A 56,970-nucleotide genomic window follows, 5' to 3' on the forward strand; every position below is an offset into this window, starting at 1 on the left:
CGCGAACTACGACGCGCTCGCCGCCGCCACCCGCGCCCTCGCCGGCGCCCGGGCCGAACTCAAGCCGCTGTACGACGAGTACGCCGCCAAGCTGAAGCAGAAGCAGGCGTACGAGGAGATCCTCGCCGACCCGAAGGCGGTGGCCGGCAGCCGCCTGCCGAGCACGCCCCCGGTGACGGACGCCGACCTGGAGCGGTTGAACGGGCGGGCGCGCGGGTTGATGGCCGGGCTGAGCGGAGAACTCCAACAAGCCCAAGTAATGCTCCGCCAACCACCACCGAAGCCAGTGCCGAGGATCGACGAGGCTGTTCAAAAGCCAGGCGTTGACAACCTCCCACCGCTGATTCCGCCGATCGTTCCTATTCCGATGGTGTCTGACAATCGCACGTCGAGGCCCCGGCCAAGCGCGGCGCCAACCTCAGCATCGGTGTCCCCAGGACCTGGAGTCGGGCCGATCCTGGGCGGAGCAGGCACGGGCCTGGCTGCACCAGCACCAGCGAGCAACGTTCCCAACGCGCAATTCCCGACGCAGCCAGGCATTGGCACAACTGGACCATCGTCTGCGATACCTGGCGTGCCGCGACCACTTCCTACTCCAGAGGCCCTTACCGGTGAGGCGGCCCGAAACAGGCCCGGCCTCGGCAAGCCCAGTTCTCCTGTATCGCCCCCTCGCTCGACGCCATATGGCGGCCTTATAGGCAACAGTCCTCAGGTGGGCTCGGGCCAGCCAAACGGCGGAAACCTGCCTCGTCGAGCTAATCCGCTAGGGGGTGTAATAGGCGGCGGGGCGGGCACAGCCCCAACGGGTGCTGCGGGTTCACGACCGGGCAGCGGCCGGCACACGCAACATAGCAACTTTGGGGGAATCCATCCTCTTGGCGGCGGTCCCGCCCCTAGCGGCACCGCATCGTTCGGACCAGCAAGTCGACCGAACACCAAGCCCCGCACTTGGGATCCGCACGACCCTTGGAGGATCGACGACGGGGTGGACCCGGTTGTCCGAGCCCCAGAGGAAAATGGGCCGATTGACCCAGGGCCAGCGATCGGGTTTGACAAGTAAGCATGAATCGGCAGAGCCTGCGTCTCGCAGCAATCACCCTCACCGCAACGATCCTTTTCCCAGCAAACCTGTCCAGAGCAGACTCTAGTCGAGATGCCCAGTGGCACAGGAAATACCTCCGGATCGAATCAGCACATGAGATAGCGCAAGGAAACGGCGTGACCGTTGCCGTGCCGGATAGTGGTGTAGATCCTCATCCCGATCTACGAAACAACCTGATGCCTGGGGTTGACATCATCCCTGGTGGAGACGGCGATGGCCGACGGGATCAGGACGGGCACGGGACAGGAATGGCAGGCTTAATTGCCGCTCACGGCCGTGGAGGCCACGAGGGAGTACAAGGCATCGCACCCCAAGCCAAGATTCTCCCGATTTATGTATCGCCGGCCCATCAGGACGGTGACCCAGAGGCGCTAGCCAAGGGCGTCGACTATGCAGTGGCTCGTCATGTTGAAGTGATTAGTATATCTGCTACTGGTGGCGCCGACGCACGACTCCAACGAGCAGTAAGAGCAGCAATCAGCGCAAACATCGTTGTTGTGGCCGGAGCAGGAAATACAAGCAACTCATCGCTCGTCGGATACCCCGCGAGCGAGCCGGATGTGATAGCAGTTGGAGGCATCGACAGGAACGGAAATCATGCTGCGATCTCTGTAACCGGGCCGCAGATCGACGTGGTAGCTCCAGCGGTCGACGTTTACAGCACGAGCATCAACGGTGGTTATCGGGTGGGCACAGGCACCTCTGATGCCACTGCCATCGTTGCGGGTGCGGCTGCTCTGATCCGTTCCAAGTACCCCGACCTCCCCGCCGAGGAGGTCGCCCACCGCCTCACTGCGACCGCGATCGACAAGGGCCCGCCGGGCCGCGACGACGAGTACGGCTACGGCGTCATCGACCTGGTCGCCGCGCTCACGGCGGACGTTCCTCCGCTGGGCTTCGAGTCGTCGGCCGTGACTCCGCCGGCATCCGGGAAGGCCCTGCCCGAGGACGGTGACGCCGGCGACGATGGCGCGGCGGTACGCGGACTGGCGACATTGGGGGTGCTGGTCGCGGCCGGTGGTGGTTATCTCGTGTGGCGGCGGCGTCGTCGTGCCGATGATCCTCCGCCGCGGATCAGCCGGTAGCGTCAAAGCGTGTCGACTTCCCTGCCGCTGCGCCTCGTGCTCGCCTCGCAGAGTCCCGCCCGCCGCAAGCTGCTCCACGCCGCCGGGATTGAACCCGACGTGCTGGTGAGCGGGGTCGACGAGTCGCAGGTGGTCAGCGACCGGGCCGAGGATCTGTGCCTGGAGCTGGCCCGATTGAAGGCGCAGGCGGTGCTGGGTCGGCTGCGCCCGTCACCGGACGAGCGGACGTTGGTGCTCGGCTGTGACTCGGTGCTGGCGTTCGACGGGGAGATTCTCGGCAAGCCGGCCGACGCGGCGGAAGCCACCCGGCGATGGCAGCAGATGCGCGGCCGCAGCGGGGTGCTGCACACCGGGCACTGCCTGATCGACGTGGTGCACGAGGCGCGGGCGGAGGCGGTCGCCTCCACGAGGGTGCACTTCGCGGACATCAGCGACGAGGAGATCGCCGCGTACGTGGCGACCGGCGAGCCGCTGGCGGTCGCGGGGGCGTTCACCATCGACGGGCTGGGCGGGCCGTTCCTGACCGGCATCGAGGGCGACCCCGGTACGGTGGTCGGCCTCTCCCTCCCGCTGCTGCGCACCCTGCTGGCCGAGCTGGGCCTCAACGTCACCGACCTGTGGACGAAGGTCGCGCCGGGGGGCCAGGAGATCGAGCATCTCGGCTAGGTTCCGGTCATGACCACAAAGCCGCTGCCGCTGACCCCGGAACTGCACGCCTACCTCGTGGCCCACGGTTCGGCCCCGGACGAGATCGTGCGTGACCTGGCCGAGGAGACCCAGGCCGCCCTGCCCGCTCAGGCCACCATGCAGGTCGCGCCGGAGCAGGCCGCATTCCTGACCTTCCTGACCCGGCTGCTCGGGGTGCGGCAGGCGGTGGAGGTGGGCACCTTCACCGGGCTCTCGTCGCTGGCGATCGCCCGGGGGCTCGCCGAGGGCGGCCGGCTGACCTGCTTCGACATCTCTGAGGAGTACACCGGCGTGGCCCGGCGCTACTGGGCCCGGGCCGGGGTGCAGGACCGGATCGAGCTGCGCATCGGTCCCGCCGCGGAGACGCTGCGCGAGTTGCCGCGCGAGCGCTACCTGGACTTCGCGTTCATCGACGCGGACAAGGTGGGCTACCCGATCTACTGGGACGAGTTGGTGCCGCGGATGCGGCCGGGCGCGGTCATCGCGGTGGACAACACGCTGCGCGCGGGCCGGGTGCTGGCGCCGCAGAACGCCGACGACCGGGCCATCGCCGCGTTCAACGACGAGATCCTCGCCGACGTCCGCGTCGACGTGGTGATGCTCCCCATCGCCGACGGAGTGACCCTCGCCCGCGTGCACTGAACCCGACCGGGAGCGGCGCGCCGCCGACGGGAGCGGCGCCGCCGGCGGTGAGGCCGCTACCCGCTGGCGACGGGATGCGGCAATCCGGGGCATCGCGCGGGCGGGAAGCCACGCCTGGCCGCAAGCCGGGACATCACAAGCTCCAGGGCCCCAGTTCCAGTCAGGTCTTCTTGTCCTGGGTGAGGCGGGGCACCGGCCTTACGCAGTGCGGATGGCCGGTGCCCCGCCCCTGGTGAGAGGCAGCCCTTGTGCGGCTAGCGGACGCTGCGGGCGAACTGGCGGGCGGCCCAGACCACCCCGGCGACGGCGAGCACCGCGACGATGCCGAGGCCCTGCCAGACCTTGTCGTTGCCCAGGTCACCGGCGAACAGCGCCCGGGTGCCGTCGACCGCCCAGGCGAACGGGTTCCAGGTGGCGATGCCCTGGAGCCAGCCGGGCGCGTACATGAGGGGCAGCAGGATGCCGGAGAGCAACAGCACCGGCTGGGCCACGGTGTTCATCAGCGGGGCGAGCGCGTCCTCGCTCTTGACCTTGAGCGCGACGCCGTAGGAGACGGCCGAGGTCATCAGCGCGATGAGGGCGAGCATCAGGTACGCGAGCAGCACGTAGCCGAGGCTGACGCGCAGGTCGAACAGGAGCGCCAGCAGGGTGATGATGACCGCCTGGACGATCAGCGAGACCACGTCGCGCAGGGAACGGCCGAGCAGCAGGGCGAGCCGGCTGACCGGGGTGACCCGGGACCGCTCGATCACGCCGGCGCGCAGTTCGGCGATCAGGCCGAAGCCCTGGAACAGGCCGCCGAAGATGGCCAGCAGCACCAGCAGGCCGGGCACGAAGACCTTGTACGCGGCGGCCTGGCTGGGCGCGTTCAGCGCCGGCTTGAGCAGCGGGGCGAAGAGCAGCAGGTACATCACCGGCTGGAAGACGCCGACGAAGACCCAGACGGGGTTGCGCAGCAGCAGCAGGATCTGGCGCTGGAAGATGAGCCAGGTGTCGCGGGCGAGTTTCATGAGTGCTCCCGTTGGTCAGGACTCGCGCAGCGAGCGGCCGGTCTTGGTGAGGAAGACGTCGTCGAGGCTGGGGCGGTGCAGCTCGACGGAGCGCAGGTCCAGCCCGGCGCCGTCGAGGCGGCGCAGCACCTGCGGGATGGCGGTGGCGCCCTCGTCGACGTAGAGGCGCAGGCCGCCCTCGTCGACGGTCTCCAGCTTGCTGACGTACGCCTCGGTGTCGAGCAGTTCGGCGGCGCGGGGGGTGCTGGCGGCGTCGAGCCCGACGAGCACCACCTCGCCGGAGATCTCGCGCTTCAGCTCGGCTGGGGTGCCCTCCGCGACCACCTCGCCGTGATCCATGATCGCGATCCGGTCGCAGAGCGCGTCCGCCTCGTCGAGGTAGTGCGTGGTGATGAAGACGGTCATCCCCTCGGTGCGCAGCCGGCGGGTCTCGTCCCACATGTGCGCGCGGCTCTGCGGGTCGAGGCCGGTGGTCGGCTCGTCCAGGAAGACGATCTTCGGCTCGTGGATGATGCCGAGGGCGATCTCCACCCGCCGGCGCTGGCCGCCGGAGTAGGTCTTGCACTTGCGGTCGGCGTACTCGCTGAGCTGGAAGGCGTCCAGGGCGCGGGTGGCGCGGCGGTGCGCCTCGGCCTTGCCGATGCCGTAGAGCCGGGCGTGCAGCACCAGCTCCTCCCGGGCGGTGGACTCGTCCCAGGTGCTGCCGCCCTGGGCCACGTAGCCGATCCGGCGGCGCACCTCGGCCGGGTCCTTGCGCAGGTCGGCACCGGCGATGGTGGCCTCCCCGCCGTCCGGCTCGATGAGGGTGGCGAGCATCCGCAGGGTGGTGGTCTTGCCGGCGCCGTTGGGGCCGAGGAAGCCGAAGATCTCGCCCTCGGCGACCTCCAGGTTGACCCCCCGGACCGCGTCCACGGTCTTCGTCTCGCGACCCGCCCGGGAGCGGAACGACTTCCGCAGTCCCCTGGTCTCGATCATCTCTGCTCCTGGTCCTCCGGGCCGGACGGGCCCGGCCGCTGGTCGTCCGCCAGGAGGACACACCACTCCCCGGCGGTTCCCGGTGACACTAACGCGATATAACTTTTTTAGTCAACGTTGATTATTCCGGCTGGTCCGCGCCGCCCGTCCGGCCGGACCATCCCTCTGCCTGGCCCATTCCAGCGGGCAGGTACGACACTCCGGACTCGATCCGCTCGGCGATCCGCTCGCACCAGGCCATGTCCGCCTCGGCCCGGGCCAGCCAGAGCTCGAACATCCACCCGACGTGCACCGGTTTGCGGTTGCGCACCCAGTCCGAGTCCAACGAGGCGCGCATCGACTCGATACCGGCCCGGATCAGGTTGGCCCGGTTGCGCAGCGCCGCCGCCGCCTCGTCGCGCGGCATCGCGGGCAGGAACGAGAAGGCCGCCACGAACGGGTCCGCCGGCTCGTTCAACTGCCACCACTGGGCCCGCAGCAGGGTCTCGAACTCCTCGTCACCCTTGGGCGTCACCTCGTACGTGGTGCGGGCGGGGCGGGCGCCCACCTGCTCGACCGAGACCGTGCGGAGCAGCCCCTCGTCGGTGAGCTTGCGCAGCGCGTGATAGATCGATCCCGGCTGCACGTTGGCCCACTTGTCCGCGCTCCAGCTCAGCAGCTCACGGCGTACGTCGTAGCCGTGCACCGGCTGCATCCACCGGACCAGACCCAGAATCATCATTCGCGTTGCCGACACCCGACAAGCGTAATAAACAAATTTGACTAGGCCGTGGCGTGACAGTGCCGCATCCCACACTGAGCGACCGTTAGGGCTTCAAGAGGGGCCGATACACTCCCGGCTATCGACCTCCGGGGAGGAGCCACCAAGGTGCGCAAGGTACTCATCGCCAACCGCGGCGAGATCGCCGTCCGCGTCATCCGCGCCTGTCGCGACGCCGGGCTGCAGAGCGTCGCGGTGTACGCGGACTCCGACCGGGACGCGCTGCACGCCACCCTGGCGGACGAGGCGTACGCCCTGGGCGGCGACACCGCGGCCGACAGCTACCTGCGGATCGACAAGCTGATCGAGGTCGCCGGCAAGGCCGGCGCCGACGCCGTGCACCCCGGCTACGGGTTCCTCTCCGAGAACGCCGACTTCGCCCAGGCCGTCATCGACGCCGGGTTGACCTGGATCGGCCCGACCCCGCAGGCGATCCGCGACCTCGGCGACAAGGTGACCGCCCGGCACATCGCCCAGCGCGCCGGCGCGCCCCTGGTCCCCGGCACCCCGGACCCGGTCGGCAACGCCGACGAGGTGATGGCCTTCGCGGTCGACCACGGCCTGCCGGTCGCCATCAAGGCGGCCTTCGGCGGCGGCGGGCGCGGCCTCAAGGTGGCCCGCACCATGGAGGAGATCCCGCACCTGTTCGAGTCGGCCACCCGCGAGGCGGTCGCCGCGTTCGGCCGGGGCGAGTGCTTCGTCGAGCGCTACCTGGACCAGCCCCGCCACGTGGAGGCGCAGGTCCTCGCCGACCAGCACGGCAACGTGATCGTCGTCGGCACCCGGGACTGCTCGCTGCAGCGCCGGCACCAGAAGCTGGTCGAGGAGGCCCCGGCGCCGTTCCTCACCGAGGCCCAGCGCCGGCAGATCCACGACAGCGCCAAGGCGATCTGCCGGGAGGCCGGCTACCACGGCGCCGGCACGGTCGAATACCTGGTCGGCGCCGACGGCACCATCTCGTTCCTCGAGGTCAACACCCGGCTCCAGGTCGAGCACCCGGTCACCGAGGAGACCGCCGGCATCGACCTGGTGCGCGAGCAGTTCCGGATCGCCGACGGCGAGAAGCTGCGCTTCACCGAGGACCCCACCCCGCGCGGGCACGCCATCGAGTTCCGGATCAACGGCGAGGACCCGGGCCGCAACTTCCTGCCCGCGCCCGGCAGCATCACGGCGCTGCGGCTGCCCAGCGGTCCGGGTGTCCGGGTGGACACCGGCGTCTCCGCCGGGGACGTGGTCGGCGGCAACTTCGACTCGCTGCTGGCCAAGGTGATCATCATCGGCGAGACCCGGACCGAGGCCCTGGAGCGGGCCCGCCGGGCGCTGGACGAGATGGTCGTCGAGGGCATGGCCACGGCGCTGCCGTTCCACCGCCTGGTGGTCCGGGACGAGGCGTTCACCGCGGAGCCGTTCCGGGTGCACACCCGCTGGATCGAGACCGAGTTCGACAACACCGTGCCGGCCTTCACCGCCCCCGCCGGCGCCGTCGAGGGCCCGGCCGAGCGGGAGACCGTCGTGGTCGAGGTCGGCGGCAAGCGGCTGGAGGTGGTCCTCCCCGCCGGCCTCGGCGCGGGTACGACCACCGCCGCGCCCGCCGCGAAGAAGCCGGGCCGCCGGGGCGGGGGCGCCAAGGCCGGCGCCGCGGTCAGCGGGGACGCGCTCACCTCCCCCATGCAGGGCACCATCGTCAAGATCGCCGTGGCGGACGGGGACACCGTCGCCGAGGGTGACCTGGTCGTCGTGCTGGAGGCGATGAAGATGGAGCAGCCGCTGCACGCGCACAAGGCGGGCACGGTCAGCGGCCTCTCCGCCGAGGTCGGTGCCGTGATCACCGCCGGCGCACCCATCTGCACCATCGCCTGACCTCCTGCCCCACGACCGGCCCGGGCGGGCCGGTTGCCGGGCGGCGAGGGTGGTTTGGGCCACCAGCGGGGGCGGGAGCGGGCACCAGCAGGAATGATGGCCGGGTGCGGTTCCTTCACGGCGCGGTCCCCGCGCACGACCTGACCTACAACGACGTCTTCATGGCGCCCAACCGCTCCGAGGTGGGCTCCCGGCTCGACGTCGACCTGGCCACGGCCGACGGCACCGGCACCACGATCCCGCTGGTGGTGGCGAACATGACCGCGGTGGCCGGGCGGCGGATGGCCGAGACGGTGGCCCGGCGCGGCGCCATCGCGGTGATCCCCCAGGACATCCCGATCGAGGTGGTGGCCAACGTCGTCGCCTGGGTGAAGCAGCGCCACCTGGTGCACGACACGGCGATCACCCTCGGCCCCACGGACACCGTCGGCGACGCGATCCACCTGCTGCCGAAGCGCTCGCACGGTGCGGTGATCGTGGTGGACGCCGAGCGCCGGCCGGTCGGTGTGGTCACCGAGGCGGACACCGTGGGCGTGGACCGCTTCGCCCAGCTCCGGCACGTCATGTCGACCGAGCTGCACACCGTGCCGGCGGACGCGGACCCGCGTACCGGCTTCGACCGGCTCTCCGCGGGCCGCCGCCGGCTCGCCCCGGTGGTGGACGGGCAGGGGCGACTGGTCGGCGTGCTGACCCGGCAGGGCGCGCTGCGCGCCACGCTCTACACGCCGGCGGTGGACGACCGGGGGCGGCTGCGGATCGCCGCGGCGGTGGGCATCAACGGCGACGTGACCGGCAAGGCCGCCGCCCTGCTGGAGGCCGGGGTGGACACCCTGGTGGTGGACACCGCCCACGGCCACCAGGAGCGGATGATCTCCGCGCTGCGGGCGGTCCGCAAGCTCGACCCGGCGGTCCCGGTGGCGGCCGGCAACGTGGTCACCGCCGACGGCGTACGTGACCTGGTGGCGGCGGGCGCCGACATCATCAAGGTCGGGGTCGGGCCGGGCGCGATGTGCACCACCCGGATGATGACCGGCGTGGGACGGCCCCAGTTCTCCGCCGTTCTCGACTGCGCCGCGGCGGCGCGCGCGCTCGGCCGGCACGTCTGGGCCGACGGCGGCGTACGGCATCCCCGGGACGTGGCGCTGGCGCTCGCCGCGGGCGCCTCGAACGTGATGATCGGCTCCTGGTTCGCGGGCACCTACGAGTCCCCCGGCGACCTGTACACCGACGCGGACGGCCGGCGCTACAAGGAGAGCTTCGGCATGGCGTCGGCCCGCGCGGTCAGCGCCCGCACGGCCGAGGACAGCGCGTTCGACCGGGCCCGGAAGGCGATCTTCGAGGAGGGCATCTCCACGGCGCGGATGTACCTCGACCCGTCCCGTCCGGGCGTGGAGGACCTGATCGACGAGATCATCTCCGGGGTGCGCAGCGCGTTCACCTACGCCGGTGCGCGCAGCCTGGAGGAGTTCCACGAGCGCGCCCTGGTCGGCGTGCAGAGCGCCGCCGGCTACACCGAGGGGATGCCGCTGCCGACGAGCTGGTGACGCCTGGGCCCGGCTCAGGCGAAGAGCCGCCCGATCACGGTCCGGGCGGCGGCCTCCGGGTCGTCGCCGATCCGGGGCGGCAGCGCGCCGGCGAGCCAGAGGGTGGCGAAGCCGTGCACGATCGACCAGGCGGCCAGCGCGTCCGCGTCCCGCTGCCCTCCGGTGTGCCGGGTCACCCCGCCGCGCAGCAGTTCGCCGGTACGGGCGCGGGCGGCCACCAGTTCGGGGTCGTCGGCCCGGTACAGCTCGGGCCGGAACATGACGTCGAAGTGCGCCCGGTGCCGTACGGCGAACCCGACGTAGGCCACGCCGGTGTCGAGCAGGTCCCCGTCGGCGGCGCGGAGCGCGTCGGCCAGCAGGTCGAAGCCCTGTGCGGCGAGCGCGGTGAGCAGGCCGGCCTTGTCACCGAAGTGGTGCGCGGGCGCGGCGTGCGACACGCCGGCCCGGCGGGCCAGGTCCCGCAGGCTCAGCGCGGCCGGCCCGGACTCGGCGATCGCCGCCGCGGCGGTGGTCAGCAGGACCCGGCGTAGATCGCCGTGGTGATACGAGGCCATGCTCCAGCCTAACTTGTCATTGACAAGATGGTGTCGTGGGCGGCAATCTTGTCGTTGACAAGATCGGCCCGTCGAAGGGACACGTCGTGGCACCCCTCATCGCACTTCTCACCGGCACCGCACTGGCCCGGGTCGCCGGCCTGCTCGGCGTGGACGCGCTGGACGGGTGGCACCCCGCCCTGCGGGTCGGGCTGGCGCTGATGTTCCTGTTGACCGGCGTGGCGCACTTCGCGTCCCGCCGGGCCGACCTGATCGCCATGGTCCCGCCCGCACTGCCCCGGCCCGACCTGCTGGTCACGCTCACCGGCGTGCTGGAGCTGGGCGGCGCGCTCGCCCTGCTGCCACCGGCCACCGCGCGCTGGGCGGCGGCCGGGCTGGCGCTGCTGATGCTGGCCATGTTCCCGGCGAACGTGTCGGCCGCCCGCCGCCGGCTCACCCTCGCCGGCCGGCCGGTGACCCCGCTGGGCGCGCGCACCGCGCTCCAGATCGTCTTCGTGGCCGCCGCGGTGGCGGTCGCCGTGGGCGACGCATGACCCGGGCGGCCGGGGTCACACCCGGGCGGGTTCCGTCCCCGCCGCCGATGCGTCCCCGGCCTCCTCGGCGCGTACCCTCGGCAGCCGCAGGCAGGCCATGAGACCGACCAGCAGGAACCCGGCCGCCGCGAAGGCGGCGTAGCGGGTGGCGTCGGAGAAGGCCTGCTTCGCGTCCTCGGCGATCGGCGCGGTACGCGGGTCCGCCGCCAGCCCGTTGATCGCCGCGCCGGCGCTCTCCTTGACCGCGCTCACCACCTGGTCCCGCTGCGCGGGGCTGAGGTCCGGACGGTCGGCCAGGCGGTCGCCCAACAACCCGCCGAGACCGGCGAAGAGCACGGTGCCGAGCACCGCGATGCCGAGCGCCGAGCCGACCTGCCGGGCGGTGCTCTGCAACCCCGACCCCTGGCCGCTGCGCCGGACCGGCACCTCGGACAGGGACACGCCGGTGAGCTGCGCGGTGGCCAGGCCGACGCCGGCGCCGTAGACGAAGAGGAACGCCAGCGGCGCCCACCAGCGGGTGTCCGGGGCGACCACGAACCCCAGCCCGGCGACGCCGACCAGTTCGGCGGCGACGCCGAGCTGGACCGCCCGGGGCGCGCCCCAGCGCCGGGCCAACGGGGTGACCATGCCGCTGGCCAGGAAGCTGCCGAGGGCGAGCGGCAACAGCGCCAGGCCGGTCCGGAAGGCGCTGTAGCCGAGCACGTTCTGGAACCACAGCGGCAACGCGAAGAGCAGGCCGAACTCGCCCAGGCTCACGATCGCGGCGGCCAGGATGCCGTTGCGGAACGAGCGGATGCCGAACAGCGACAGGTCGAGCAGCGCGGGGCGGCCGGCCCGGTTGCGGCGTACCTGGTGGGCCAGGAAGACCCCGAGCGCGACGAGCCCCACCAGCGCGGCCACCGGCACCGGCGAGATGCCGGCGGTCCAGTCCAGCCCGAACAGGTGGAACGGCCGCTCCCGCTCCCACCAGCCGTAGGTGCGGCCCTCGATCAGCGCGAAGACCACGCCGGTCATGCCGATGACGGAGAGCAGCGCGCCGATCAGGTCCAGGCCACGCTCGGCGCGCTCGTCGCGGGATTCGGCGACCAGCACCAGCGTCGCCACGATCACGGCCAGGCTGACCGGGACGTTGATGCCGAACGCCCAGCGCCAGGAGTACGTGGTGGTGAGCCAGCCGCCGAGCAGCGGTCCGAGCGCGGCCGCACCACCGATCGTGGAACCCCAGACGGCGAAGGCGATGCCCTTCTCCCGGCCGGTGAAGTTGGCGTTGAGCAGGGAGAGCGAGGTGGGCAGCATCATCGCGCCGCCGATGCCCTGGAGCACCCGGGAGGCGATCAGCGTCTCGCCGGAGCCGGCGAGCGCCGCGAGCACGCTGGCCACCACGAACACGGTGACCCCGACGAGGAACATCCGCCGCCGCCCAGACCGGTCCGCGAATCGGCCGGCGACCAGCAGCAACGCGGCGAAGACCAGGGTGTACGCCTCCTGCACCCACTGCGCGTCGGTGGAGGTGATGTCGAGGTCCCGGATGATCTGCGGCACCGCGACGTTCACGATGGTGGCGTCCACGATGATCATCGCTACGCCGAGGCTGATGGCCAGCAGCCCGAACCAGCGTCCGCGCCCGTTGCCGCGCATGGCTCCCCCTCTTGTTAGCTAGATTTTCTAGCTACCCGAGATGCTAGCTTTATCCCGTGGAAGGGCTGCCGTCAACCGGAGGGGCCGCGCGGGCCGCGCCGCCGAGCAGCGAGGCCGCCCGGGCGCTCCGCGAGATGCTGCGGATCGCCGGGGACACCCGGGCCGCGCTGGCCCGCCGACTGGGCATCGGCGCCACCGACGCGGCCGCCATCGACCACCTGGTCTCCAGCCCCGAGCCGCTGGGCCCGGTCGAGTTGGGCAACCGGCTCGGCATCCGGTCCGCCTCGGCCACCGCCCTGGTCGACCGGCTGGTGCAGGCGGGGCACGTCGCCCGGACCCCGCACCCGCACGACCGCCGGCGGCTCAGCCTCCAGGTGACCGAGGGCGCGGTCGGCGAGGTGCTGGAGGCGCTGCGGCCCATGCTGGTCGGCGTCGATCGGGCGGTTGCCCGGCTCACCCCCGAGCAGGCCGAGGCCACCGCCGCGTTCCTGCGGGAGGTGGCCCAGGTGATGCGGGACTACGTCGCCGACACGCCGGACGAGCCGCCGGGGAGCCGCGCCGACCGCGGCTGACGGGTTTCCGAAATTAGTTTGGGCCCTGACGGTCTGGGAGCTAACCTAGCGCCCGTGAACATGGGACCCCTCGTCCGCTTCCCCGACGCGCTGCACCACGCGCCGCTCGGCCGGCTGCTCTCCATCGCCGGCCACGTGGTCGAGCAGCACTGGGGGCGCTACCTCGCCGAACACCACGGCCTCACCTCGGCCGGCATGCGGGTGCTGCTCGTCCTGCTCCGCGCCGGCGACAGCAGTCACCGGGAAATGGCGGAGCGTTGCTTCGTCCGGCCGGCTACCCTCACCGGCATCGTCGACACGCTCGAACGCGACGGCTTCGTCACCCGCCAGCGGGACCCGAACGACCGGCGCAGCGTCCAACTCACGCTGACCGACAAGGGGCGCGAGCGTGCCCTCGCCATCATCGATCTGATCCACAGCGACCGCCCGCTCACCTCGGTCGACGCCGACCCGGCGAAGAAGACGGTGATCCGCGAGTTCCTGATCGAAGTCATCACGTCCATGTCCGACGGGGAGGTTCGCCGGTTGAACCGGGACAGCGAGTCCACCACCGAGACGCCATCGGGGAGCAGTCCGTGCTGATCCGCCTACTCCGCACCCACCTCCGGCCGTACCGGGGGCCGCTGGCCGCAGTGGTGGCCTTCCAGTTCGTCGGCACGCTGGCCTCGCTCTACCTGCCGAGCCTCAACGCCGACATCATCGACCGGGGCGTCGCCCTCGGCGACACCGACCAGATCCTGCGTACCGGCGGCTGGATGCTGCTGGTCAGCCTGCTCCAGATCGCCTGTTCGATCGCCGCCGTCTACCTGGGCGCGCGGACCGCGATGAGCTTCGGCCGGGACGTGCGGGGCGCGATCTTCCACCACGTCAACCGGTTCTCCGCCCGCGAGGTGGCCCACTTCGGCGCCCCCTCGCTGATCACCCGCAACACCAACGACGTCCAGCAGGTGCAGATGCTCGTGCTGCTCAGCTGCACGATGCTGGTCGCCGCGCCGATCATGAGCGTCGGCGGGGTGGTGATGGCGCTGCGCGAGGACGTCGGGCTCTCCTGGCTGATGCTGGTGAGCGTGCCGGTCCTGGCGGTCGCGCTGGGCCTGCTCACCCGCCGGATGGTGCCGGCCTTCCGGCTCATGCAGACCCGGATCGACACGGTCAACCGGGTGCTGCGCGAGCAGATCACCGGCATCCGGGTGGTCCGCGCCTTCGTCCGCGAGCCGTACGAGACGAAGCGCTTCGGGGTCGCGAACGCCGACCTGACCGCGACCGCCCTGCGGATCGGCCGGCTCCAGGTGCTGATCTTCCCCACCGTGATGCTGGTGCTCAACGTCTCCAGCGTGGCGGTGCTCTGGTTCGGCGCCGGCCGGGTCGACTCCGGTCAGATCGAGATCGGCGCCCTCACCGCCTTCCTCCAGTACCTGATGCAGATCCTGATGGCGGTCATGATGGCCACCTTCATGCTGATGATGGTGCCCCGCGCGGCGGTCTGCGCCGAGCGCATCGTCGAGGTGCTGGACACCGACTCCTCGGTGGTGCCGCCGGCCCGGCCGGTGACCGAGGTGACCGGCCACGGCGAGCTGGAGTTGCGCGGGGTCGGCTTCCAGTACCCGGGCGCCAGCGCCCCGGTGCTGCACGACATCTCGTTCCGGGCCGGGCCCGGCCGCACCACCGCGATCATCGGGTCCACCGGCGCGGGCAAGACCACCCTGCTCACCCTGATCCCCCGGCTGGTCGACCCGACCGTCGGCGCGGTCCTGGTCGACGGCGTGGACGTCCGGGAGCTGGCCGCCGAGGAGCTGTGGCGGCGGATCGGGCTGGTGCCCCAGCGGCCGTACCTGTTCACCGGCACGGTGGCCAGCAACCTGCGCTACGGCAACCCGGACGCCACCGACGCCGACCTCTGGGCGGCGCTCGAGATCGCCCAGGCCCGCGACTTCGTGGCGGAGATGCCGGGCGGGCTGGAGGCGCCGATCGCGCAGGGCGGCACCAACGTCTCCGGCGGGCAGCGGCAGCGGCTGGCCATCGCGCGCGCGCTGGTCCGCAAGCCGGAGATCTACCTCTTCGACGACTCGTTCTCCGCGCTCGACCTCGGCACCGACGCCCGGCTGCGGGCCGCGCTCAAGCCGGTCACCGCGGACGCGGCGGTGGTGATCGTGGCCCAGCGGGTCTCCACGATCGTCGACGCCGACCAGATCATCGTGCTCGAGGACGGCGGCATCGTCGGGATGGGCCGGCACGACGAGCTGGTACAGACCTGTCCCACGTACGCCGAGATCGTGGCGTCCCAGCAGACCGCGGAGGTGGCCGCATGACGGCCGTGCAGGAGAAGGAGTCGCCGAAGCGGCTGCCACCCGGCGGCCGGCGCGGCGGCCCGCCGCACATGAGCATGGGCATGCCCGCCGAGAAGGCGATGAACTTCGGGCCGTCCGCCCGCCGGCTGCTGGCCCGGCTGCGGCCGCACCGGGCGCGGATCAGCGCGGTAGTCGCGCTGGCCGTGGCCAGCGTCACGCTCAGCGTGATCGGGCCCAAGGTGCTCGGGCACGCCACCGACATCATCTTCAGCGGGCTGATCGGCCGGCGGCTGCCCGCCGGCACGACCGTCGAGCAGGCGGCGGCCGCCGCCCGGGCGGCCGGCAACGAGAACTTCGCCGACATGCTGGCCCGGATGGACGTGGTGCCCGGCGTCGGCATCGACTTCGACCGGCTGGGCTCGGTGCTGGCCCTGGCGGTGCTCCTCTACCTGGGCGCGAGCGTGCTCATGTGGGCGCAGGGCTGGCTGCTCAACGACGTCGTGCAGGGGGCCGTGCTGCGGCTGCGGGCCGACGTGGAGGACAAGCTCAACCGGCTGCCGCTGCCCTACTTCGACCGGCAGCCCCGCGGTGAGCTGCTCAGCCGGGTCACCAACGACATCGACAACATCTCGCAGACCCTCCAGCAGACGCTGAGCCAACTGCTCAACGCGCTGCTCACGGTCGTCGGCGTACTCATCATGATGGTCTGGATCTCGCCGCTGCTGGCCCTGGTGGCCCTCGTGGCGGTGCCGCTGTCGGTGGTGGTCACCAGCCAGATCGCGAAGCGCTCGCAGCGCAAGTTCATCGCCCAGTGGAAGCACACCGGCGAGCTGAACGGCCAGATCGAGGAGGCGTACACCGGGCACGAGCTGGTGAAGGTCTTCGGCCGGCAGAAGGAGGTGGAGGCCGCCTTCCGGGCCAAGAACGACGAGCTGTTCCAGGCCAGCTTCGGCGCGCAGTTCGTCTCCGGGATCATCATGCCGGCGATGTTCTTCATCGGGAACCTCAGCTACGTGGCGATCGCCGTGGTCGGCGGTCTCCGGGTCGCCTCGGGTTCGGCGAGCCTCGGTGACGTGCAGGCCTTCATCCAGTACTCCCGCCAGTTCACCCAGCCGCTGACCCAGGTGGCCTCGATGGCCAACCTGCTCCAGTCCGGGGTGGCGTCGGCCGAGCGGGTCTTCGCGGTGCTCGACGCCGACGAGCAGAGCCCGGAGCCGGCCGAGCCGGCCCGGATCGCCGAACCGCACGGCCGCGTCGAGTTCGAGCACGTCTCCTTCCGGTACGCCCCGGACACCCCGCTCATCGACGACCTGTCCCTGGTCGCCGAGCCGGGCCACACGGTGGCCATCGTCGGCCCGACCGGGGCCGGCAAGACCACCCTGGTCAACCTGGTCATGCGCTTCTACGAGCTGGACGCCGGCCGGATCACGCTGGACGGGGTGGACATCACCACGCTGCGCCGCGACGAGCTGCGCGGCCGGATCGGCATGGTGCTCCAGGACACCTGGCTCTTCGGCGGCACCATCCGGGACAACATCGCGTACGGCCGGCCGGACGCCACCGAGGAGGAGATCCTCGCCGCGGCCCGGGCCACCTTCGTGGACCGCTTCGTGCGCAGCCTTCCCGACGGGTACGACACCGTGATCGACGAGGAGGGCAGCAACGTCAGCGCCGGTGAGAAGCAGCTCATCACCATCGCCCGGGCCTTCCTGGCCGAGCCGTCGCTGCTGATCCTCGACGAGGCGACCAGCTCGGTGGACACCCGCACGGAGGTGCTGCTCCAGCGGGCCATGGCGGCGCTGCGCTCGGACCGGACCAGCTTCGTCATCGCCCACCGGCTCTCCACCATCCGGGACGCCGACCTGATCCTCATGATGGAGCAGGGCCGGATCGTCGAGCAGGGCACCCACGACCAACTCCTCGCCGCCGACGGCGCGTACGCCCGGCTGTACCGGTCGCAGTTCACCGGCGCGGCGGTCGACGAGGAGGCCACCGGGCCGGTGCCGGCGGCCCGGCCGGGCGGGTCCCGACCGGCGGCGGCGCCGGCCGGGAGCTGACGTGCCCGCCACCGGCCCGGCACCGGCTCCCCGCCCCGACGGTGGGGAGCCGGTGCCGGGGTGCCGGCCGCCGGGCGGCGCCCCGGGGCGCGCGGCCCCGGTCGACGGGCCCCGGCGGGTCGGGGGCGGCCCCGCCGGCCCGGGGAGCCGCCGCTCAGCCGGGCGGGAGGAGGTCCGCCGAGCGGGCCGCCACCACCGCGCCGATCAGGTCCAGCGCGGCCGCGGCCGGCATCGGGTCGAGCCGGCGCCCGTCGCGCAGGCGCAGGGCGACCGACCCGTCGGCCGCCTCCCGGTCCCCGACCACCCCGAGGTACGGCACCCGGCGGCGGGCCGCGTCGCGGATCCGGGCGCCCAGCGAACCGGCCCGGTCGACCTCCACCCGCAGCCCGGCCGCCTCGCCCCGGCGGGCCACCGCGTCGGCGGCGTCCACCTGCCCGTCGTCGACCGGGAGCAGCAGCAGCTGCACCGGGGCGTACCAGGCGGGGAAGGCGCCGGCGTGCGCCTCGATCAGGTACGCGAAGAGCCGTTCCATGCTCCCCACCAGGCTGCGGTGCACCATCACCGGCCGCAGCCGGCTGCCGTCGGGCCCGGTGTACGACAGGTCGAACCGCTCCGGCTTGTCGAAGTCGAGCTGGACGGTGGAGATGGTGGACTCCCGGCCGGCCGGATCGACGATCTGAATGTCGATCTTCGGGCCGTAGAAGGCCGCCTCACCGGGCGCCTCGGTGACCGCCGCCCCGTCGAGCGCGGCGCGGAGCAACTCCTCGGCCCGCGCCCACTGGGCGTCGTCACCGGCGTACTTCTCCCCCGGCCCGCGCAGCGACAGCCGGTACCCGGCCGGCCGGACGCCGAGCGCGGCGTGCGCCTCCCGGATCAGCCGGAGGATCTCGCGCACCTCGTCGCCGACCTGGTCCAGCGCGCAGAAGTTGTGCGCGTCGTTGAGCGAGATGGCCCGCACCCGGGACAGCCCGCCGAGCACCCCGGAGCGTTCCGCCCGGTACATCCCGCCGATCTCGGCGATCCGCAGCGGCAGCTCCCGATAGGAGCGGCCCCGGGCCCGGAAGACCAGCGCGTGGTGCGGGCAGAGCGCCGGGCGGAGCACGAACTCGTCGTCGGCGCTCAGCCGCATCGGCGGGAACATGTCGTCGGCGAAGTAACCGAGGTGCCCGGAAAGCTCGAACAGCTCCCGTTTGCCCAGCGGCGGCGAGTAGACGTGCCGGTAGCCGGCCCGGCGCTCCAGGTCCCGCACGTACTCCTCGACGGCGTGCCGGGCGGCGGCGCCCGCCGGCAGCCAGATCGGCAGCCCGGCGCCCGCCAGCGGGTCCGAGACGAACAGCTCCAGCTCCCGGCCGAGCCTGCGGTGGTCGATCATGTCGCTCTCCTTGATCGGGTACGACCCGGAGGCGACCTGGTCCGGAACGCCGCGAGGCCCCGGGGCGGTTCGCCCCGGGGCCTCGTCGACGGTTACGTCAGTGCGGCGCGCCGGGGATTCCCGGCGTCGTGGTCACCACCGCGCTGCGCATGCGACGACGGTACGCGCGCCGGCACGGCTCGCGCAGCTGGAATTCGGGAGGTAGGGGCGGGTCGCCGGCACGGGACCTGCCGGCGACCCGCGGCGACCCGGCCGTCAGGAACGGGGGGCCCGACGCCCGCGGGGTCGCGCGCCGACAACGGTACGCCGGGAACGGCCGTCCCGCCGCCCCTCGGCGTCCCGCCCGGCGGTCACGTCCGGCCGCCCCGGGTCGTCCTGACCAGGTGGCCGAGGGGTGTCGGCGGTCACCGCGGGGCGGGCCTGTCCGCGGTGACGCCGGACATGCCGTCAGGCTCAGTGCAGTCGAACGGGGGGATCCGGCGAGGTGGCGGTCATGGCCCAACTCATCTCTGAGATGGCGTCGCCCACCTGGGCGTACGCCGTGCTGCTGGCGTTGCTGATCGCCGACGCGTTCGTGCCGGTCGTGCCCACCCAGCTCGTGATGATCACCAGCGGTGCGCTTACCGTGTACGGCGGCCTGAGCCTGCCGCTCACCATCCTGGTCGGCGCGCTCGGCGTCTTCGCCGGTGACGTCGCCTGCTACCTGCTGGGTCGGGGCGCGCCGGACCGCCGGCCGCGCCGGCCGGGGGCGCGGGTCGGCCGGGCCCGCCGTGCCGCCGCCCGGGTCACCCGGGGCCTGCGCGAACCGGGACCGCTGGTCATCCTCCTCTGCCGCTTCGTACCGGGCGGCCGGATGGCGGCCTGCTTCTCGGCCGGGCGCAGCCGCTACCCGTACCGGCTCTTCCTGCCCTACGAGGCGGCCGCCGCGCTGTCCTGGGCCAGCTACGGCACGCTGGTCGGCCATCTCGGCGGGGCGGCGTTGACCCACTCGGCGTGGCGGCTGCTGCTGATCGGCGGCATCGCGGCGGCCGGGTTCGCGGCGGCCGGCTGGGCGATGACCGCGATCAGCGCCCGCACCGGCCGTACCGAGACCCCGGTCGAGGTCCCGGCCGACTGACCGGCCGGCAACCCCTCGCGCGTCCGGCCAGCGGCAGAGTTGGTACCTGACGGCCCGGATCGGGAACATCCAGCTGAACGTCGCCTGACCACCCCCGCGCCCCGGGTCCGGACCTCTAGGGGGCGACCCGGGGATGGAAGTGGGTGGCCGGCCCGGATCCGTTTCGGGTGCCGGCGGCGACAGGCTGAGGCATGCGTGAAAACCGGACGATCGGGCTGTTGGCCCTCGGCGGGATCGCCCTGGCGGCGGTGCTCGCGGTGATCGGTCACCTCGAGGTGAACGACGACCTGAACCCCTGGTCGTTGACCGTCAGCGACTACGCCGTCTCGGACCGGGGCGGGGTCATCGACGTGGCCATGGCGCTGCTCGCCGGGGCCACCGCCGTACTCCTGCCGAGCCTGCGCCGGACCGGCGTGGCGCGGCCCGCGCTGGCCCTGCTCGCGGCGTGGTCGGCCGGTCTGGTGGCCGCCGCCGTGATACCCACCAACGAGCCCGGCCTGCCCATGGACACCGCCGCCTACGTGCACCGGTACGCCTCGGTGGTGGCCTTCCTCGCCCTGCCGCTGGCCGGCTGGCTGCTCGCCCGGCGGCTCGGCGGCCGGGCCGCCGGCTGGCTGCGCGGGCTCACCGTCACCAGCCTGCTGCTCGCCGCCGCCATGATCTGGTCCGCCTACCCCGGCGACCGGGTCCTGATCGGTCTCGCCGAACGCCTGCTCGTGCTGGCCGAGGTGGCCCTGCTCGCGGTCGTCGCGGCCACGCTGGTGCGGCGCGGGGGCGGCGTGCCGGCGGCGCCCCGGGTCGGGAAGCAGCCCCACCCGGCCGGCGCCGCGCCGCGCGGGCGCGACCTCACTCCAGCTCGTGCAGCATGAGCTGGCGGGCGGCCTCGGTGATCGAACCCGACAGCGACGGGTAGATGGTGATGGTCTGGGCCAGCTCGTTGACGGTGAGGTTGTTCTCCACCGCCATGGTGATCGGCAGGATCAGCTCGCTGGCCTTCGGCGCCACCACCACGCCGCCGATCACCTGGCCGCTGGCCGGCCGGCAGAAGAGCTTCACGAAGCCGTCGGCCAGATCGTCCATCTTCGCCCGGGCGTTGCCGGACAGCGGCAGCATCACCTGGCGGGCCGGAACCTTGCCGGCGTCCACCTCGTCCTGCGAGACGCCGACGGTGGCCAGCTCCGGGTCGGTGAAGACGTTCGCCGCGACGGTACGCAGCCGCAGCGGACGGACCGCCTCGCCGAGCGCGTGCCACATGGCGATCCGCCCCTGCATGGCGGCGACGCTGGCCAGCGGCAGCACCCCGGTGCAGTCGCCGGCCGCGTAGATGCCGGGGACGTTGGTGCGGGAGACCCGGTCGACCGTGACGTAACCGCCCCGGGCCAGCTCGACGCCGTACTCGGCGAGGCCCAGGTTGGCGGTGTTGGGAATCGAGCCGACCGCGATCAGCGCGTGCGAGCCGGCCACCACCCGGCCGTCGCCGAGCACCACCTCGACGCCGTCGCCGACCCGGCGCACCGCCTCGGCCCGGGAGTTGTTCAGGATGGTCATGCCCCGGTTGCGGAACACCCGCTCGATCGCCGAGGCCGCGTCGGCGTCCTCGTGCGGCATGACCCGGTCCCGGCTGGAGACCAGGGTGACCGGCACCCCCATCGCCAGGTACGCGCTGGCGAACTCGGCGCCGGTCACGCCGGAGCCGACCACGATCAGGTGCTCGGGCAGCTCCGGCAGGTCGTACACCTGGCGCCAGGTGAGGATCCGCTCGCCGTCCGGCACGGCGGTGGGCAGCTGGCGCGGGGTGGCGCCGGTGGCGATCAGCACGGTGGACGCGGCGATCGCGTACTCCGCGCCGCCGCCGGCCGGCGTCACGTTCACCCGGTGGGTGTGGCCGAGGGTGTCCTCGCCGAGCCGGGCCGTCCCGGCCACGAACTCGACGCCGGCCTTGACCAGCTTGTCGTGGATGTCGGCGGACTGGGCCAGGGCGAGCCGCTTCACCCGCTCGTGCACCGCGCGGGCGTCGACGGTCACCGCCTCCAGGCCGTCGGAGTCCACCCCGAACTCCTCGGTGTCCCGGTAGCCGGTGACCACCTGGGAGCTGGCGATGAAGGTCTTCGACGGGACGCAGTCGGAGAGCACGCAGGCGCCGCCGGCGCCCTCGGCCTCGACCACGGTGACATCAGCGTCCAGCTGGGCGGCGACCAGCGCCGCCTCGTACCCGGCCGGCCCCCCGCCGATGATCACGATCTGGCTCACAGGGCAATCCTTTCGTTCGCGACTGCGGGGCTCCGCTCCGCTGCGCTCACCGCGCTCGCCCCTCGTCAGTGCTCACAGTGACTTTCTTCTCCCCATCGCGCTCGACACGCACCGTCGTATTCTCCCCCACCGGCCGGCCGGGCTATCGTCATCGCCGTGCGTCTGTACGCCGCCTATGGCTCAAACCTGGATCCCGCCCGCATGCGTGCCTACTGTCCGCATTCGCCGATGGTGGGTACCGGCTGGCTGGAGGGGTGGCGGCTCACCTTCGCGGGCGAGGACGTGATCGGCTGGGAAGGCTCGGTCAGCACCGTGGTCGAGTCCCCGGGCGACCGGGTCTTCGTGGCGCTCTACGACATCCACCCGTACGACGCCGCCCAGCTCGACGAGATCGAGGGCGTGACCGCCGAGACGTACCGCCGGCTGACCGTCCGGGTCTCGACGCTGGACGGGGACGTGACCGCCTGGGTCTACGTCTTCGACGGGTACGAGGGTGGCCTGCCGACCTCGTGGTACCTGTCGGAGATCGCGAACGCGGCCGAGAAGGCGGGCGCGCCGGACGACTACGTCACCGAGCTGCGGTCCCGCCCCACGGGCACCGCGTCGGCCTAGCCGATTTCTCACGCCACCGAGTCTGCCCCGGCCGGGATCCCGGCCGGCCGGCGGCCCCGGCGGGGGTCGCCTATCCCACAGTCCGGGCGGGGACACTCCGGTCGTACATGTCGGTCCAGCGCGTCTCGACCAGCCCCACCGACCGGTAGAGGGTGACCGGGGTGGTCGGGTTGGCCAGGTCGACGCCGAGCCCGGCCCCGGTCCGGCCCTTGGCCGCGTAGACCGCGAAGGCCCGGCGCAGCAGCGCCGCCCCGACCCCGCGCCGGCGGTACGCGGGCAGCACCGACAGCGTCCGGACCCAGCCCAGATCCTGGTCGAGGGCCTGGTCGGAGGATTGCAGGGCACCGGCCGGCGCGCCGTCGACCTCGGCCAGGAACCACTCGTCCCAGATCTTGCCGTACGACGGCAGCTGCGACCGCCACTGCTCGAAGTCGACCGGCTCGTAGTCCGGGGTGTCCCGGAACGCGGTGTCGAAGATCCGGTGGAACAGCCGCAGGTCGGCCTCGTCGTCGGCGTTCACGGTCCGGATGGTCACCCCGGGCGGGGGCGCCGGCTCGGCGGGCAGGTCGGCCAGCGACCGGCTCATCCGGATGTACCGCTTGATCCGGGTGAAGCCCGCCTCGGCCAGCTCCGCCGCCCAGCGGGTCTCCGGGGCGAAGACGGCGGTGCGGGTGGTGAGGGCGGGCAGGCCGCGCTCGGCGGCCCGCTCGGCGACCCGGTCGAGCAGTCGGGCCAGCAGCGGGGCGCGCAGCTCCTCGCCGCGCTCCGGATCGACGTAGACCTCGACGAACTCCCGGCCCACCCCGGTGGGGTTGCTCAGGATCGTCCAGCCCACCGCGGTGCCGTCCGGGTCGGTGACCAGCCAGGAGTCGCGGGTCATGTCGACGAAGGGGGCGGTCAGGGCGTCCCGGACGTCCTCGGCGTCGAAGTCGGGGTAGCCGACGGCGAAGGTGTCGGCGGCGTGCACCACCGCCAGGATCGCGGGCACGTCATCGAGGGTGGGGCGGCGGGCGGTCCAGCCGGCGGGAAGCGTCACGCCGGCGATAGTGGCAGTCCGCCCGGCGGTCGCGCCGCTCATTTTTGTCGGCCGCGTTGGTGCAGCCGGGCGGCGGAGAGCAGGTTGAGCAGCTCCGCCCCCTCGCCGGGGGCGAGCGCCCGGAACGCGACCGAGGCGAGCCGGTCGGTCACCGCCTCCGCCCAGAGCCGCCGTCGCACCAGCGGCCCGACCGGCGGGTACGGGGGTGGCCACCCGCAGGCCGCCGCCCCCGCCTCCCCCTCCGGGCCGGCGAGCACCGCCTCCAGCGGGGTCATCCCGGCGGCCCGGACCGCGAGCAGGTGCGCCCCGGCGAAGTGTTCCCGCAGCAGCAGCAGCCCGACCGCGGCCCGAGCCCCCGGGGAGCGGTCCGGCACCGGCATGGCCCGCCAGGCGGCGAAGAGCGGCATCCCGCTGGCCTCGGCCGCGCCGACGGCGCGTTCCAGCAGGCCGGCCAGGCGGGGCACCCCGGGGGCGTCGCCCAGCCGGTCGGCGCCCCACCGGCAGCACTCGGCCAGGTTCGCCTCGGCCACCGCCAGCGGCCGGACGGTACGCGCCGCCGCGTCCCAGCCGTCGGCGACCGCGTCGGGGGCGATGAAGCCGAGCGCCGCCGCGACGGTCTCGGCGCGGACGTCACCGAGCGCGCCGGCCCGGCCGGTGATGTAGAACGCCCACCCGGAGATGCCGAGCAGCCGGGCCCGGCGCAGCGTCGCCGGACAGCGCGCGAACGCCTCCCCCAACTCCAGCACCAGCGGCTTGCTGGCGGCGGCGACCTGCTCGGGAGTCATCGACGCCGCACCGCCGGGTGTCCACCATGGTCATCCATCACCGTCAGTCTGCCTGCGGACCACCCGCCGCGACATCCCCCTCTTCGGCCGCCAACGCCTCCACTGCGGCCTCGACCTCGCCGGTTCGCCGGCGGGCCGCGCTGACCGACCGTTCGGCGCCGCGACGGGCCAGCTTCGCCCGGCTCAACTCCTGCTCGGCGACGGCCCGCCGGCGTTCCAGCTCGGCCAGTTCGGTCTCGATCCGGTCCAGGGTCGCGACGCCGTCCTGCTCGGCGCGGACCGTCCCGGCCAGTTCCCGCTCGGCCCGGTCCTGGTCCTCGCGGGCCTTCGCCAGCTCACGGTCCAGCGCCCGGCGGCGCTTGGCCCGCTCGGCGCGGGCGGCCCGTTCGGCGGCCCGTTCGTCGCGCGCCCGCCGGTCGCCGGCCCGCTCGGCCGCCCGCTCCGGTACGGGTGGCTCCTCGACCCCGCCGGTGACCAGCCGCAGCTGTGGCCGGGGCACCTCGCCGAAGCCGGCGTAATGGGTGGCGCGGAGCAGCCGGCCGGCGCGGACCTGGTCGGCGACCTCGGTGTCGGAGAGCGCGGCGTTGAGCGTCGCCTCGACCTCGCCCAGCGGCAGCTTGCCGGCCGGCGGGGCGGCGGGTTCGGCGGCGGCCAGCTTGCGTACCTCGGCGACCAGGGCGCCGACCACGGCCCGGCGCTGCGCGGAGAGCTCGCGGAGCCGGCTGCCACGCAGCTCCCGCTGGGCGGAGCGGAGCGACTCGGCGAGCTGGCCCAGGTCGGCGACGAGTTCCGGGCGGCGGATGGCGAGCAGGTTGACCAGCCAGGCGGCCACGGTGGGCCGGCGCAGCTTGCCGATCTCCCGGGCGGTCTTCGGGTCACCGGCGCGGCGGGCCTCGGCGACCGCGGCGTCCCGGGCCGCGACGAACCGGTCCGGTGGCGTGGCGTAGAGCCGCTGGATCAGCTCACGGGACGGGTCGGGCATCGCTCAGGCGTCGATCCGGGTGCCCGGTTCCAGGCGGCGGTAGTCGGTCTTCGACATCGCGGCGTACTGCCGGTCGAGCACCCCGAGGCCGTTGTGGTTGAGCAGCGCGTCGTGCAGCGCGTAGGCGCGGCGCGGGGCGACCGCCCGGATGAAGTCGAGCACCTCGGAGAACTTGTTCCAGGGCGCGTGGATCGGGGCGAAGAGCGTGTCCACCTGGACGTCCTCGGGCACGACCAGGGCGTCGCCCGGGTGGTAGACCACGTCGTTGACCAGGTAGCCCAGGTTCGGGACGACCGGGATGTCCGGGTGGATGACGGCGTGCTGCCCGCCGTAGGCCCGCACCGGCACGCCGGCGGCGGTGAACGACTCGCCGGGCGTGACCACGGTCAGGGTCTCGGCGGCGTCGCCGAGCACGCCGGCCAGCGAGGCGGGTCCGTGGACCGGGATCGGGCGGCGCTCCAGCGCCTGGGTGAGCGCCTCGACGTTCACGTGGTCCGGGTGCTCGTGCGTGATCAGCACCGCGTCCACCCCGTCCAGCGCGGCGGTGTCACTGAAGACACCGGGGTCCACCACGAGCACTCCCCCGTCGTGCTCGATCCGGAGGCAGGAGTGGGCGTACTTGGTGACCTGCATCGTGACTCCTCGATTATCGAATCGTGATGTCCTCGTCGCAGTCTGCCGGAACCGGCGCGGTAGCGCGCCACGTCCGACGTATCGGCTCCGGGTGGGGCCGCGGAGGATCGGAGCGGGGAGATGAGCGTACGAGGAACACGCCGCCGGGGCGCGCTGCTGGCGGCGGTGGGGCTGGCCGCGGTGCTGGCGCTGGCGGGTTGCGGCGCGGACGGCGGGGGCACGGCCACGGATTCGGGGGCCGCGCCGGCCGCGGGCGGCGCCCGGGACGCGGACGCCGGCGCCGATGCCGGCGCGCCGGCCGGCGCGGGCAAGGCGGCACCGGCCGAGAGCGGTGCCGGCGGCGCGGACCTGCGGGTCGACCAGCGGTCCATCATCTACACCGGAACGATGCGGGTCCGGGTGACCGATGTGGAGCGGGCGGCCCGGGAGGCGACCGACCGGGTCCGTACGGCGGGCGGCTTCGTCGGCGGCGACCAGCGCGACAGTGACTCCGCCGACGCCCGGGCGGAGCTGACCCTGCGGGTGCCGGCGGACCGGTTCAGCACCGTCATCGACCAGTTGGCCGGGCTGGGCCGGCAGGAGCAGCGCGAGATCCGCACCCAGGACGTCACCGAGGAGACGGTCGACCTGGACGCCCGGATCGCCACCCAGCGCGCCCGGGTGGCCAGCGCCCGGAACCTGCTGGCCAAGGCCAGCACCATCGGCGACCTGGTGAACCTGGAGAACGAGGTGGGTCGGCGGGAGGCCGACCTGGCGTCGCTGGAGGCGAAGAAGCGCCGGCTGGCCGACCTCACGGCGCTCTCCACCATCACGGTGACCTTCATCGGCCCCGACGCGGCGGCCGCCGAGCCGGAGGAGAAGAGCGAACTGGGTTTCCTGGTCGGGCTGCGCGGCGGGTGGGAGGCGTTCGTCGGCGCGGTACGCGTCGCGCTCACCGTGCTGGGCGCCCTGCTGCCGTTCCTGGTGGTGATCGGGGTGCCGCTGGTGCTGCTGCTGCGCTGGTCGCGCCGGCGGGCACGCCGGACGCCCCCGGCCGGTCCGGCGCCGATGCTGCCGACGCCGGCCGGTCCGGTGGATGGTCCGTCGCCTAGCGGGCCGCCGCCAGTGCCCGCAACGCGGTCTGCACCATGAGGCGTACGCCGACCGGAATGGCGCGCTCGTCCACGTCGAACGAGGCCCGGTGCAGGTCCACATTGGGCCCGTTCCGGCCGACGCCGAGGCGGGCGAGCGCGCCGGGCACGTGCTCCAGATACCAGGAGAAGTCCTCGCCGCCCATGCTCTGCGGGGTCTCCGCGATCCCCTCGGGGCCGAGCGCGGCCGCGGTGGCGGCGGTCAGCACCCCGATGGCGCGGGCGTCGTTGGTGACCGGCGGTCGGCCGCGCAGGTATTCCAGGTCGACCGTGGCCCCGGTCGGGGCGAGCACGTCGCGGACCACCTGAGCCACGATCTTCGGCGCCTTGTCCCAGGTGTCCCGGTCCATCACCCGCAGGGTGCCGGCCGCGCACGCCTCGGAGGGGATGACGTTGTACCGGGTGCCGGCCGAGGCGTGGCCGAACACCAGCAGCAGCCCGCTGTTGGCCGGCACCCGGCGGCTGACCAGGGTCGGCACCTCGGTGACCAGCCGGCCCAGCGCGTCGACCAGGTCGACGGTGAGGTGCGGGCGGGCGGTGTGGCCGCCCGGGCCGGTGAGCCGGACGGTGACGTTGTCGGCGGCGGCGGTGATCGGGCCGACCCGCAGGCCGACCTTGCCGACCGGCAGGTTCGGGTCGCAGTGCACGGCGAAGATCTGCACCACGTCGTCGAGGCCGCCGGCCTCGATGACCTCGAGGGAGCCGCAGGGCAGGATCTCCTCGGCCGGCTGGAAGATGAGCCGGACCCGGCCGTCGAGCTGGCCGAGGTCGGCGAGCTGGGCGAGCAGCATGCCGACGCCGAGCATCACCGAGGTGTGCACGTCGTGGCCGCAGGCGTGGCAGACGCCCTCCACGGTGGAGCGGTACGGCACGTCCTTCGGGTCGCTCAGCGGCAGCGCGTCGATGTCGGCGCGGAGCGCGATCACCGGGCCGTCCGGGCGCCCGTCGATGTCGCAGATGACGCCGTTGCCCTTGGGCAGCAGGCGCGGCTTGAGCCCGGCGAGGGAGAGCTCCCGGTGGACCAGGGCGGCCGTCTCGAACTCCTCGCCCGACAGTTCCGGGTGGGAGTGGATGTGACGGCGGGTGGCGATCAGCCCGGGTACCCGGAGGGCGAGCAGATGGTCCAGCTCGAAGGGCAGGGGTTGGGACCCGGACGGCGGCTCCGGCCAGGACGATGCCAGTGGGCTGCTCGACGGCAGCGTCAACGCACTCGTCACGTCGAATTCTCGATCACTAGAGATGGATGGATCATCAGGGAGAACAGCAGACAGCCTAGACCTCCGTCGGTGACGCTGCGCAACATCTTTCGGGTAGCGATCGGACCGCGCAGCGTCACGAATGCCCTGGTGGGAGGGCTCGAAAATCTGCGGGACAGCAGGTAGATCGCGGTCGAACGCCGTCATCTGCCCCCCACCTCCTACAACGCGTAACCGTTTCAGCGGTCACCAAAACCCGGGCCGTCGTTCCGAATTGTCGCATTAGTCGCGACAATTAACTGGCGCTCGGACAATTGCCCGACAACGCTCGGCGGTCGGGCGGCTCCCGACGGTGACATCCCGGTCCGGAGTGCGACCGGACAGGCTGTCCGTCCCGGTCACCCGAACGACTTACCCGCATTCCGGCCGGCCACTCGGGGCCCGGCGGGTCCGCGTCACACCGTCACCCGGAGTCGCCGGCCGCGCACCCCGGCCCCGGCGTGGGCCGCACTGCCCCTGGGCCGGGTCGAACGGGCCCGGCCGCGTCGCCCGGCAGCCCGCGCCCGGTGGCCGCACCGCCCCCTCGCCCGCGCGCCGGGAGACCACCGACTGTACGCCGGAAAAACCCCGCCTGACCAGGTCGGATACGCGACGGCGGCCCGCACCGGCACGCGTGGGTGCCGGCCGGGCCGCCGGGCTGACGGATCAGAACCGGTCGCTGGGCCGGTACGTCCCCCACACGTCGCGCAGCGTGCCGCAGACCTCGCCGACGGTCGCCCGGGCGCGCAGCGCCTCCTTCATCGGGTAGAGCACGTTGGCGTCGCCCTCGGCGGCCGCCCGCAGCTCCGCCAGCGCCCGCTCGACCGCGCCGGAGTCCCGCTCGGCGCGCAGCTTCGCCAGCCGTTCCGCCTGGGCCGCCTCGATCGTCGGGTCCACCCGCAGCGGCTCGTACGGCTCCTCCTCGTCGATCTGGAACCGGTTGAGCCCGACCACCACCCGCTCGCCGGAGTCGATCTCCTGCGCGATGCGGTACGCGGACTGCTCGATCTCCCGCTTCTGGAAGCCGGCCTCGATGGCGTCCACCGCCGACCCGTGGTCGAAGACCCGCTGCATCAGCTCGTCGGCGGCCGCCTCGATCTCGGCGGTCATCGCCTCCACCACGTACGAGCCGGCGAACGGGTCGACGGTGGCGGTCAGGTCCGTCTCGTACGCCAGCACCTGCTGGGTCCGCAGGGCCAGCCGGGCCGCCTTCTCGGTGGGCAGCGCGATCGCCTCGTCGAAGCTGTTGGTGTGCAGCGACTGGGTGCCGCCGAGCACCGCGCCGAGGCCCTGGACCGCCACCCGGACCAGGTTCACCTCCGGCTGCTGCGCGGTGAGCTGCACGCCCGCGGTCTGGGTGTGGAACCGCAGCATCATCGACTTCGGGTTCTTCGCCCCGAACTCGTCGCGCATCAGCCGGGCCCAGATCCGCCGGGCCGCGCGGAACTTGGCGACCTCCTCCAGCAGCGTGGTGCGGGCCACGAAGAAGAACGACAGCCGGGGGGCGAAGTCGTCCACGGCCAGCCCGGCGGCGAGCGCCGCCCGGACGTACTCCACGCCGTTGGCCAGGGTGAACGCGATCTCCTGCGCGGGCGACGCGCCGGCCTCGGCCATGTGGTAGCCGGAGATGGAGATGGTGTTCCACTTCGGCACCTCCTTGCGGCAGTACGCGAAGGTGTCCGCGACCAGCCGCAGCGAGGGCTTCGGCGGGAAGATGTACGTCCCCCGGGCGATGTACTCCTTGAGGATGTCGTTCTGGATGGTGCCGTTGAGCGCCGAGCCCGGCACCCCGGACTCCTCGGCGACCAGCTGGTAGAGCAGCAGCAGCACCGAGCCCGGCGCGTTGATCGTCATCGACGTGGAGACCTGGTCCAGCGGGATGCCGCCGAACAGCGTGCGCATGTCGTCGAGGGAGTCGATGGCCACGCCCACCTTGCCCACCTCGCCGTGCGCGATCGGGTCGTCGGAGTCGTACCCCATCTGGGTGGGCAGGTCGAAGGCGACCGAGAGACCCATGGTGCCGGCGCGCAGCAGCTGGTGGTAGCGCGCGTTGGACTCGGTGGCGGTGCCGAAGCCGGCGTACTGCCGCATGGTCCACGGGCGGGAGGTGTACATCGTCGGGTAGACCCCGCGGGTGTACGGGAACTCGCCGGGGGCACCGAGCCGCTCCGCCAGCTCCCCGGGCAGGTCCGCCGCGGTGTACACGCCCTTGATCGGGAAGCCCGACTCGCTTTGCCGCCGTTCGCTCATCACCGGATGGTAGGACGCGACGGCACATCGATGAATGAGGGATTGCGCACATCGGGCCCGCGACGGCCGTGGACCCGACGTGAGTACCTGGCCACATACGGTCGAGTAGGTAAACGTCCGCCGCGTCGGGTTTCGCATCGGCCGCCGGAACCAGCAATATAGGGGGGTTGTGTCCCAGCCCCCTCGATATCCCCCGGTGGCTCTTCTGTGACTCAGATCCCGACGTGGAGCGGCGGACCAGTCAGTCCCCCCACTGGCCGCGCCGCGACCGGCACCACCATCGGTGGGCGCTACTCGTTGCGCTCACCCGTGGGCAACGGCGGCATGGGCACGGTCTGGCGTGCCACCGACACGCTGCTGCGCCGCGATGTCGCGGTCAAGGAGGTCGTCCTCCCGCCGGGGCTGGCCCCCAGCGACCGCGACGCGATGTACGAGCGGACCCTGCGGGAGGCCCGCGCCGCCGCGGCGATCCAGCACCCCGCCGTGGTCCAGGTGTACGACGTGGTCACCGAGGGTGGCCGCCCCTGGATCGTGATGGAGCTGCTGGACGCGCGCAGCCTGGCCGACATGGTGATCGAGGACGGGCCGGTCGCGCCCCGGGCGGTCGCCAAGATCGGCATCGCGCTGCTCGGCGCCCTGGAGGTGGCGCACGCGATCGGCGTGCTGCACCGCGACGTCAAGCCGGCCAACGTGCTGATCTGCGCCGACGGCCGGTGCGTGCTGACCGACTTCGGGGTGGCCCGGATGCCCACCGACGTCCAGCTCACCACCCCCGGCATGGTGCTCGGCTCACCGCACTTCATCTCGCCCGAGCGGGCGATGGGCCAGGACTTCGGCCCGCCCAGCGACCTCTTCTCCCTCGGCGTCACCCTCTACACCGCCGTCGAGGGGCGTCCGCCGTTCGACAAGGGCGACCCGATCGAGACCATGCACGCCGTGGTCGAGGACCCGCCGGCCACCCCGCAGCGCAGCGGCCCGCTGACCCGGGTGCTGATGGGCCTGCTGGAGAAGGACCCGGCCCGCCGGCTCGACGTGCACACCGCCCGCGGCATGCTCCGCGAGCTGCTCGCCGGCCCGCTGACCAGCAACGCCACCGCGGTCAACTCGGTCACCGACCCGTACGCCGTGGTGCCGGTGCAGCGGCCCGCCGCGCCGCCGCCCGTCGCCACCCCGCAGCCGAAGCCGAGCGGCCAGATCGGCGGCCGGGCCATGATCGCGCCCGGTGAGTCGCTCACCGACCGGCTCGCCGCGCTGCGCCGGGGCGAGCGGCCCGGGCCGGCCGCCGCGGCCGGCGGCACCGCGTTCGACGACACCAACGCGGACGCGCTGGCCGGCCCGCTGCACACGCCGACCGGCGCCCTGCCCGCCGGCGGGCTCCCGGAGGCCACCCAGCGGATCGCGCCCGACGCCACCCAGCAGTTGCCGCACGGCGCCCCGCCGGACGCCACCCAGCCGCTGTACGGTCGCGGCCGCGGCGTCGACGCCACCCAGCCGGTGTACGGCCGGCAGCTCCAGCCCGGCGGGCCGGACGCGCCGCATCCCGGCGCCGGCAACCAGTGGTCGGTGCCGGGCAGCGGCCAGCCGTGGGCCACGCCGGCCGCGGCGCCGGCCGGTGGCCCGCTCGGCACGGCGAAGGGCCTCGGCGGCCGGCTGGTCGGCACGGTGAAGGGCTGGCCGCGCAAGGTCCAGCTCGGGGTGGCCGGTGGCGTGGCCGTACTGCTGCTGGTCGTCGTGATCGCCCTCTCCGGTGGTGACGACAAGGCCCCGCCGCCGATCGTGACCTCGCTGCCCAGCGGGACGGCGCAGGCCGCACCGCCGGTCGACATGCAGGAGCAGACGGTCAAGGGCGTCACCCTCCAGGTGCCGAAGGGCTGGGAGCGGAACGCCGGCGGGGTCTTCGTCGACTTCGTGGACCCTCGGCAGGACGGTCGCAAGGTCCGCATCCTCGCCGAGAAGTGGACCGGCAGTTCGAGCAGTTGGGCCGAGTTCGCCTCGCGCAACCTGCGCGAGAAGAGCAAGTCCTGCGCCAAGCCGTACGACCAGCTCGCGATGACCGAGACCACGCTGGCCGGCCAGCCGGCGGCCGAGTTCGAATACACCTGCGGCGACGGCGACACCAAGCGGCACGGGGTGTGGCGCGGGGTGGTCCAGGGCGGCAAGGTCTACTCGTTCTACCTGACCGCGAACGACGCCGACTTCGCCGCCAGCCGGCCGATCTTCGAGGCGATGGCGACCTCGTTCAAGTTCGGCGGGGGTGCCTGAGCCAGGGCGCGGGACCGTGGTGATCCGCCGTCGTGCTATCAAGAGGCAATGGCGGCGGATACCAAGGAACTTGACGAACTTCGCGAACAGGCCCGGCGGTGGCTCGATGACGACCCCGACCCGGCCAGCCGCGACGAGCTGCGGGCCGTCCTCGACGGGCTACCGGGCAGCGCACCCGAGCTGGCCGACCGGTTCGCCGGGCCGCTGACCTTCGGCACCGCCGGGCTGCGCGGCCCGCTGCGCGCCGGCCCGAACGGGATGAACCTCGCCGTGGTCACCCAGGCTGCCGCCGGCCTGGTCGGCTGGCTCGCCGCCCAGGGCGGCGAGGGCCCGCTGGTCATCGGGTACGACGCCCGGCACGGCTCGCGGGCCTTCGCCGAGCGCACCGCCCAGGTGGCCACCGGCGCGGGCCGCCCGGCGCTGCTGCTGCCCCGCCCGCTGCCCACCCCGGTGCTGGCGTTCGCGGTGCGGCAGCTCGGCGCGGTGGCCGGGGTGATGGTCACCGCCAGCCACAATCCGCCGCAGGACAACGGCTACAAGGTCTACCTGGGCGCGCAGCTCGGCGGGGAACTGGGCGCGGGCGCGCAGATCGTGCCGCCGGCCGACGCCGGCATCGAGGCGGCCATCCGGGCGGTCGGCCCGCTGGCGCGGGTGCCGCTGGGCCCGGCCGGTGAGGTGCTCGGCGACGACCTGGTCGCCGCGTACGTGGAGCGGGCCGCCGCGGTGGTCGACCCGACCGGTCCGCGCGACCTGAAGGTGGCGTACACCCCGCTGCACGGGGTGGGCGCCTCGGTGCTCACCGCCGCCTTCGCCCGGGCCGGCTTCGGGGTGCCGGGGGTGGTGCCCGAGCAGGCCGAGCCGGACCCGGCCTTCCCGACCGTCGCCTTCCCCAACCCGGAGGAGCCCGGCGCGGTGGACCGGCTGGTGGCGCTGGCCGACACGATCGGCGCGGACCTCGCCATCGCCAACGACCCGGACGCGGACCGCTGCGCGGTGGCCGTGCCGGACGGCGCCGGCTGGCGGATGCTGCGCGGCGACGAGGTGGGCGCGCTCCTCGCCGACCACCTGATGCGCCGCGGCGTCGCCGGCCTGTACGCCACCACCATCGTGTCGTCGTCGCTGCTGCGGGCGATCTCCGCGGCGCGGGGCGTGCCGTACGACGAGACGTTGACCGGGTTCAAGTGGATCGTCCGGGCCGGTGGCGGGACCGCGCCGCTGGTCTTCGGCTACGAGGAGGCGCTCGGCTACTGCGTCGCCCCGGAGCACGTCCGGGACAAGGACGGCATCACCGCCGCGCTGACCGTCGCCGAGCTGGCCGCCGGCCTCAAGGCGCAGGGCCGGACGCTCACCGACCGGCTGGACGAGTTGGCCGCCGAGTTCGGGGTGCACCTCACCGACCAGCTCTCGGTGCGGGTGGCGGACCTGCGGATGATCGCCGAGATGATGGCCCGGGTCCGGGCCGCCACCCCGCAGACGCTGCTCGGGCACCCGGTGACCGAGGTCGTCGACCTGCTGCCGGGCGCGGACGTGGTGATCCTGCGCACCGACACCGCCCGGGTGGTGATCCGCCCGTCCGGCACCGAGCCGAAGCTCAAGGCGTACCTGGAGGTGGTGGAGCCGGTCGCGGGCGGCGACGTCCCGGCCGCCCGGGCCCGCGCCCGGCAGTCGATCGCCACCCTGCGCACCGAGATCGCCGCCGCCCTCGGCCAGTAGGCGCGGCCGGGCCCCGCCGCACCCGCCGGGTGGCGCGGGGCCCCGGCGCTGTCGCCGGCCGGGTGACGCGAGGCCCCGGCGCTGTCGCCGGCCGGGTGGCGTGGGGTCCCGGGACTGTCGCCGGCCGGAAGCCGGATCAGTCCTCGCCCCGGCGTTTGCCGAGGGCGGCGTCGACGGCCTGGCCGAGGGCGGCGATGACCAGGCTGATCGAGGGGCGGACCACGGAGTCGTCCAGGCTCACGGTGCCGGAGAAGCCGGCGCCGGTGGCGATCTCCGCCAGCCGCTTGCCGGCCTCGTCGGCGGCGCTGCCGCTGAGCCGGAGGGCCGGTTCCATCCGCAGCACCGCCACCAGCGTGGCGAGCGCGGCGGTCCGCTCGTCGGGGAGTTGCCCGCTGGTCAGCGCCGCGGCCAGCCGCTGCCGGATGTCGGCCTCCACCGAGGCGTCGGCGACCGGGTAGCGGTGCACGTGGATGAAGCCCAGCTCGGTCTCGTCGACGTCCCGGACCACGCCCCGGCCGCACAGGTCGCCGAGGATCCGGTCGCGCAGGCCGTGCCGCAGCCGCTGCACCCAGGAGGACGGGCTGTGCGGGGTGTCGGCGGCCATCCTGGCCAGGACGTCGTCGGCGACCGGCTCGCCGGTCGGGGTGGAATCGATCACCGCCAGGTTCCCGTCGGCGTACGCGATCCGGCCGGCCAGGGCCAGCTCGACCAGCACCGCGGCGGCCATCCCGAGGTCCAGGCTGATCCGGGGCATGGTCGCCTTGCCGGTTTCGTCGTCGTAGGCGAGGAGCAGCAGCTCTTCGGCGAGCGCAACACCAGTCATGGCCCGAGACGCTAGCGCCTCCCCGCTCGCCGGGGGAGCCAACGCGCTCGCCGCGCGTCGATCATGGAGCAGTGGCGCCGGATTGCGGGCGATCAGCCGCACTTGTCCGCTGCCACAACTCCATGATCGACGGCGCTGTGGTCAGAAGCGGGGCATGCCGCCGAACTGGCGGTCGCCGGCGTCGCCGAGGCCGGGGACGATGAACATCCGGTCGTTGAGGCCCTGGTCGATGCTCGCCGTCACCAGGCGCAGCGGCAGGCCGGAGCGCTCCAGCCGTTCGATGGCGACGGGTGCCACCAGCACGCAGAGCACGGTGATGTCGGTGCAGCCCCGGTCGGCGAGCAGCCGGCAGGAGTGCTCCAGCGAGCCGCCGGTGGCCACCATCGGCTCGAGCACCAGCACCGGCAGGCCGCTGAGGTCGCGGGGCAGGGACTCCAGGTACGCGCGCGGCTCGTACGTCTCCTCGTCGCGGGCCAGGCCGACGAAGCCCATCGACGACTCGGGCAGCAGGTTGAGCGCGGCGTCGGTCATGCCGAGGCCGGCCCGCAGCACCGGCACCAGCAGCGGCGGGTTCGCCAGCCGGGTGCCCTCGGTGGCGGTGACCGGAGTCTGGATCGGGTACCTCTCGACCGGGAACGAGCGCGCCGCCTCGTACACCAGCATGGTGGTGAGTTCGTGCAGCGCGGCCCGGAACGACGCCGAGTCGGTCCGGGCGTCCCGCATGGCGGTCAGCCGCGACTGGGCGAGCGGGTGGTCAATGACGTGTACGTCCACGATCGCTCAACCTACCGCCCGGCGGCGGGCCGGCGTACGGGTGCCGGTCGAGCAGCGACGCCGCTCACCACCGGAGCCCGCTCGTGACCAAGATCACAGGGCGCGCCGGTGCGTAGTATTCGGGGCATGACGGCGACAGCGACGTCGGCCCGGTCGGACCTCTCCGAGCTGGGACGATCCGAGACCGCTCTGCGGACCTTCCTGCACGGCCTGCCCGGCGTGGACCAGGTCGGCGCGGAGCAGCGGGCGGCGCAACTCGGCACCCGCTCCATCAAGACCACCGCGAAGGCCCAGGCCATCGACCTGGCGATCCGGATGGTCGACCTGACCACCCTCGAAGGCGCCGACACCCCCGGCAAGGTGCGCGCACTGGCCGCCAAGGCGCTCCGCCCCGACCCGGCGGACCCGTCCTGCCCGCACGTCGGCGCGGTCTGCGTCTATCCCGCCATGGTCCCGTACGTCGCCGAGGTGCTGCGCGGCAGCGCCGTCCACCTGGCCAGCGTGGCGACCGCCTTCCCGTCCGGCCAGGCCCCCCTGGACGTCAAGCTCGCCGACACCCGGGCCGCGGTCGCGGCCGGCGCCGACGAGATCGACATGGTGATCAACCGGGGCGCGTTCCTGGCCGGCCGCTACCAGGAGGTGTACGACGAGATCGTCGCCACCAAGGAGGCCTGCGGGGACGCGCACCTCAAGGTGATCCTGGAGACCGGCGAGCTGGCCACCTACGACAACGTGCGGCGGGCCTCCTGGCTGGCCATGCTGGCCGGCGGCGACTTCATCAAGACCTCCACCGGCAAGGTGCCGATCGCGGCCACCATGCCGGTGTCCCTGGTGATGCTGGAGGCGGTCCGCGACTTCCGGGCCGCGACCGGCCGGCAGGTCGGCGTGAAGCCGGCCGGCGGCATCAAGACCACCAAGGACGCGATCAAGTACCTGGTCATGGTCAACGAGACCGTGGGCCCGGACTGGCTGGACCCGGACTGGTTCCGGTTCGGCGCGTCCAGCCTCCTCAACGACCTGCTCATGCAGCGCACCAAGCTGACGACCGGCGTCTACGCCGGTCCCGACTACTTCACCCTGGACTGAACGTGATGTTCGAATACGCACCCGCCCCCGAGTCGCGCTCGGTGGTGGACATCAAGCCCTCCTACGGGCTCTTCGTCGACGGCACGTTCGTCGACCCGGTCGACGGGGGCAGCTTCAAGTCGATCAACCCGGCCTCCGAGGAGGTCCTCGCCGAGATCGCCGAGGCCGGCGAGGCGGACGTGGACCGGGCGGTCCGCGCCGCGCGCCAGGCGTACGAGAAGGTGTGGGGCCCGATGCCGGGCCGGGACCGGGCCAAGTACCTGTTCCGGATCGCCCGGATCATCCAGGAGCGCTCCCGCGAGCTGGCCGTGCTGGAGTCGCTGGACAACGGCAAGCCGATCAAGGAGTCCCGCGACGTCGACGTGCCGCTGGTCGCCGCGCACTTCTTCTACTACGCCGGCTGGGCCGACAAGCTCTCCCACGCGGGCTTCGGTGCCGATCCGCGGCCGCTCGGCGTGGCCGCGCAGGTCATCCCGTGGAACTTCCCGCTACTCATGCTGGCCTGGAAGATCGCCCCGGCGCTCGCGGCCGGCAACACGGTGGTACTCAAGCCGGCCGAGACCACCCCGCTGACCGCGCTGCTCTTCGCCGAGATCTGCCAGCAGGCCGAACTGCCGGCCGGCGTGGTCAACATCGTCACCGGCGCCGGCGACACGGGCCGCGCGCTGGTCGAGCACCCGGGCGTGGACAAGGTCGCCTTCACCGGCTCGACCGAGGTCGGCAAGGCCATCGCCCGCGCGGTCGCCGGCACCCGCAAGAAGCTCACCCTGGAGCTGGGCGGCAAGGCCGCCAACATCGTCTTCGACGACGCCCCGATCGACCAGGCCGTCGAGGGCATCGTCAACGGCATCTTCTTCAACCAGGGGCACGTCTGCTGCGCCGGCTCCCGGCTGCTGGTCCAGGAGTCGGTCGCCGAGCGGGTGCTGGAGTCGCTGAAGCGGCGGATGGCCCAGCTGCGGGTCGGCGACCCGCTGGACAAGAACACCGACATCGGCGCGATCAACTCGGCCGCCCAGCTGACCCGCATCCGGGAGCTCTCCGAGGCCGGCGCCGCCGAGGGCGCCGAGCGCTGGTCGCCGCCGTGCGAGCTGCCGGACCGCGGCTTCTGGTTCGCACCGACCATCTTCACCGGGGTCACCCAGGCGCACCGGATCGCCCGCGAGGAGATCTTCGGCCCGGTGCTCTCCGTGCTGACCTTCCGCACCCCGGCCGAGGCCGTGGAGAAGGCCAACAACACGCCGTACGGGCTGTCGGCCGGGATCTGGACCGACAAGGGCTCCCGGATCCTCTGGACGGCCGACCGGCTGCGCGCCGGCGTGGTCTGGGCCAACACGTTCAACAAGTTCGACCCCACCTCGCCGTTCGGCGGCTACAAGGAGTCGGGCTACGGTCGCGAGGGCGGCCGGCACGGGCTGGAGGCGTACCTCAATGTCTGAGCGGGTCGCGGTACGCAAGACGTACAAGCTCTACATCGGCGGGAAGTTCCCGCGCAGCGAGTCGGGACGGTCGTACATCGTGCAGGACTCCAACGTGTCGCTGGCCTCCCGCAAGGACGCGCGGGACGCCGTGGTCGCCGCCCGGGCCGCGGTGAAGGGCTGGGCCGGGGCGACCGCGTACAACCGGGGTCAGATCCTCTACCGGGTCGCCGAGATGCTGGAGGGCCGCCGCGAGCAGTTCGTCGCGCTCGGCGCCCCGGCCGACGAGGTCGACGCGGCGATCGACCGCTGGGTCTGGTACGCCGGCTGGGCGGACAAGCTCCCCCAGGTGTACGGCGGCGCGAACCCGGTGGCCGGCCCGTACTTCAACCTCTCCGCGCCGGAGCCGACCGGCGTGGTGGCCGTGGTGGCCCCCGCGGCGCCCGCGCTGCTCGGGCTGGTCAGCGTGATCGCCCCGGCGATCGTCACCGGCAACACCGTGGTGGTGGCCGCCTCGCCGGACGCGCCGCTGGCCGCGGTGACCCTGGCCGAGGTGCTGGCCACCTCCGACCTGCCGGGCGGGGTAGTCAACATCCTCACCGGGCGGATCAGCGAGACCGTACCCACGCTGGCCGCGCACATGGACGTCAACGCCATCGACCTGACCGGGGTCGCCGACGCCGAGCTGGCGGCCGACCTGGAGGTCAGGGCCGCGGAGAACCTGAAGCGGGTGCTCCGGCCGGCGCCGGCCGACCACGACTGGTTCGCGGATCCGGGGGTGACGCGGATGACGGTGCTGCTGGAGACGAAGACGGTGTGGCATCCGAAGGGGATCTGACACTCGCTGTCGGGGTTTCCGGGGGAGCCCGCCCACTCCGGGCGGTCAGGCTTGATCCCTGCGTGGGCGGGCTCCCCCGGAAACCCTCGGTGGGCACCGTCCGTCGGTGGGGGTTGACCTTGGTGGTGCTGCCCAGCGTGGGGTGGTCGGTCAGCGGGGTGGGGGTTGACCTTGGTGGTGCTGCCCAGCGTGGTGCGGACTGCTGGCGTGGGGGGTTCTACTACGCGGGGTAGGATTGCCGGGTGACTCGGCTTGGTGATCTCGAACGTGCGGTGATGGACGTGCTGTGGGACACGGTGCCCGCCGCGTCGGACGGCGTGACCGTCCGCGAGGTCGCCGACGCCCTGGACGGGCGGGAACTGGCGTACACGACGGTGATGACCGTGCTCGACCGGCTCGCCGGCAAGGGCATGGTGCAGCGGCAACGCGAGGGGCGGGCCTGGCGCTACCGGCCGGCGGCCACCCGCGAGGCGCACATCGCCCAGCTCATGCTCGACGCGCTCGACCTCGGCGGCAGCCGGGACGCCGCGCTGGTGCGCTTCGCCCGCTCGGTGACCGGCACCGAGGCGGAGGTGCTGCGCGCCGCGCTCGGCGCCGAGGCGGGCGGGACCGGCGCCGAGCTGACCGACCGGGTCGAGGACCCCCGGGCCGGTGGCCCGGCGCTCGACGAGGCGACGGACCGGTAGGGCGGCTGCCGTGGCGTACGCCCTGCACTTCGCCGCGACCATCCTGGCCTGCTGGCTGACCGCGCAGGTCCTGGCCACCGCGCGGTGGACCTGGCAGGCCCCGCGGGTGGCGATCGTCTGCTGGCAGGCGGTCGGGTTGGCGCTCGGGCTCTCCGCCATGGGGCTGCCCATGGCGCTCGGCCTGGCCGCGTACGACCTGCCGACCGGCAGCGCGCTGCTGGCCCTCGCCGACGACCTGGCCCACAGCACCCTCCCGGCCGGGCTGGGCGTGCCGCACCTGGGTCTGGTCGGGGTCGGCTTCGGCATCGGCGCGGTGCTGCTCACCACGACCGTCCGCAGCATCCACGGCACCGTGCGGGCCCAGCGCCGGCACCGCGAGCTGCTCAGCCTGGTGGCCCGCCGGGACCCGACGGTCCCCGGGGCGCTGGTGCTCGACCACCCGAGCGCGGCCGCGTACTGCCTGCCCGGGGTGAAGCCCCGGGTGGTGGTCAGCGCCGGCACGCTCAGCCTGCTCGACCGGGCCGAACTGGCGGCGGTGCTCACCCACGAGCGGGCCCACGCGCAGGAGCGGCACGATCTGGTGCTGCTGCCGTTCACCGCGCTCTGTCGCGCGCTGCCCTGGTTCCGCTGGGTCCGCGACGCGCACGAGCGGGTGGCCCTGCTGGTCGAGATGCGCGCCGACGACAAGGCCCGTGAGCTGCACGCCGATGAGCCCCTGGCCGGGGCGCTGCGGCGGTTCGCCGCCGCCGGGCACCGGGTCACCCCGGCCGGCGCGCTCGGCGTCGGGGACCGCGACCTGGACGTCCGGGTGCAGCGGCTCATGGTGGCCGACCGGCCGCCGCGCGTGCTCGGCACCACCGCGCTCTCCGTCGCGACCCTGCTGGTCGCGCTGCCGATCTCCCTGTTCCTGAGCTGACCGGCGGGCAGCCGGGCCGGCGGTCCCTCCCGCCGTCATAGGTAGTGAGCCTACGTGTAGTCTCGCTATGACAAGCGAGTCAACCCGTGGGAGGACGGCCATGGATTCCCTGCTCCTCGCCCGCCTGCAGTTCGCCACCACCACCTCGATCCACTTCCTCTTCGTGGTGGTCACCCTCGGGCTGGTCACCCTCCTGGTCGGGTTGCAGACCGCCGGGTTCATCACCGGCAAACCGGTGTACGAGCGGCTGACCCGGTTCTGGGGCCAGCTCTACGTGATCAACTACGTGCTCGGGATCGCCACCGGCATCGTGATGGAGTTCCAGTTCGGGCTGAACTGGAGCGGCCTGTCGCGGTACGTGGGCAACGTCTTCGGCGCGCCGCTGGCCATCGAGACGCTGGTCGCGTTCTTCCTGGAGTCCACGTTCCTCGGCATGTGGATCTTCGGCTGGCACCGGCTGCGCCGGGGCGTCCACCTCGCCCTGCTCTGGGGCGTCGCGATCACCGCGTACGCCTCGGCGTACTGGATCATGGTGGCCAACGCCTGGCTCCAGCACCCGGTCGGCTACGAGGTCCGCGACGGCGTCGCCCACCTCACCGACTTCGGCGCGCTGCTCACCAACCCGACGCTCACCTACGCGTTCGGGCACGTGGTGATGGCGGCCCTGGTCACCGGGGGCACGCTGATGGCCGCGGTCAGCGCCTGGCACCTGCTCCGGCGCACCCCGGACTTCCTGCTCTTCCGCACCTCGCTGCGGCTCGGCCTGATCACCATGGCGCTCGCCGTGCCCACCCTCCAGGGCTTCGGCTTCGCCCAGTTCGGCCCGGTCGGGACCCTCCAGCCCACCAAGTTCGGCGGCGGCGCGGACCGGGACGCGCTGGTCACCGAGTGGACGGCCCGGTTCGGGCCCGGCGACTACACCCCGCCGGTGCTCTCCAACGTCGGGCTCGGCTTCATGATCCTGATCGGTTTCACCCTGGGCTGCGTCTGGCTGCTGCTGCCGCTGCTCTGGCGGGACTGGATCATCCGGCTGAAGTTCCCGCTCTGGCTGCTGCTGCTCGCCCTGCCGCTGCCCTTCGCGGCGGTGCTCCTCGGCTGGCTCGCCCGCGAGGTCGGCCGCCAGCCCTGGGTGGCGTACGGGTTGCTGCCGACCGATCAGGCCGTCTCGCCGGTGAGCAGCGGACTGATGCTCACCTCGCTGATCGGCTTCACCCTGCTGCTCGGCGCCCTCGCGGTCACCAACTGGACCCTGCTGGCCCGGCACGCCGCCCGGGGCGCCGCCGACCCGGCGCTCGGCCGCCCGCCCGCGCCCGACACCGACGCCCGTCCCCACCCCGTGTTCGCCTGAGGGAGCCCGCCGTGGAACTCGCCTGGTACGCCCTGCTCGGCCTCTTCTTCGCCACCTACCTCGTCCTCGGCGGCTACGACTACGGTGTCGGCCTGCTGCTCGCCCGGCGGCCCGCCCCGCCGGACGACGGCCGGGCGGCGGACGCGTCGAGCCGGGCCGTGCTGAACGCCGTCGGGCCGTTCTTCCTCGGCAACGAGGTGTGGCTGGTGGCCGCCGTCGGCATCCTCTTCGGCGCCTTCCCGATCCTGGAGGGCGAACTCCTCTCCGGCTTCTATCCGGTCGTGCTCGGCGCGCTGGCCGGGGTGGTGCTGGTGACCGCCGGCGTGCAACTGCGCAGCCGGCCCCACGCGCAGGCGGCCCGCGCCGGCTGGGACCGGGTGGTGGTGGCCGGCAGCGCCCTCGCCGCGCTCGGCTGGGGCGCCCTGCTCGGCGGCCTGCTGCAGGGCGTGCCACGGACGGCATCCGGCCACGTCACCGGGGTGGGTCACGTGCTCACCCCGTTCGTGGCCGCCGCCGGGCTGGCGGTGCTGGCGCTGGTCGCCGTGCAGGGTGCGACCTTCCTCACCCTCCGCCTGCCGGCCGCCGACGCCCCGGCGGTCGGCCGGCTCGCCCGCCGGCTGATCCCGGTGGCGCTCGCCGCGGTCGGCACGGCCGCCGTCCTGGGCCTGCTCTCCGACCGGGTACGCGCCGCCGTGGCGCGACCGGCGGTCGCCGTACTCCTGCTGGTGGCGCTGGTCGCCGCGCTGCTGGTGGCCCGCGCGGCGCTGGGCCGGGGCCGGGCCGGGGTGGCCTTCGCGGCGACCAGCGCCGCACTGGCCCTGCCGGTGGCGCTGGTCGGCGCGGCGCTCTGGCCCCGAGTGCTGGTCTCCACGGTCGACCCGGCCGCCTCGCTCACCGTCGCCGACGCGGCGGCGAGCGGACCGACCCTGTCACTGCTGGGCTGGCTCGCGCTGCCGCTCGTGCCGGCCCTACTAGGCTTTCAGGCGATGTGCTGGTGGGTGTTCCGGGGACGGACCGACGGCAGGGCACCGGTGTACTGGTGAACCGCCGCCCGTTCGACCCGCGTGTGCTGCGCCGGGTCCCCGCGGCCCGGCGCGATCTCGCCGTGCTCGCGGTGCTGGGCGGGCTCACCGCGCTGCTCGTGGTCGCGCAGGCCACCGCGCTGGCCACGCTGCTGGCCACGGCGATCGACGGGCGGCTGCACCGCACGGCGCTGGCCGGTTTCGTGGCGGCGGTCGCCGCGCGGGCGCTGGTCAGCTGGGGGCAGGGCACGGTGGCGGCCCGGGCCGCGGCCACCGTCAAGGCGGCGCTCCGCGCCGACCTGCTCCGCGCGGTCGGCCGGCACGGCCCCACCTGGGTCGCCGGCCAGCGGGCCGGCCAGCTCGCCACGCTGACCGGGCGCGGCCTGGACGCGCTCGACCCGTACTTCACCGGCTACCTCCCGCAGCTCGTGCTGAGCGTCACCGTGCCGCTCGCGGTGCTGGCCCGGATCGTGCTCGCCGACTGGAGCTCGGCGCTGATCATCGCGCTGACCATCCCGCTGATCCCGGTCTTCGGCGCGCTGCTCGGCTGGCAGGCCCAGGCCGCCACCGAACGGCAGTGGCGCCGGCTGTCGCTGCTCGGCGGGCACTTCCTCGACATGGTGGCCGGGCTGCCCACGCTGCGCGCGTTCGGCCGGGCCCGGGCCCAGGTCGACGTGGTCCGCCGGATGGCCGACGGGCACCGACAGGCGACCATGCGGACGCTCCGGATCGCCTTCCTCTCCGCGCTGGTGCTCGAACTCGTCGCCACCCTCTCCGTGGCGCTGGTCGCGGTGCCGGTCGGCATCCGCCTGCTCGGCGGCGGGCTCACCCTGTCCACCGCGCTGCTGGTGCTGCTGCTCACCCCCGAGGCGTACCTGCCGCTGCGGGCGGCCGGCAGCCGGTTCCACGCCAGCATGGAAGGGCTCACCGCGCTGGACGAGGCGCTCACCCTCTCGGCGCCCCCGGCGGACGCCGCACCCGCCGGCACCCTTCGCCCGGCTCCCGACGGCCGCGGCGAGATCCGCTTCGAGGGCGTCACCGTCGCGTACGAGCGGACCACCGCGCTCCGGGACGTCACCCTCACCATCCGGCCCGGCGAGCGGATCGCCGTCATCGGGCCCAGCGGGGCCGGCAAGACCACCCTGCTCAACCTGCTGCTCGGCTTCGTCACCCCGACCGCCGGCCGGGTCACCGTCGACGGCGTGGACCTCGCCGGAGTGGACCCCGACGACTGGCGGCGGCAGCTGGCCTGGGTACCGCAACGGGCCCACCTCTTCGCCGGCTCGCTCGCCGACAACATCCGCCTCGGCGCGCCGGACGCCCCTGAGCCGGTGCTCGCCCGGGCGGTCACCGACGCCGCGCTCGACGAGGTGGTCACCGCCCTGCCCGACGGGCTGGCCACCCTGCTCGGCGAGCGCGGCCACGGGCTCTCCAGCGGGCAGCGGCAGCGGGTGGCGCTGGCCCGGGCGTTCCTCCGGGACGCCCCGCTGGTGCTCCTCGACGAGCCGACCGCCCGGCTGGACACCGCCAGCGAGGCGGTGGTGCTGGCCGCCACCCGGCGGCTGGTCGCCGGACGTACCGCGCTGCTGGTCGCGCACCGGCCCGCGCTGCTGGCGGACGCCGACCGGATCCTGCGGGTGGAGGACGGCCGGGTCATCGAGCTGACCCCGGCCACGAAGGCGGCGACCCGATGACCGACGCGACCAACCGACCCGACGACCCGACGACCGGCCCTGGACCGCACGGCGCGTCCGGGCCGGCGGGGGTGCGGCCCGGTCCCGACCAGCCGGTGCGGGCCGTGCCGGGCGGCGTCGCCGGGGACGGGATGACCCCGGCCGGGCGCGACCCCGGCGTGCCGACCGCCGGCGAGCCGAACCCGGCGGAGCTGCTGCCCGGCGGGCCCGCCCCGACCACCGCCGCCGCCCCCGACGGTCGCCCGGGTGGGCCGCGCGCCGAGCGGACGGTGCTGCGGCTGGCCCGGCCCTACCTGGGCCGGCTGGTCGGTGCCGGACTGCTCGCCGCGGCCACCGAGTTCGCCGGGCTGGCCCTGATGGCGACCGCCACCTGGCTGCTGATGAGCGCCGCCGGCCGGCCGCCGCTGGACCGGCTCACGGTGGCGATCGTCGCGGTCCGCGCCCTGGCCGTCAGCCGGGGCGTGTTCCGCTACACCGAACGGCTCGCCGGGCACGACGCCGTGCTCCGCATGATCACCGACGTCCGGGCCCGGGTCTTCGGCACCCTGGCCGCCCGGCGGGACGCCGCCACCCAGCGGACCGGCGACGCGCTGAGCCGACTGGTCTCCGACGTGGAGGCGGTGCAGGACCTGCTGCTGCGGGTGCTGGTGCCGGGCGCGGCGGCCGTGCTGGTGAGCATCCTCGCCGTCGGCAGCGCCGCGCTGATCTCACCGCCGGCCGCCGGCGTGCTCGCCGCCGGCCTCCTGGTGGCCGGCGCGGTGCTGCCCGCCCTGGCCACCGCGCTCACCCGGCGGGCCGCCGACGAGGTGGCCCCGCTGCGCGGCGCGCTCGCCGTCGACGCGGTGGACCTGACCCACGGGGCCGCCGACCTGGCCGCGTTCGGGGCGACCGGCACGGCGCTGGCCGCCGCCGAGGCGCGGGCCAACCGCCTGGCCCGGCTCGAACGCCGGCTCGCCGCGGCCGGCTTCGCGGTCGACGCGGTCGGGGTGCTGGTCGCCGGGCTGACCGCCGCCGCCGTGGTGTACGTGGCGCTCCGCGCCGGGGTCGGCGGGGTGCTGGTCGGCGTCCTGGCGGTGGGCACCCTGGCCGCCGTGGAGATCGCCCTCGCGCTGGTCGGCGCCGCCCGGCAGCGCACCCAGCTCCGGGCCGGCCTGGCCCGGGTCGCCGCCCTGCTCACCGCCCCCGAGCCCACCGTCTCGCGGCCCACCACCGCCGGGCCCACCGCTCCCGAGTCGACCGCCGCCGAGCCGGCCGTCGCCGAGCCGACCGTCGCCGGGGCGGTTCCGGCCGGCCGTACGGCGGCGGCCGCCGACGAGCGGGTCGACGGGGAGGCCGCCCCCACCGGACCGGGCCCGGCGCCAGCCGGCCACGACATGCGGTTCGCGGACGTGACCGTGCGGTACCGTCCCGGCGCCCCGCCGGCCCTGGCCGGGGTCGACCTCGACCTGCCCGCCGGCCGCCGGGTCGCCGTGGTGGGGCCGAGCGGCGCCGGCAAGAGCACCCTCGCGGCCGTACTCACCGGCGCGGTGCGCCCGGACGCCGGCCGGGTGACGCTGGACGGGGTGGACGTCTCCGGGTACCCGCCCGAGGAACTGCCCCGGGCGATCGGCGGGCTGCTCGCCGAGGCGTACGTCTTCCACGCCACCGTCCGGGAGAACCTGCTGCTCGGTCGGCCCCGCGCCGACGAGGCGGAGCTGACCGCCGCGGCCCGGGCGGCCGGCCTGCTGGACTGGGTACGCGCCCAGCCGGACGGCTGGGACACCGTGGTCGGCGAGCAGGGCGGGCAGCTCTCCGGCGGGCAGCGGCAGCGGCTCGCGCTGGCCCGGGCGCTGCTGGCCGCCCCGGCCGTGCTGGTGCTCGACGAGCCGACCGAAGGACTCGACCCGGCCGCCGCGGACGCGGTGCTCGCCTCGGCGCTGGCGGCCACCCCGGCCGGACACTCGGTGCTGCTGATCAGCCACCGGCTCAGCGGCCTGGCCGGGCTGGACGAGATCCTGGTCCTCGACGCCGGCCGGGTGACCCAGCGCGGCCGGCACGCCGACCTGATCGCCCGGCCCGGCTGGTACCGGGACCAGTGGCTGCTCCAGGAGGCGGCCGAGCGCGGCTACCTCGCCCTGGGACCGGCCGCCTGACGCCGGCGCCCGGCCCGGATCGCCGGCCCGGGTGGACCCCGATCCCATTCCGGGAAAACCCCGGACGCGGCAGGCGGCGCCGGGTGGCAGGGTGGTCGCATGCGGGGGTACGCGGAAGTGCTGGTCGAGGAGCGGCTGGACGAGTTGGCCGGCCGGCTGCGGGGTCCGGCCCGCCTCAAGTCAGATCTGCTGACCGAGGCACGGCACGCGCTGCGGGACGCGGTCGAGGCGTACCGGGAGGACGGGCTGCCGGCGGCGGAGGCCGAGCGGCGGGCGGTGGCCGAGTTCGGCAGCGCCGCCCAGCTCGCCCCCGACTACCAGGCCGAGCTGGCCGCCGGGGCGCTGCGCGGACTGGCGGCGCGCGCGCTCGCCGTGGCCGGGGTGCTGCTGGCCGCCGGCGACCTGACCTGGCAGGGGTCGAGCTGGAGCGACGGCCCGCGCCCGCCGGCCGGCTACCAGCTCCTCTCCACCTCCCTCAACGGCATCTGGAGCCTGGTCGCCGGGCTGGCGGTCGCCGGGCTGCTGATCGGGTTCCTCGCCGCCCGGCACCCGTCGCCACGACTCCCCCGGCTCGCCCGCGCGGCCGGCTACGGGCTGACCGCCGGCCTGGCCGGCGGCGCCGTGGCGGGCGGCGCCCTGTTCGGCTGGTCGGTCAGTCTCTGGGACGCGGCTCTGACCTGGCCCCCGATGATCATCGGGGCGGTGCTGGTCAGCGCCGGCTGGTTCGCGCTGGCCAGGGCGGCCCGCTGCTGGCTGGTGGCGGTCCGCTGACGGCCGGGGCGGGTCGGGCCGGGGCGGGTCAGGCCGGGGCGGGCGGCTGGTCGGTGCCGAGGAAGCGGCCGACCGTGTCGCTGAACTCGCGCCAGCCGGCGCGTTCGCCGGCGAGCGCCCGCACCCCGGCGTCGGTGAGCCGGTAGGTGCGCCGTTCCCGGCCGTTGACCGTGCTCCACGAGCTGGCCACGTATCCGGCGCGCTCGAGGCGGCGCAGCGCCGGATAGATGGTGCCGGTGGGCAGGTCCAGGGTGCCGCCGCTGCGGGCCCGGAGCGCCTCGATGATCGCGTAGCCGTGCAATTCGCCCTGCTCCAGCACCGCCAGCAGCAGCGCGTCCAGGTGTCCGTGCAGCGCCTGGGCCCTCATGTGTAGCAAGGCTACTTGTCCGCCGCCCGGGACGCCACCGGGGTGCGCTCCCAGTCCGCCGCGTCGCCCACTAGGGTATGTGCGCAGAGTCACTCGGCGGCCGGAAGGGGCCGCCGCGTGGGCAACCCGAAAGCACCCGGAGGTCAGCGTGGCCCGCCAGTCGCCCCAACGGCCCGACGCCGACGAGCCTGAGCTCGAGCTCGACGACACCACCGCGTCGGCCGCAGATGACGAGGTCGAGGTCGACCGCCCGGCCCCGGACCGCACGCTCTGGGACGAGCTGCGCATCGACCCGGTGGAGATCGACCTGCCCGCCGGCACCGGCTACACGCTGCGGGCGTACCGGCCGGCGCGGGAGCTGACCCCGACGGACGTCGCCGAGCGCGACCAGGACGACCCGTTCCTGGCCCGCCGCCAGGTCGTCGACACCGAGGACGAGGAAGAGGTGGTGATCCTCGACGAGGAGTACGCCGCCCTCACCGCCGAGGACGAGGACGAGGAGGCCGAGGAGCGCCCCGCGGGCCGCCGGCGCGGCAAGTCGGCGGCGACCGACGCCGAGGCCGACGCGGACGAGGACGTCGACGCCAAGACCGACGAGGACGCCGATGCGGCGGCCGAGGAGGACGAGGACGAGGCGGCTGAGGCGGACGAGGACGAGGCGGACGACACCGGCGACGAGGAGGTGCCGGCCTTCCTCACCCACCGGGGCAAGCTGCTGCTCTTCAAGAGCCCGGAATCGTTGGTGTCATTCATCCGTTCCGGTGCGCCCAACGATCTGTCTCAACTGGACAGCTGGAATGAACTGTCCGAACGGGTGGAGCCGGCCGACATCACGCCGCTGGACGAGGACACCTACGAGCTCGACCTGGTCGTGGAGAACCTGCGCGGCGGCCACGACGCCTGGGATCCCACGCTCCTGATCGAGGCCGGCGAGATCGCCCGTGACCTGGCGTACGCGCTGCGGCTACCCGCCGTGCTGGACATGCTCTCCGCGGGCTCCAGCCTGGACGACCTCGACGAGGCGCTGCGGGCCAGTGTCAACGGCGGAATCGGTGGTTTCCTCGGCCGGCGCCGGTTGAAGAAAATCGGGGCACAAACCGCAAGTCTGGGTTGGCGCACCATTGTCGGCAAGATCTCTGCGGTTGTGGACTGGCGCGACTGACCCGAAGCGGGGAGCATCAGTCTCTGGCAGAGAAAGCCTTGTGTCCCGGGAGGAGGACGACGCCTTGGCGCTCGTGCGCGTGTACTGCGGTCTGGCCTCGGCGGATCCGGCCGACCGGCCGGCTTCGGCCGGTTCGACGTTGACGTCCGCTGTGGTCGACGACGCAGGCCGGCTGCTGCATGTCTGCGAGATCGGCGACGACCCCGCCGGCTACGCCCAGCTGGTCGCGCTGCTCGTCGAGCGATCGGGCGGCCCGAGCGGTGCGGCGATCGCCGCGGACAGCGACGACCACACGGTCACGTCGCTGCTCAGCGCGGCCGGCCGACCGCTGGCGATCGCGGACGACGACTCGGTCGACGACTTCGCCGAGCGCTTCGCCGATGACGACTCGCTGGAGGAGATGCAGTCCCCGCCGGCCGAGCGTCGTGCGGTCGGGCTGGCCCGCGCCCTCCAGGCCGGCGCGCTCTCCGCGGTCACCCTCCCGGCGCCCCGCGACCTCGCCGGCTACAAGCAGGTTCTCGCCGCGCACGCGGCGCTGGCCAGCGGCCGGCACTCCGCCGCCGTGACGCTGCGCGAGGTGCTCCGCGAGCTCTACCCGGCGGCCCTGCGGGCCTATCCGGACCCGGCCGAGCCGGTCTCCCTGGCGGTGCTGGACGCGCTGCCCGAGCCGGGCATGCTCGGCGGCACGGTCGCTGGTGGACGGGACGTCCCGGTCGCCGCGGACGCCGTCGCCGCGCACCTCACGGCCGAGGGCGTCGCCGACGCCGACACCGTCAACGAGGCGGTCACCGCGCTGCGGGTGGCCATCTCGGAAACCCCCCGGCGCGCCACCGTCAACCGGGCGCTCACCGCCGCCGTCGCCGAGACCGTGCGGCAGGCGGTCGCCTCCGTGCGGGCCTGCGACGCCGGCTGCGACTCGCTCGTCGGTGCCCTCGCCGCCCGGGTGACCACGCCCGCCCCGACCCCCGGTCGCCGGGCGGCCGCCCGGCGCGGCGAGTCGGTCGGCGAGCTGACCGGCCTGCGCCCGGGCCGCCCCGCCGGGCCCGAGCCGGTGGGCCGGCGCAGCCGTCCCGAACCGGTCTCCGGTCCCGCCGCGCCACCCTCGCCGCGGCCGCTGGCGCCGCCGCCGGTCGCCCCGGCCCCGGTCACGCCACCGCCGGTGGCGCCCGCTCCGGTCGCCCCGGCGGCCGCCACCAACCGGCCGGCCACCCGTCCCGAGCCGGCTGGCGCGCCGCTGCCGTCGCGGGTGGACGCCCCGACCAACCGGCCGATCTCCGCGCCGCCCCCGCCGCCGCCGGGCATCACCCCGATCACCCCGGCCCAGCGCGGCGCCGTGCCGCCGGCCGAGGCCGGTGAGCCGTTCCGCCCGACGCTGACCACGGCCGCGATCAACAGCGCCCGGGCCGAGCGCCAGCGGACGGTCATCCCACCCCGGCCCAAGATCACGCCGGAGTCGCCGACCGGCGGCTTCAGCGCGACCGACCTGACCATCCCGGTGCCGGCGCCCCGTCCCGGGCAGGAGTCCGCTCCCCCCGGTTCCCGGGCCAACTGGCCACTGGTGAACACCGGCGACGAGGACGACCGCGCCAAGGAGGCCGCGCCCGGCTACGGGTACGGCGGCCGGGGCGTGGACGCGCCGAGCGACCCGGGCCGGGTCACCCCGCCGTGGCTCGCGGACGACCTGCCGCAGGAGCCGCCGATGCTGCGGCTGGTCGAGCCGCCGCCACTGGCCGACCGGGCGCTGCGGGACGAGCAGAACCCGCCGACCGACCCCGGGCTGGAGACCCCGCCGCTGCGGCTGGTCGAGCGGGGCGCCGAACGGTCCGGCCGGCCGGCCCCCCGGGCCGAGCTGCCGCCCCCGCTGGAGCGACGTCCGGCGCCGAAGGAGCACCGGCCCCCGCCGGTCTCCGACGAGGGCGACGGCGACCTGCTGATCTTCGCGCAGGCGAAGTCCGCCTGGTTCGTCGGGCACGGCGACGAGGCCGACCTGGAGTGGTCGAGCACGGCCGACACCGGATGGCAGGCCGCCGAGCAGGCGGCCCGCCCGGCGGTCGGCGACGAGACCAAGGCCGGCCTGCCCAAGCGGGTCCCCCAGGCCAACCTGGTGCCGGGCTCGCCGCTGCGCGACGAGCGTCCACTGCGGATCGTGCGGAACGCGGCCAGCCTCGCCGAGAACACCACCGGCTACTTCCGGGGTTGGCGGCGCGGTCAGGAGATCGGCGGCTTCGCCGTCGGCGGCCGCCCGGGTCGCGAGGCCGCCGGCGGCTGGGACTTCACCCGCGACTCCGGTGACCGCGACGATGACCGGGAGTACGAGTACCGCTCCGCCGGGTACCGCTCCTGAGCACCGCCTCGCTCCGCTCCTGAGCAGCGCGGCACTCCGGACTACCGGGGTGTTCCTGCCCACACCCGGATAATTTGACGTCGGGTCTGGCCGGCCGGGACCATACCCGGCGGACCAGCCGGCGCGGGCGTCGCCGGGGTGGGAAGGCGACTCCAATGGCGACACCGGCATTCGACCCGTCCGTGTTGACCCGGCGTGGCGTGCTCTCCGCGGCGGCGAGCACCCTGCTCCTCGCCGCGTGCGGACAGCCCGGCCAGCGGCCCGACGACGGCCCGGCCAGCGACGCACCGGACGACCACGAGCTGGTGGTCGGCGCGAGCCTGGAGCTGACCGGCAGGGGCGCCGCGGTCGGCGTGCTCCAGCAGCGCGCCCTGGAGATCACCGCCGACACGCTGAACGTCACCGGTTTCCCGGTCGGCAAGCTGCGCCGCACGGTGCGGCTGGAGATCCGCGACAACGGCGGCAACCCCGCCCAGGCCGCGAAGCAGGCCACCGACCTGATCCAGCGGACCCAGGCGCACGCCCTGATCGGCGGCACCCTCGCCGAGACCTCCATGGCCATCATCGACGTGGCCGAGGAACTCCGGACGCCGTTCCTGTCGCTGGCCGCCGGCGACGGCATCGCGCTGCCGCTGGCCGAACGCACCTTCGTCTTCAAGCTCACCCCCGACGCCGCGGAGGTCGCCCGACGGCTGGCCCGGCTGCTCGGCACGCTGGAGATCCGGCGGGTGGCCCTGCTGGCCGCCGACGGCCTGCACGGCGACTCCGGGGTACGGGCGGTCCGTGCCGCCCTGCCCCGCGCCGACGTCCAACTGGCCCGGACCGTCCGGCTGCCGGCCGGCGGGCAGGACTTCGGCGCCGCCGCCGCACGGGCCGCCGCCGGTAAGCCGGCCGGCGTGATCGTCTGGGGCACCGCGCCCGACTCCGGTGCCGCCGCGCGCGAGCTGCGTCGGGCCGGCTACCGGGGGCCGCTCTTCTTCGACGCCGGGGCGGTCGCCGACGACACCCTGGCCCGGCCCAACGCGGCCGCCGTCGAGGGCGCCTACGTGGTCCACCCGGCCTGCCTGAGCAGTTCCCCGCTGACCGCGGCCAACTCGGCGGAGGTGGCCCGCAAGGACTTCACGTACCGCTACCTGCGGCGGCACGCCAGCTACACCGGCTTCGCCCCGTACGCGTCCGACGGGCTGCAACTGCTCGTCTCCGCGGCCCGGATGGCGACCAATGTCGACCGTGGCCGGCTGCGGGCGTTCCTACAGGCCCAGGTGGTCGAGGGGATGGCCGGCGCCTACGCGTTCACGCCGACCCGGCACGGCGGCATGGAACCGGACTCGCTCGGCATCTACCAGGTCCACCAGGGCATCTGGGAGCGCTACGCCTGACCGTCCACCCCGGCCGGTCGGGGTGGCGGGTCCGCCCGGCGGCGCAACCGTGACGTGGACAGCGACAAGCGCCCGGTGACCTCAGGTAACCGGGCGCTTGTGCTGCCGCCGTCAGGCGGGCGCGACCGCCCGCGAGCGCCGCATGGTCAGCACGTACTCGACCAGGGAGATCAGCACGTGCTTGGTCGACTCCCGGTTCCGGGCGTCGCAGGCCACCACCGGGATGTCGTGCGAGATCGCCAGCGCGTCCCGGACGTCCTGCGGGTCGTGGTACTGCATCCCGTCGAAGCAGTTGATGGCCACCAGGTACGGCAGCCGCCGGTGCTCGAAGAAGTCGATGGCGGCGAAGCAGTCGGCCAACCGGCGGGTGTCGACCAGCACCACCGCGCCGATGGCGCCGCGGACCAGTTCGTCCCACATGAACCAGAACCGGGTCTGACCCGGCGTACCGAACAGGTACAGGATCAGGTCGCGGTCGATCGAGATACGCCCGAAGTCCATCGCCACCGTGGTCGTCGTCTTACCCGGCACCTGCCGGTTGTCGTCGACGCCCACACCAGCGGAGGTCATGATCGCCTCGGTGGTCAGCGGCGTGATCTCCGAGACCGAGCCGACCAGCGTCGTCTTGCCGACGCCGAACCCGCCGGCGATAACGATCTTCGCTGACGTCACGCGCCCGCTCGGGGCCGGCGGCCGGTGCGACATGTCAGAGCCTGCGAAGTCCACTCAGCACCCTCTCCAGCAGTTCAGTGCCCACCGCGTCGTCGGAGTCGTCCAGGATGGTCGGCTCGTGGACCGCGACCAGGCCGTCCGTCGCCATGTCGGCGATGAGCACCCGGGCCACGCCGAGCGGAAGCTGCATACGCGCCGCGATCTCGGCGAGTGACTGCACACGTCCGTCGCACAGCGCGGCGATGTACTGGTGTTCACGGCCTTGGCCGCCGTTGCCGGTGGCAACGGCGCGGCCGCGCACCGTCGTCTCGACGAGCGCCTCCAGGGCAATATCGAGCCGGGGGCGGGTACGACCGCGGGTCACGGCGTATGGACGGACCAACGCTCCGGTCGGTTCGTCACGATCGACCATGTCGCCGCTCACCTCCTTCGTACCCGGCACCGGCTCTCCCCGGTGGTGTCCGTCGATGTCGTAGTTGTTGCCGCTCCTGACCCACCGGTCAGCGCGTCGATCAGCCCATCATCCCCACAGCCGTACGCGGCTGCGGGGTCAGGGCGTCACCCACCCGGTCGACGAGCAGAGCCATCTCGTAGCCGACCTGACCGACGTCGCAGCTGCGGGCCGCGAGGACCGCGAACGACGAGCCGTCGCTGATGGACATCAGGAACAGGAAGCCGTTGTCCATCTCGACCACCGTCTGGAGCACCGCACCGCCCTCGAAGCAGCGGGCCGCGCCCTGGGTCAGGCTGACCAGACCGGAGGCGATCGCCGCCAACTGGTCCGCCCGGTCCCGGGGGAGGTCCCGGGACGAGGCCAGGAGCAGGCCGTCGGCGGAGACCGCGACCGCGTGCGCCACGCCGGGCACCCGGTCAGCGAAGTTGGCGAGCAGCCATCCGAGATCCTGCGTAGTTGTCATCCTTGTTGCTCCTTCTGCCCGCTCCCGGCCACTGGGCCTGAGCCAGACTGCGAGGACTGCTGCCCGTCCGGAGTGCCCTCCGGGCCGGTCGAGTTGCTGTCGGTGGGGCTGCTACGCCCCCGCTGCACACCTCGATGGTAGGCCGACAGGAGGCCCCGTACGCCTTCCGGCGTCCGGCGCTGGACCGAGGCCGACGGCTTCTCGATGCCACCCGGCACGAGCTGCGCCATCGGGGTCCGCTTGGGCAGACCCTTCTGGGTCGTCTCGGCGACCGGGACCTCGGTGGCGGCCGAGGCCGCCCGCCAGCCGTCGTCGGCCGCGGTCTGCCAGCCGGGCTGCTGCGGTTGCTGAGGCCGGCGGTTCGGCAGCGCCTCGGCGAAGCCGGAACGCCCGCCCCCGTTGGCCGAACCGTTCTCGCGGGGCCCTGCGCCGGCCGCCGGGGTGTGTGCCATCGGCGTGTTACCTGTCGTTGCGGGTGTTGGCTGCTGCGCGGCCGGACCGGCGACGTCGACCTTGGCGAACTGCTGGGTCGCGGCGGCGTTCGTGGCGGCCGCCTGCGGCGCGGTCGTCTCCTCGTTCGGCCCCGGCCGGCGGGTACGGAACCAGGCCGATTCCAGCTCCCGGAAGATCGGCAGCTCCATGGTCTCGTCCGCGTACCGCTGGCGGTTGGCCGCCTGCTGCGGAGTCGGCCGGGCCGGCTGCGCCGGTGCGGCCGTCGGGCGGCTGGCCGCCGGCGGCGCGGCGGCCTGCTGCGGCTCCGGCCGGGTCACCCGCGGCAGTTCGGTGGTCATGTCCAGGCCGGCGGCGAGACGCTCCGGCACCGGCGGGGCACCCTGGTCGGGCGCGGCGACCGGCGGCCAGGCCGGCGGCGCACCGGCACCCTGGGTACCGGCCTGCGGGACCGGCCGCGACGGCAGCTGGTTGGCCGGCGGCACCGAGCCCGGTTGGCCCGGCGCGGGCGCGGCCGACACCGGCTGGCCCGGGTAGGGCTGACCGGAGTAGGGCTGCGCCGAGTAGGGCTGCGCCGAGACCGGGTAGCCCGGATAGGGCTGACCGGAGACGGGGTGGCCGGAGACCGGCGAGGCCGAGACCGGGTAACCGGAGACCGGCGAGGCCGAGACCGGGGCGCCGGAGACCGGCGGCAGCGGCGGGGCCGACACCGGCGGCACCGGCGGCGCGGAGACCGGCGGCGGGTTGTACGGCCGCTCGGGGCTGCTCGGCAGCTGCCGCGGGATGGCCGGCTGCTGGCCGGTGCTGCTCGGGTCGCCCTCCGGGCCGCGCCGCTGCGGCAGCGGGTCGACCGACTGCCCGTTGGACGGCCGCGGCGGGAACCCGTCCCCGCCGGCCAGCGCGTTGGCGCCGGTGAGGTCGGACCAGGCGGGCATCCCGCGCGATCCGCCCGTGCTGGCCGGGGTGCCGGAGCCGTTCCGCGGCGCGGGCTCGAACGCCCGGCCGCCGAGGGTGACCTGGTTGCCGGAGCCGCTGGGCCGCTGCGCGGGCGGCGCGGGCGGCGTGTACGGGCCGTTGCCGAGCGCGGCCAGCGCGCCGAAGGCGGGCGCCGGGCCGGGCTGCTGCGGGCCGGCGGCCGGCAGCGCGGGCGCCGGGTGACCCCGGCCGCTCAGCGCCCGCGGCACGAGGACCGACGGGGGCAGCGTGACGTCGGCGACGGTGCCCCGGTCGGCGCCGGGCCGCAGCTCGGCCTTGACGCCGTGCCGGGAGGCCAGCCGGGCGACCACGACGAGGCCCATCATCCGGGAGACCGCCACGTCCACCTGCGGCGGCGTGGCGAGCCGCTCGTTGAGTTCGCGCAGCTGCTCCGGACCGATGCCGATGCCGCGGTCCTCCACGTAGAGGGAGGCGCGGTCGCCCACCCGGCGGGCCTCCACCATGACGTGGCTGTCCGGCGGGGAGAAGGCGGTCGCGTTGTCGAAGAGCTCGGC

Annotated in this window: 49 protein-coding genes (1 of these 49 only partly in view); 29 read left to right on the top strand and 20 right to left on the bottom strand. The window is 73.9% G+C overall.

From position 1 onward, the window contains the following. Window positions 1–1,062: 1,062 nt before the first annotated feature. From mycP to ACIBPB_RS01820, 3 genes are read left to right on the top strand one after another with little or no spacing between them, the layout of a single operon-like run. Window positions 1,063–2,187 (top strand): type VII secretion-associated serine protease mycosin, encoded by a 1,125-nt coding sequence (gene mycP, locus ACIBPB_RS01810; RefSeq protein ID WP_396837737.1) that lies wholly within the window; start codon window positions 1,063–1,065, stop codon window positions 2,185–2,187. A 9-nt stretch (window positions 2,188–2,196) separates the two neighbouring features. Beyond that, window positions 2,197–2,853, top strand: a complete 657-nt coding sequence (locus ACIBPB_RS01815) for a Maf family protein (protein ID WP_396837738.1) — start codon at window positions 2,197–2,199, stop codon at window positions 2,851–2,853. 9 nt (window positions 2,854–2,862) lie between these two features. Beyond that, a complete protein-coding gene (locus tag ACIBPB_RS01820) occupies window positions 2,863–3,516 on the top strand; it encodes an O-methyltransferase (RefSeq protein WP_396837739.1) in 654 nt (217 codons plus the stop codon). Between the two features lie 254 nt (window positions 3,517–3,770). Here ACIBPB_RS01820 and ACIBPB_RS01825 read toward each other — a convergent pair whose 3' ends face one another. From ACIBPB_RS01825 to ACIBPB_RS01835, 3 genes are all read right to left on the bottom strand, one after another. Further along, window positions 3,771–4,526 (bottom strand): ABC transporter permease, encoded by a 756-nt coding sequence (locus ACIBPB_RS01825; RefSeq protein ID WP_396837740.1) that lies wholly within the window; start codon window positions 4,524–4,526, stop codon window positions 3,771–3,773. 15 nt (window positions 4,527–4,541) lie between these two features. Continuing rightward, window positions 4,542–5,501, bottom strand: a complete 960-nt coding sequence (locus tag ACIBPB_RS01830; protein WP_396837741.1) for an ATP-binding cassette domain-containing protein — start codon at window positions 5,499–5,501, stop codon at window positions 4,542–4,544. 121 nt (window positions 5,502–5,622) lie between these two features. After that, entirely contained in the window at window positions 5,623–6,222 is a 600-nt protein-coding gene (locus tag ACIBPB_RS01835; protein ID WP_396838157.1) for a PadR family transcriptional regulator, read from the bottom strand. A gap of 147 nt (window positions 6,223–6,369) precedes the next feature. On the opposite strand from ACIBPB_RS01835, the gene ACIBPB_RS01840 reads away from it, so the two are divergent. Beyond that, entirely contained in the window at window positions 6,370–8,121 is a 1,752-nt protein-coding gene (locus ACIBPB_RS01840; RefSeq protein WP_396837742.1) for an acetyl/propionyl/methylcrotonyl-CoA carboxylase subunit alpha, read from the top strand. Window positions 8,122–8,225: 104 nt separating this feature from the next. Next, entirely contained in the window at window positions 8,226–9,665 is a 1,440-nt protein-coding gene (locus ACIBPB_RS01845; RefSeq protein ID WP_046566436.1) for a GuaB1 family IMP dehydrogenase-related protein, read from the top strand. A gap of 14 nt (window positions 9,666–9,679) precedes the next feature. Here ACIBPB_RS01845 and ACIBPB_RS01850 read toward each other — a convergent pair whose 3' ends face one another. Further along, complete coding sequence (locus tag ACIBPB_RS01850) at window positions 9,680–10,219, bottom strand: TetR/AcrR family transcriptional regulator (RefSeq protein ID WP_396837743.1); 540 nt, start codon at window positions 10,217–10,219, stop codon at window positions 9,680–9,682. A gap of 86 nt (window positions 10,220–10,305) precedes the next feature. Here ACIBPB_RS01850 and ACIBPB_RS01855 point away from each other — a divergent pair, with 86 nt between their 5' ends. Beyond that, the gene (locus ACIBPB_RS01855; protein WP_396837744.1) at window positions 10,306–10,752 is read left to right on the top strand and encodes a DoxX family membrane protein; all 447 of its coding nucleotides are present in this window, start codon (window positions 10,306–10,308) and stop codon (window positions 10,750–10,752) included. A 15-nt stretch (window positions 10,753–10,767) separates the two neighbouring features. Here ACIBPB_RS01855 and ACIBPB_RS01860 read toward each other — a convergent pair whose 3' ends face one another. Further along, entirely contained in the window at window positions 10,768–12,390 is a 1,623-nt protein-coding gene (locus ACIBPB_RS01860; RefSeq protein ID WP_396837745.1) for a DHA2 family efflux MFS transporter permease subunit, read from the bottom strand. A 134-nt stretch (window positions 12,391–12,524) separates the two neighbouring features. On the opposite strand from ACIBPB_RS01860, the gene ACIBPB_RS01865 reads away from it, so the two are divergent. Genes ACIBPB_RS01865 through ACIBPB_RS01880 form a run of 4 tightly spaced genes read left to right on the top strand, consistent with a single transcriptional unit; the run spans window position 12,525 to window position 17,307 of the window. After that, on the top strand, window positions 12,525–12,962 hold the full coding sequence (locus ACIBPB_RS01865; protein WP_396838158.1) for a MarR family winged helix-turn-helix transcriptional regulator: 438 nt from the start codon (window positions 12,525–12,527) through the stop codon (window positions 12,960–12,962). A 60-nt stretch (window positions 12,963–13,022) separates the two neighbouring features. Then, a complete protein-coding gene (locus tag ACIBPB_RS01870; protein WP_396838159.1) occupies window positions 13,023–13,544 on the top strand; it encodes a MarR family winged helix-turn-helix transcriptional regulator in 522 nt (173 codons plus the stop codon). Beyond that, entirely contained in the window at window positions 13,538–15,271 is a 1,734-nt protein-coding gene (locus tag ACIBPB_RS01875) for an ABC transporter ATP-binding protein (protein WP_396837746.1), read from the top strand. Before ACIBPB_RS01870 ends, ACIBPB_RS01875 begins: the two co-directional genes overlap by 7 nt. Beyond that, window positions 15,268–17,307, top strand: coding sequence for an ABC transporter ATP-binding protein (locus ACIBPB_RS01880; RefSeq protein ID WP_396837747.1), 2,040 nt, complete (start codon window positions 15,268–15,270; stop codon window positions 17,305–17,307). The genes ACIBPB_RS01875 and ACIBPB_RS01880 overlap by 4 nt, the downstream gene beginning before the upstream one ends. Before the next feature lie 154 nt (window positions 17,308–17,461). On the opposite strand, the gene thrS is transcribed toward ACIBPB_RS01880, so the two are convergent. Further along, window positions 17,462–18,679: a threonine--tRNA ligase gene (gene thrS, locus ACIBPB_RS01885; protein WP_396837748.1), complete on the bottom strand. Its 1,218-nt coding sequence runs from the start codon at window positions 18,677–18,679 to the stop codon at window positions 17,462–17,464. 493 nt (window positions 18,680–19,172) lie between these two features. Between thrS and ACIBPB_RS01890 the strand changes: the two genes are divergently transcribed. Further along, complete coding sequence (locus ACIBPB_RS01890; RefSeq protein ID WP_396837749.1) at window positions 19,173–19,796, top strand: DedA family protein; 624 nt, start codon at window positions 19,173–19,175, stop codon at window positions 19,794–19,796. A 191-nt stretch (window positions 19,797–19,987) separates the two neighbouring features. Continuing rightward, window positions 19,988–20,665: a DUF998 domain-containing protein gene (locus ACIBPB_RS01895; protein ID WP_396837750.1), complete on the top strand. Its 678-nt coding sequence runs from the start codon at window positions 19,988–19,990 to the stop codon at window positions 20,663–20,665. Here the strand turns inward: ACIBPB_RS01895 and ACIBPB_RS01900 are convergent. After that, entirely contained in the window at window positions 20,643–22,046 is a 1,404-nt protein-coding gene (locus ACIBPB_RS01900; RefSeq protein ID WP_357324583.1) for an NAD(P)H-quinone dehydrogenase, read from the bottom strand. The two genes, ACIBPB_RS01895 and ACIBPB_RS01900, sit on opposite strands and share 23 nt — an antisense overlap. 156 nt (window positions 22,047–22,202) lie before the next feature. On the opposite strand from ACIBPB_RS01900, the gene ACIBPB_RS01905 reads away from it, so the two are divergent. Further along, window positions 22,203–22,658 carry a gamma-glutamylcyclotransferase gene (locus ACIBPB_RS01905; protein ID WP_046566454.1) on the top strand — a complete coding sequence of 152 codons (456 nt, stop codon included), beginning with the start codon at window positions 22,203–22,205 and terminating at the stop codon, window positions 22,656–22,658. A 70-nt stretch (window positions 22,659–22,728) separates the two neighbouring features. Here ACIBPB_RS01905 and ACIBPB_RS01910 read toward each other — a convergent pair whose 3' ends face one another. The 4 genes from ACIBPB_RS01910 to ACIBPB_RS01925 are packed head-to-tail and all read right to left on the bottom strand — an operon-like array spanning window position 22,729 to window position 26,094. Continuing rightward, complete coding sequence (locus ACIBPB_RS01910; RefSeq protein ID WP_396837751.1) at window positions 22,729–23,694, bottom strand: GNAT family N-acetyltransferase; 966 nt, start codon at window positions 23,692–23,694, stop codon at window positions 22,729–22,731. Window positions 23,695–23,732: 38 nt separating this feature from the next. Further along, window positions 23,733–24,479, bottom strand: coding sequence for a hypothetical protein (locus tag ACIBPB_RS01915; protein ID WP_396837752.1), 747 nt, complete (start codon window positions 24,477–24,479; stop codon window positions 23,733–23,735). A gap of 43 nt (window positions 24,480–24,522) precedes the next feature. Beyond that, entirely contained in the window at window positions 24,523–25,461 is a 939-nt protein-coding gene (locus tag ACIBPB_RS01920; RefSeq protein ID WP_396837753.1) for a hypothetical protein, read from the bottom strand. Window positions 25,462–25,464: 3 nt separating this feature from the next. Beyond that, complete coding sequence (locus tag ACIBPB_RS01925; protein WP_396837754.1) at window positions 25,465–26,094, bottom strand: MBL fold metallo-hydrolase; 630 nt, start codon at window positions 26,092–26,094, stop codon at window positions 25,465–25,467. A 120-nt stretch (window positions 26,095–26,214) separates the two neighbouring features. Here ACIBPB_RS01925 and ACIBPB_RS01930 point away from each other — a divergent pair, with 120 nt between their 5' ends. Then, entirely contained in the window at window positions 26,215–27,225 is a 1,011-nt protein-coding gene (locus tag ACIBPB_RS01930) for a DUF4349 domain-containing protein (RefSeq protein WP_396837755.1), read from the top strand. Here ACIBPB_RS01930 and ACIBPB_RS01935 read toward each other — a convergent pair. Both ACIBPB_RS01935 and ACIBPB_RS01940 read right to left on the bottom strand, forming a co-directional pair. Continuing rightward, window positions 27,182–28,441: an amidohydrolase gene (locus ACIBPB_RS01935; RefSeq protein WP_396837756.1), complete on the bottom strand. Its 1,260-nt coding sequence runs from the start codon at window positions 28,439–28,441 to the stop codon at window positions 27,182–27,184. The two genes, ACIBPB_RS01930 and ACIBPB_RS01935, sit on opposite strands and share 44 nt — an antisense overlap. Window positions 28,442–29,125: 684 nt before the next feature. Further along, complete coding sequence (locus tag ACIBPB_RS01940) at window positions 29,126–30,709, bottom strand: methylmalonyl-CoA mutase (RefSeq protein WP_396837757.1); 1,584 nt, start codon at window positions 30,707–30,709, stop codon at window positions 29,126–29,128. Window positions 30,710–30,916: 207 nt separating this feature from the next. Between ACIBPB_RS01940 and ACIBPB_RS01945 the strand changes: the two genes are divergently transcribed. Continuing rightward, the gene (locus tag ACIBPB_RS01945) at window positions 30,917–32,971 is read left to right on the top strand and encodes a serine/threonine-protein kinase (protein ID WP_396837758.1); all 2,055 of its coding nucleotides are present in this window, start codon (window positions 30,917–30,919) and stop codon (window positions 32,969–32,971) included. A gap of 48 nt (window positions 32,972–33,019) precedes the next feature. Further along, window positions 33,020–34,684, top strand: coding sequence for a phospho-sugar mutase (locus ACIBPB_RS01950; RefSeq protein WP_396837759.1), 1,665 nt, complete (start codon window positions 33,020–33,022; stop codon window positions 34,682–34,684). Between the two features lie 136 nt (window positions 34,685–34,820). Here ACIBPB_RS01950 and ACIBPB_RS01955 read toward each other — a convergent pair whose 3' ends face one another. Both ACIBPB_RS01955 and upp read right to left on the bottom strand, forming a co-directional pair. Continuing rightward, window positions 34,821–35,507 carry a GPP34 family phosphoprotein gene (locus ACIBPB_RS01955; RefSeq protein ID WP_396837760.1) on the bottom strand — a complete coding sequence of 229 codons (687 nt, stop codon included), beginning with the start codon at window positions 35,505–35,507 and terminating at the stop codon, window positions 34,821–34,823. A 141-nt stretch (window positions 35,508–35,648) separates the two neighbouring features. After that, a complete protein-coding gene (gene upp / locus ACIBPB_RS01960; RefSeq protein WP_396837761.1) occupies window positions 35,649–36,281 on the bottom strand; it encodes a uracil phosphoribosyltransferase in 633 nt (210 codons plus the stop codon). Window positions 36,282–36,407: 126 nt separating this feature from the next. On the opposite strand from upp, the gene deoC reads away from it, so the two are divergent. The 10 genes from deoC (at window position 36,408) to ACIBPB_RS02010 (ending at window position 48,189) form a co-directional block, all read left to right on the top strand. Next, a complete protein-coding gene (gene deoC / locus ACIBPB_RS01965; RefSeq protein ID WP_357324546.1) occupies window positions 36,408–37,367 on the top strand; it encodes a deoxyribose-phosphate aldolase in 960 nt (319 codons plus the stop codon). Between the two features lie 5 nt (window positions 37,368–37,372). Next, window positions 37,373–38,803 carry an aldehyde dehydrogenase family protein gene (locus ACIBPB_RS01970; RefSeq protein WP_396837762.1) on the top strand — a complete coding sequence of 477 codons (1,431 nt, stop codon included), beginning with the start codon at window positions 37,373–37,375 and terminating at the stop codon, window positions 38,801–38,803. Next, window positions 38,796–39,620, top strand: a complete 825-nt coding sequence (locus ACIBPB_RS01975) for an aldehyde dehydrogenase family protein (RefSeq protein WP_396837763.1) — start codon at window positions 38,796–38,798, stop codon at window positions 39,618–39,620. Before ACIBPB_RS01970 ends, ACIBPB_RS01975 begins: the two co-directional genes overlap by 8 nt. Window positions 39,621–39,862: 242 nt before the next feature. Next, complete coding sequence (locus ACIBPB_RS01980; RefSeq protein ID WP_046566475.1) at window positions 39,863–40,306, top strand: BlaI/MecI/CopY family transcriptional regulator; 444 nt, start codon at window positions 39,863–39,865, stop codon at window positions 40,304–40,306. Between the two features lie 10 nt (window positions 40,307–40,316). Then, the gene (locus ACIBPB_RS01985) at window positions 40,317–41,222 is read left to right on the top strand and encodes a M56 family metallopeptidase (RefSeq protein WP_396837764.1); all 906 of its coding nucleotides are present in this window, start codon (window positions 40,317–40,319) and stop codon (window positions 41,220–41,222) included. Between the two features lie 100 nt (window positions 41,223–41,322). Continuing rightward, window positions 41,323–42,570, top strand: coding sequence for a cytochrome ubiquinol oxidase subunit I (locus ACIBPB_RS01990; protein ID WP_396837765.1), 1,248 nt, complete (start codon window positions 41,323–41,325; stop codon window positions 42,568–42,570). An 11-nt stretch (window positions 42,571–42,581) separates the two neighbouring features. Next, entirely contained in the window at window positions 42,582–43,613 is a 1,032-nt protein-coding gene (locus tag ACIBPB_RS01995; RefSeq protein ID WP_396837766.1) for a cytochrome d ubiquinol oxidase subunit II, read from the top strand. Further along, window positions 43,610–45,286 carry a thiol reductant ABC exporter subunit CydD gene (cydD, locus tag ACIBPB_RS02000; protein ID WP_396837767.1) on the top strand — a complete coding sequence of 559 codons (1,677 nt, stop codon included), beginning with the start codon at window positions 43,610–43,612 and terminating at the stop codon, window positions 45,284–45,286. Before ACIBPB_RS01995 ends, cydD begins: the two co-directional genes overlap by 4 nt. A 131-nt stretch (window positions 45,287–45,417) precedes the next feature. Continuing rightward, window positions 45,418–47,418, top strand: a complete 2,001-nt coding sequence (gene cydC, locus ACIBPB_RS02005; RefSeq protein ID WP_396838160.1) for a thiol reductant ABC exporter subunit CydC — start codon at window positions 45,418–45,420, stop codon at window positions 47,416–47,418. Window positions 47,419–47,517: 99 nt separating this feature from the next. Next, complete coding sequence (locus tag ACIBPB_RS02010) at window positions 47,518–48,189, top strand: permease prefix domain 1-containing protein (protein WP_396837768.1); 672 nt, start codon at window positions 47,518–47,520, stop codon at window positions 48,187–48,189. A 28-nt stretch (window positions 48,190–48,217) separates the two neighbouring features. Here ACIBPB_RS02010 and ACIBPB_RS02015 read toward each other — a convergent pair whose 3' ends face one another. After that, window positions 48,218–48,556 (bottom strand): helix-turn-helix transcriptional regulator, encoded by a 339-nt coding sequence (locus tag ACIBPB_RS02015; RefSeq protein ID WP_357324523.1) that lies wholly within the window; start codon window positions 48,554–48,556, stop codon window positions 48,218–48,220. Window positions 48,557–48,704: 148 nt separating this feature from the next. Between ACIBPB_RS02015 and ACIBPB_RS02020 the strand changes: the two genes are divergently transcribed. From ACIBPB_RS02020 to ACIBPB_RS02030, 3 genes are all read left to right on the top strand, one after another. Beyond that, window positions 48,705–49,718, top strand: coding sequence for a DNA primase (locus ACIBPB_RS02020; protein ID WP_396837769.1), 1,014 nt, complete (start codon window positions 48,705–48,707; stop codon window positions 49,716–49,718). A gap of 40 nt (window positions 49,719–49,758) precedes the next feature. After that, on the top strand, window positions 49,759–52,062 hold the full coding sequence (locus ACIBPB_RS02025; protein WP_396837770.1) for a transposase: 2,304 nt from the start codon (window positions 49,759–49,761) through the stop codon (window positions 52,060–52,062). A 155-nt stretch (window positions 52,063–52,217) separates the two neighbouring features. Beyond that, window positions 52,218–53,441 carry an ABC transporter substrate-binding protein gene (locus ACIBPB_RS02030; protein WP_396837771.1) on the top strand — a complete coding sequence of 408 codons (1,224 nt, stop codon included), beginning with the start codon at window positions 52,218–52,220 and terminating at the stop codon, window positions 53,439–53,441. 111 nt (window positions 53,442–53,552) lie between these two features. Here the strand turns inward: ACIBPB_RS02030 and ACIBPB_RS02035 are convergent, their stop codons facing one another. The 4 genes from ACIBPB_RS02035 to ACIBPB_RS02050 all read right to left on the bottom strand — a co-directional run. Next, complete coding sequence (locus ACIBPB_RS02035; RefSeq protein WP_396837772.1) at window positions 53,553–54,146, bottom strand: GTP-binding protein; 594 nt, start codon at window positions 54,144–54,146, stop codon at window positions 53,553–53,555. Between the two features lies 1 nt (window position 54,147). Then, window positions 54,148–54,525, bottom strand: a complete 378-nt coding sequence (locus ACIBPB_RS02040) for a DUF742 domain-containing protein (RefSeq protein WP_091061496.1) — start codon at window positions 54,523–54,525, stop codon at window positions 54,148–54,150. A 100-nt stretch (window positions 54,526–54,625) separates the two neighbouring features. After that, a complete protein-coding gene (locus tag ACIBPB_RS02045) occupies window positions 54,626–55,030 on the bottom strand; it encodes a roadblock/LC7 domain-containing protein (protein WP_013283992.1) in 405 nt (134 codons plus the stop codon). Then, window positions 55,027–56,970, bottom strand: the 3' portion of a protein-coding gene (locus ACIBPB_RS02050) for a nitrate- and nitrite sensing domain-containing protein (RefSeq protein ID WP_396837773.1). Its footprint extends 1,686 nt past the window's final position; 1,944 of the gene's 3,630 nt are visible here — the last part of the coding sequence; its start codon lies beyond the right edge, outside the window; it ends in the stop codon at window positions 55,027–55,029. The genes ACIBPB_RS02045 and ACIBPB_RS02050 overlap by 4 nt, the downstream gene beginning before the upstream one ends.

The sequence above is a fragment of the Micromonospora sp. NPDC049836 genome, from assembly GCF_044465125.1.
Taxonomy (GTDB): domain Bacteria; phylum Actinomycetota; class Actinomycetes; order Mycobacteriales; family Micromonosporaceae; genus Micromonospora.

What these genes read in the sequence shown, in the direction of transcription:
- mycP (WP_396837737.1), top strand. Translation starts at nt 1,063, where the DNA reads ATGAATCGGCAGAGCCTGCGTCTCGCAGCAATCACCCTCACCGCAACG.
- ACIBPB_RS01820 (WP_396837739.1), top strand. Translation starts at nt 2,863, where the DNA reads ATGACCACAAAGCCGCTGCCGCTGACCCCGGAACTGCACGCCTACCTC.
- ACIBPB_RS01825 (WP_396837740.1), bottom strand. Translation starts at nt 4,526, where the DNA reads ATGAAACTCGCCCGCGACACCTGGCTCATCTTCCAGCGCCAGATCCTG.
- ACIBPB_RS01830 (WP_396837741.1), bottom strand. Translation starts at nt 5,501, where the DNA reads ATGATCGAGACCAGGGGACTGCGGAAGTCGTTCCGCTCCCGGGCGGGT.
- ACIBPB_RS01835 (WP_396838157.1), bottom strand. Translation starts at nt 6,222, where the DNA reads ATGATGATTCTGGGTCTGGTCCGGTGGATGCAGCCGGTGCACGGCTAC.
- ACIBPB_RS01850 (WP_396837743.1), bottom strand. Translation starts at nt 10,219, where the DNA reads ATGGCCTCGTATCACCACGGCGATCTACGCCGGGTCCTGCTGACCACC.
- ACIBPB_RS01860 (WP_396837745.1), bottom strand. Translation starts at nt 12,390, where the DNA reads ATGCGCGGCAACGGGCGCGGACGCTGGTTCGGGCTGCTGGCCATCAGC.
- ACIBPB_RS01865 (WP_396838158.1), top strand. Translation starts at nt 12,525, where the DNA reads ATGCTGCGGATCGCCGGGGACACCCGGGCCGCGCTGGCCCGCCGACTG.
- ACIBPB_RS01870 (WP_396838159.1), top strand. Translation starts at nt 13,023, where the DNA reads ATGGGACCCCTCGTCCGCTTCCCCGACGCGCTGCACCACGCGCCGCTC.
- ACIBPB_RS01880 (WP_396837747.1), top strand. Translation starts at nt 15,268, where the DNA reads ATGACGGCCGTGCAGGAGAAGGAGTCGCCGAAGCGGCTGCCACCCGGC.
- thrS (WP_396837748.1), bottom strand. Translation starts at nt 18,679, where the DNA reads ATGATCGACCACCGCAGGCTCGGCCGGGAGCTGGAGCTGTTCGTCTCG.
- ACIBPB_RS01890 (WP_396837749.1), top strand. Translation starts at nt 19,173, where the DNA reads ATGGCCCAACTCATCTCTGAGATGGCGTCGCCCACCTGGGCGTACGCC.
- ACIBPB_RS01895 (WP_396837750.1), top strand. Translation starts at nt 19,988, where the DNA reads ATGCGTGAAAACCGGACGATCGGGCTGTTGGCCCTCGGCGGGATCGCC.
- ACIBPB_RS01915 (WP_396837752.1), bottom strand. Translation starts at nt 24,479, where the DNA reads ATGACTCCCGAGCAGGTCGCCGCCGCCAGCAAGCCGCTGGTGCTGGAG.
- ACIBPB_RS01920 (WP_396837753.1), bottom strand. Translation starts at nt 25,461, where the DNA reads ATGCCCGACCCGTCCCGTGAGCTGATCCAGCGGCTCTACGCCACGCCA.
- ACIBPB_RS01925 (WP_396837754.1), bottom strand. Translation starts at nt 26,094, where the DNA reads ATGCAGGTCACCAAGTACGCCCACTCCTGCCTCCGGATCGAGCACGAC.
- ACIBPB_RS01930 (WP_396837755.1), top strand. Translation starts at nt 26,215, where the DNA reads ATGAGCGTACGAGGAACACGCCGCCGGGGCGCGCTGCTGGCGGCGGTG.
- ACIBPB_RS01940 (WP_396837757.1), bottom strand. Translation starts at nt 30,709, where the DNA reads ATGAGCGAACGGCGGCAAAGCGAGTCGGGCTTCCCGATCAAGGGCGTG.
- ACIBPB_RS01950 (WP_396837759.1), top strand. Translation starts at nt 33,020, where the DNA reads ATGGCGGCGGATACCAAGGAACTTGACGAACTTCGCGAACAGGCCCGG.
- ACIBPB_RS01955 (WP_396837760.1), bottom strand. Translation starts at nt 35,507, where the DNA reads ATGACTGGTGTTGCGCTCGCCGAAGAGCTGCTGCTCCTCGCCTACGAC.
- deoC (WP_357324546.1), top strand. Translation starts at nt 36,408, where the DNA reads ATGACGGCGACAGCGACGTCGGCCCGGTCGGACCTCTCCGAGCTGGGA.
- ACIBPB_RS01970 (WP_396837762.1), top strand. Translation starts at nt 37,373, where the DNA reads ATGTTCGAATACGCACCCGCCCCCGAGTCGCGCTCGGTGGTGGACATC.
- ACIBPB_RS01975 (WP_396837763.1), top strand. Translation starts at nt 38,796, where the DNA reads ATGTCTGAGCGGGTCGCGGTACGCAAGACGTACAAGCTCTACATCGGC.
- ACIBPB_RS01990 (WP_396837765.1), top strand. Translation starts at nt 41,323, where the DNA reads ATGGATTCCCTGCTCCTCGCCCGCCTGCAGTTCGCCACCACCACCTCG.
- cydC (WP_396838160.1), top strand. Translation starts at nt 45,418, where the DNA reads ATGACCCCGGCCGGGCGCGACCCCGGCGTGCCGACCGCCGGCGAGCCG.
- ACIBPB_RS02010 (WP_396837768.1), top strand. Translation starts at nt 47,518, where the DNA reads ATGCGGGGGTACGCGGAAGTGCTGGTCGAGGAGCGGCTGGACGAGTTG.
- ACIBPB_RS02015 (WP_357324523.1), bottom strand. Translation starts at nt 48,556, where the DNA reads ATGAGGGCCCAGGCGCTGCACGGACACCTGGACGCGCTGCTGCTGGCG.
- ACIBPB_RS02030 (WP_396837771.1), top strand. Translation starts at nt 52,218, where the DNA reads ATGGCGACACCGGCATTCGACCCGTCCGTGTTGACCCGGCGTGGCGTG.
- ACIBPB_RS02035 (WP_396837772.1), bottom strand. Translation starts at nt 54,146, where the DNA reads ATGTCGCACCGGCCGCCGGCCCCGAGCGGGCGCGTGACGTCAGCGAAG.
- ACIBPB_RS02040 (WP_091061496.1), bottom strand. Translation starts at nt 54,525, where the DNA reads ATGGTCGATCGTGACGAACCGACCGGAGCGTTGGTCCGTCCATACGCC.
- ACIBPB_RS02045 (WP_013283992.1), bottom strand. Translation starts at nt 55,030, where the DNA reads ATGACAACTACGCAGGATCTCGGATGGCTGCTCGCCAACTTCGCTGAC.